Genomic DNA, 57671 nt, shown 5'->3' with positions numbered 1-57671 from the left:
ATAGTTGCCGCTGTAGCTGGTTGCACGCTGGTGTTCGATAAGAACAATCTGCTGCGCGATGGCATCGAGAAAATCGCGGTCGTGCGAAATTACAATTAATGTACCTGGAAAGCGTTGTAACCAATCTTCAAGCCAGAAAATCGCATCAACATCTAAATGGTTGGTGGGTTCATCAAGTAACAACAAATCGGCGCGTGCAATCAAAGCTTGCGCCAAGTTAAGACGCATTCGCCAGCCACCTGAGAATGATTTTACCGGTGCATATATTTGCTCAGGCTCAAAACCTAAACCAGCTAAGAGAGCGGCCGCCCGTGAGGGGGCTTCGTAACCGCCAATTGTAGCAATGGCATCATGCAAGTGCCCAATGGCATTGCCATCTTGCTTGGCTTCGGCGTCAGCAAGTTGTTTTTCCAAGTCGCGGAGCTCTTTATCACCATCAAGCACGTATTCTATAGCAGCCTGTTCAAGTGCAGGCGTTTCTTGCTTTACGCTGGCAATACGCCAGCCACTTGGCAGGTCGCAAGAACCTTGTTCAACGCTAAGTTCGCCGCGAAGCAATGCAAAGAGAGATGACTTACCCGTGCCATTACGACCAACGAGCCCAACGTGATGGCCGGGGAAAATGGTTATGTTTGCATCTTCGAGTAATAACTTGCCGCCGCGCATTAACGACATCGCGCGAATGTTTATCATGAATAGTCCTAACTTGGTGTTCGACTCAGTTTCTGCGACAATTATACCTGATAGCCACAGAGGTGAATATGACTCAAACTCGCAAACGTTTTATCGCTGGTGCGGAATGCCCAGCCTGCCATGCGCAAGATACGCTCATGCTCACCATTAAAGGTGAACAGGAAGAAGTGAGCTGTATACAGTGCGGTCATACGTTTTCAGAACGTGGTGCTAAGCCTCCTGCGGCAAAACAAGCGGAGACGAGTGCGCCAACCGCAACGGGTAAAAGTATTCAATCCGACAGCATTATCGGTATCTTCAAGCCTGAATAAGTTGCCATTGCAGACCTTGTCATTACCCGCTACTGTAAGGTTTCTTAGATTCACGAAAAGGTAGGGTCATGAGTCATCTCGTTTACGCTGGGGTTTGGGTTATTTTAGCCACTGTGATGGTGCAGTGGTTCATCGCGAGCGGCAGTAAAGCAAAGCAACCTGGAGCAATTCCAGGGAAAATTGATGAGCGTTTAAGTCATCAGTCATTCGTGTTCCGTGCCCATCGAACCTTTCAAAATAGCCTTGAGAATGTTCCATTTTTTCTCGCCGCCGTTTTCTTAGCCGTTTTTGCGGGCGTCGATTCGCAATGGTTCGCGATATCAGTTTGGGCGTTTGCCTTTGCTCGTATCATTCACATGTTGCTGTATTACGGCATCGCGACTGAGCGCAATCCGAGTCCACGTAGTTATTTCTTTATGATTGGCATCATCGCCAATATTGTGGTGTTGGTTCAAATCGCCATCAAGTTACTGGCATAAGAAGATTTGCGCAAAATAAGAGAGAAAAGGTTAAACAATGACAGAGCAGCAGTATCCAATTGGCACCCCAGGACAACCTTGGGGTGTTGAAGAAAAACAGCATTGGCTTAAACAACAATCTGTAAAACGGTCATATTTTGATGATGTTGTGACTCAAATTAATCGACTACATGATCAATTTGATGTCGAGCAATATGGCGCGCTCGAATATCCCAACAATACATTTCCGCTGTTTTTACTAAAAACACGAAACTGGGATGCCGCCAAACCAAATGTGTTGGTGACAGGCGGTGTGCACGGCTATGAAACATCAGGCGTTCATGGCGCATTAGCTTTTGCAAAACAGCACGCTGAGTATTACAGCCAATGGTTTAATATTCTCATTGCGCCATGCATTAGCCCATGGGGCTACGAAACCATTAATCGCTGGAATCCGTTTGCCATCGATCCGAACCGTTCGTTCAAAGAGAACAGCCCAGCGGGTGAGTGTGCGGCAATTATGGACTACATCGCGAGTCATCAACTTGAGTTCGTGATGCATATTGATTTGCACGAAACCACCGATACGGACAATTCAGAATTCCGTCCAGCACTTGCGGCTCGCGATGGCAAGGTAAACACCAATTGGAACATCCCGGATGGCTTCTATACCGTTGGTAATTCTGAGAAGCCAACACCGGATTTCCAAAAGGCGATTATTGATTCGGTGCGGCAAGTTACCCACATTGCTCCTGCCGATGACGAAGGCAAAATCATTGGAGCCCCGGTTGAGCAAGAGGGTGTCATTCACTATGCCGGGAAAGAGCTCGGCCTATGTATGGGCTTAACGGATGCCCCGTACGTGAGCACCACCGAGGTCTATCCAGACAGCGCCAATGCATCTCCCGAAGAATGTATTGAGGCACAGGTAGCCGCCGTGAAAGGCGCGTTAGAGTATATGCGACAGCTATAACGACTAAGTTATTTTTGCAAACGGAATGCAGTACTGTGCTGATGAGCCCAACATCTCGCAGACCGACAACAAGAAGGGCAAATCAAAAAGGAAAAATAACATGAACTGGTATCTTACCGTTTTAAAGAAGTATGCGGTTTTCAGTGGTCGCGCACGACGTTCTGAATATTGGTTTTTCGTTTTATTTAACACCATTATTGGTTTCGTGCTTGGGTTTATTGATGGCATTTTAGGGTTCAGTGACCCAGATATGAGCATCGGTGTTCTCGGTGCAATATACAGCTTAGCGGTGCTAATACCGTCTATTGCAGTCGGTGTGCGTCGTTTACATGACACAGACCGTTCTGGTTGGTGGCTATTAATTGCCTTGATTCCGTTGATTGGTGCGATTGTGTTGATCGTCTTCTTTGTGATGGACAGCACGCCAGGTGATAACCGCTTTGGTCCGAACCCGAAGGCGATGGCATGAAGCCTCGAATCTCCTTTATTACCTTAACGGTGGACAACTTGGAGAAAGCCGTCGCGTTTTATCGCGACGGCTTAGGTTGGCCAACTGAGGGCATTATTGGCGAGCAATATGAGAATGGAGCCGCTGCTTTTTTTAAGCTTGAGAATAATCTGATGTTTGCTTTGTGGCCACGGCAAAGTTTGGCAAATGACAGTGGCTTGCCACTGGGGAAAGCCGAGCCAACGCATGTTTTATTGGCACACAATGTTGATTCCGAAGAAGCCGTTGATGCTATTTTGGATGAAGCATCGAAAGCGGGTGCTGCTTGGGTGAAACCAGCAAAAACCACCTCGTGGGGTGGCTATGCCGGTTATTTTATGGACCCTGAAAAACATTTATGGGAAGTGGTATACAATCCGCATTTATGACAACTGACTTGATACCGCAAATCACTGCGCAAACTAAAGCTTGGGTAGACCAAGTGATTGTTCAATTTAATTTATGCCCGTTTGCGCGTCGTGAAGTTGAACAACAAACCATTCACTATCAGGTGGAGACGAGTGCCGATATTGCGGAACAGCTCCAAGCATTACTCAAATTAATACAGAAACTCGATACTCAGCCTGATATTGCGACGGCGCTGCTGATTCTGCCAAACGGAGTGAGCGATTTTGATGACTATCTTGATTTAGTCGACTATGCAGAGCGCTTACTCGAACTCGAGGGGTACGACGGAGTCTATCAACTCGCCACGTTTCACCCAGAATATCAGTTTGCCGATAGTGATGCTGACGATGCTGCAAACTATACTAATCGCGCCCCATACCCAATGCTTCACGTGCTTCGCGAGGACAGTGTCGCCAACGCACTGGCAAGCTACACAAAGCCGGAGCGAATCCCCGAACGAAATATTGATTTTGCCAGACAAAAAGGCGCCGATTTCTTTGCTAAGATTCTAGACGATATCGCTAAAATTAAGAGTTAACACCACTTCAATGACGGAGGACTTATGCAAGCAAATTGGCATGCGATGCCGCCTGCAGCTGTTCTCCAACAGACCCAATCCAACACTAGTGGCTTAACGAGCGTTGAAGCTGAACAACGGTTTCACGAACAGGGGCCGAATACACTTCCGGCGATAAAGACTGAGCCAGCATGGAAACGTTTCATCCGGCAGTTTCATAATGTACTTATCTACGTTCTTTTAGCGGCAACTGGCGTCACGCTATTACTGCAACATTATGTCGACGCGGTGGTGATATTTGCCGTCGTTGTTATCAATGCGATTATTGGTTATTACCAAGAAGGCAAGGCGGAGTCGGCACTTGCCGGATTACGTCATATGCTGGCGCCAACCGCTTTAGTCGTGCGTGACGGTAAACGACAGCAACTTCCAGCTGAACAGTTGGTTGTCGGAGATATCGTGATATTAGAGGCGGGGGCTCGCGTTCCGGCTGATCTCCGCCTACTAGAAACCTTTAGCCTTCAGGTGCAAGAGGCGGTACTGACTGGTGAATCGCACGCGGTGACCAAACAGACCGAAGATCTCGCCGAACAAACAGCGTTAGGCAGTCGTTCAAATATGGCCTACCTTGGCACCTGGGTGACTACTGGGCATGCGCAAGGCGTGGTGGTTGCGACAGGTTCCAGTACGGAGTTTGGTCGTATTGGTGTGATGTTGACAGAAGTATCGAAATTAACGACACCGTTGGTTGAACAAACCGCACGTTTTTCGAAATGGCTGACGTTTCTAATTCTTTTCTTTGCTGGCGCTCTGCTCGCTTATGCAAGTTGGTTGCAACTCAAGCCATTTGCTGAGCTATTCATGATTATGGTGAGCATCGCTGTTGCGGCGATACCTGAGGGCTTGCCAGCGGTGATGACCATCACACTGGCTGTTGGCGTACAAGCGATGGCGCGACGCCATGCCATTGTGCGCCACCTGCCAAGTATCGAAACTCTCGGTGCAGTCTCAGTGATCTGTACCGATAAAACGGGAACGTTAACGCGAAACGAAATGATGGTCGCAGCGCTCTCGTTGAGCGATGCCCAGTTTAATATAACCGGCGATGGTTATGCGCCGAATGGCGAAGTGATCAATGCGACGGTTGACACTGCTTTGGTCAGCGATGAGGCGCGTTTGCGTGATATTGGGCGCATAGCACTGCTATGTAACGATGCACAGTTACATGAATCGGCAGACGGCTGGCAAGTTGTGGGTGATCCGATGGAAGGCGCGCTACTAGCTTTCGCAGCAAAACTCGGCATTTCGGTTGAACACGATCGCCGGCAATGGCATCGCCACGATGAAATTCCTTTTGATGCCGAAACGCGCTACATGGCGACGTTAGATCATGATCATCAAGGGCATGCGTTTGTCAGTGTAAAAGGCGCGCCTGAGCAAATCCTAACGATGTGTTCTTGGCAGTATGCGGTGGGACGGCAGGTTACCGAACTTAATCGTGACTACTGGCTGGCCGAAGCCAAGCGGCTTGCCGCACAAGGATTGCGTGTGTTGGCATTGGCGCAACGCCAAATGGCGGATACTGATGTCGTGCTTGAGCAATCAGAGTTGAGCAAAGACCTTGTTCTGGTTGGTTTGGTTGGGCTCATCGATCCGCCACGTGCGGAAACAATCGCGGCGATACAACAGTGTCGCCAAGCTGGTATTGGTGTGAAAATGATTACTGGCGACCATCCCGGAACTGCGACAGCGATTGCACATCAAGTCGGCATTGAAAATGCGGATAAGGTACTGACCGGCAGCGAGCTTGATAATTTATCTGATGAACAATTCAACGACACCGTAAAAGAAGTGCATGTGTTCGCCCGTACCAGCCCTGCGCATAAATTGCGCTTAGTTCAGGCGTTACAAGCACAGCAGCAAGTCGTGGCGATGACCGGCGATGGCGTGAATGATGCGCCGGCTCTAAAACGTGCTGATGTTGGCATCGTCATGGGTATTCGCGGTAGTGAAGCGACCAAGCAAGCAGCAGATGTGGTTCTCACTGACGATAACTTTGCCTCCATTGTCGCTGCAGTGCAGCAAGGGCGCACCGTTTACGATAACCTCAAGAAGGTGATTAGCTGGGATATTCCAACCAGTGTTGGCGAATCTATGGCAATTATTCTCGCCTTGTTACTGGGGTTGGCATTACCCATTACACCAGTTCAGCTGTTGTGGGTGAATTTGGTGACCGCCATCACCTTAGGTTTAACGTTAGCGTTCGAACCGACGGAGCCGAATAGTATGAAACGACCGCCACGACATCGTTCAGAACCCTTGTTACGCGGCGCTTTAGTATGGCACGTTGTATTTGTTTCGATATTATTTGTTATTGCTCTATACGGGGTGTTTCAATACGCCCTCAATCAAGGTCAGAGCCTTGAAGTTGCGCGCAGCATGGCACTGAATACAGCGGTTGTGCTCGAAATCTTTCATCTTTTCTTTATCCGCAATATTTATGGTGCTTCGCTTACATGGCGGGCCCTCCGAGGCACTCGTCCATTATGGACAGCAGTTATTTTGATTGTCATGGCGCAAGCACTGGCCACTTATGTGCAACCGCTACAACAGCTCTTTGGTATCGCTGCGCTTGACTGGCACGAGGTATTACTCGTACTGCTGATTGGGGTGGCGCTATTGGTAACAGTTGAATTTGAGAAGCAATTACGAATCCGGTTTTTTAACTGGCGATTGTAACGTTTGTGCTCAAGAAAATTACGTCCGTGCCGATAAGTTGGTTATCTGTTGTTGTAGAATAGGTCCGCTAATAACGATGAATTTATCAACTCTGCTCGGCATGCTCTCGGGTATCGCCATTGTTGTCCTTTCAATATTTCTAACTGCGGCCGATGCTTGGGCGTTTGTGAACTTACCCGGGCTTGCAATTGTGCTCGGTGGTACCTTCGCAGCAACTTTATTGGCCTATCCGTTACGAGAAGTTATTCGGGTATTTAAAATTCTCTGGATTGTTCTGCGCAATGAAAAAATGTACGCCCATGACGACCAAAAAGAATTGGTGGAAGTTGCTCGACAACTCGTTCAAGGGCGAATCGCCAATGCTGAAGATCAACTCGCGCAAGTTAAGAATCCTTTCTTAAAGACGGGGCTTCAATTACTGATTGATGGCACGCCAACGCAAGATATTGCTGAGTTACTTGAGTGGCGTATCTTAAAGATGAAAATCAAAGAGCGTGCTGAAGCTCAGGTATACCGTACTATGGCAGCTTTCGCACCGGCCTTCGGCATGTTGGGAACGCTTGTTGGTTTGGTCAATATGCTGCACGGCATGGGTAGCAGTAGCATGACTGAAATTGGCGTGGATATGGCCTTCGCGTTGCTAACGACATTATATGGTGTGGTGTTGGCAAACATGTTTTTTAAACCAATTGCGATTAAATTTGAGCGTCGAACCGAACGCCGTGTGCAACTGATGAATATGATTCTTGAAGGTATTTTACTCGTCGCACGAGGCCGTAGCCCTGGCTATATTCGTGAATATTTATCAACATTCTTTGCTCACGTTGAAGACGAATTAGATATTCACGAACACGAAGCATTGCAAAAGAATTCGTCAGAACCGGCACAAGAGCGAGTTTAGGCATGAGCAATGAACCGACGCTCAATGAGTTAATCGAACGTCATGCTGGCGCGCCAACAGAAACGAATCGGGAGCGCGCGCAAATTGCTGATGGCGGTGCACAGAATATTGCTTCGCGGATGCTCAGCAGAACGCCACGAAGTCATTTAGACGAATCGCCAGAAGTTAATCAAGAAGAAGATAGTTGGGTAACCACCTATATGGATTTGTTGACGTTGCTGTTGGTTCTTTTTGTTGTGCTTCTTGCCAATGCAGATTTGTCCGGCGAGTCAAAATCGGCTAACCAAAGTTTAGTTGCGCAGGGTGGCCTAGGTGCAATGCAATCGCGTATTGAAGAGCAGTTCGCTGGTGCTGGTTTGGGCGATTCTGTTAACGTGAGCTTGTCGCCAGGAAAGTTAAATATTCGTTTAAACGACAAAATTTTGTTCGATAGTGGCGAGGCAGAATTTAATCAGCAGGCTGCAGCGGTGATGCAACCGTTACTCACGATGTTGGCAGATTCAGACCTTCACATCAGTGTGGAAGGGCATACCGATAATCTACCCATTAACACGCCGCGTTTCCCAAGCAACTGGGAGCTGTCAGCGGCGCGTGCGATATCGGTTGTACGTTATTTGCAAACGAATGGAATTAATGCGGAGCGATTGCGAGCGATAGGTTATGCAGACAGCCAGCCGCTTCAAAGTAATTCGACAACAGCGGGGCGAAGCGAGAACCGTCGCGTGAACCTCGTGTTGACGGAGGCTCCGGCGATTTCTGTTGAGTAAATTTAGTTTTACTCAATCCTTTCACTTCTCACATTGTTCATGGGCGCGCCGCTCGCTACTATGCAACCGTGAATTCAACGGTACGCAAGTGGGGGCGCAATCATGTACAAATTCTTATTGGGACTAATCATGAGCACCATGGTGATTTTGGTTGCTTGCAGTCCGCAAGAACAAGAAACCTTTGTGAAAAGCTCGAGCATTAAAGAGCCTTCTACTCCGGTGGCTAAGCATCACGCGGGAGCCCCTTCTCAACAGCGCGGACAAGTCGAACTACCTGTTTTTCAACTTTAACGGCACCACTGCGTTGCCGTTCAAGCGCCCAATCAATGTGTTCGGCAACCATTTCAGAAACATCGGGGCGACGTTTTTCTAGTGCTTTGATTATGTCGGTATCGGTTGGCGCATTCCCCATCGCTACAGCCAAATTGCGTAGCCAGCAATCATAGCCAATACGGCGAATCGGCGAACCTTCAGTACGCTTCAAAAACGTTTCTTCATTCCACTGCCATAACTCGAGTAACTCTGGCGCATGCAATTCCTGTCGGGGCGAAAAATCGCCTTCATCGGTTAGTTGAGCATAGCGGTTCCACGGGCAAATCAATTGGCAATCATCACAGCCATAGATTCGATTCCCCATAAGTGGGCGGTACTCTTCCGGAATGCTGTCGCGTAATTCGATGGTTAAGTAAGAAATGCAGCGGCGTGCATCGAGTACATAGGGCTCCACAATGGCTTGCGTGGGACAAATAGTGATGCAAGCACTGCAAGTACCACACTTCTCCTCAACTTCGCTATCGGTAGGCAACGGCAAATTAACCAATAATTCGCCTAAAAAAAACCATGAGCCGCTACCTTCATCAAGCACCAGAGTGTGTTTTCCACGCCAGCCGAGTCCTGCTTTTATGGCCAAAGGTTTTTCCATAATCGGCGCAGAATCGACGAAAGGTCGAAAATCTAGCTCAGCGCAGGCTTCTTGAATTTTTTCACCGAGTTGCTTGAGCCGTTTGCGCATCAATTTGTGGTAGTCGCGTCCCAATGCATAGCGGCTGATATAGCCCAGGCGCGGGTTTTTTAAAGTTTTTGCAAAGCCAGCCTCAGCCGGCAGATAGTTCATACGCACAGAAATCGCGCGCACGGCACCTTCGTGTAGTTGGTCGGGGCGGGTGCGTAATGCCTCATGACGCGCCATCCATTCCATGTCGCCATGCATACCTTGCTCTAACCAGCGGCGCAAATGCTCACGTTCAGTGCTGAGATCGACATCGGTAATACCAACCTTTTGGAACCCCAATTCGGCGCCCCAGCGTTTAATATCTTCGGCCAGTTGGTGATAATCCATAGAATTCGATTTATCCTCTACACTAATAGTGCACGTAATAAGTCAACGTGATGTGGCGCTAACATAGCAAAAACGGCCAAGGGATGCACCGATGTCATTCGATTTAACCAGTATGATCTACACCGCAGAGCAAGTACGAACTGGTGAGCAACAAGCCGCTGCTGCTTGCGATGTGAGTATGGCACAACTGATGCAGCGTGCCGCACAAGCATGTTTGGGCGCAATTCAAGCGAAACAGCCAGCTCCCGCAAACTTGTTGATCGTCTGCGGGCCAGGTAATAACGGTGGTGATGGCTGGGTACTAGCACGCTTGGCGCAGCATGCAGGCTACAAAGTGCAAGTTGCAGCGGTTCAGCCAAGCTCGGAACTAGCGGTGCTTGCGGCACAAGCCTGGCGTGACCAAGGTGGACTGGTGCTTGAACTTGAATCATTGTCAGCCGAGCACTTTCAAGGCATCGATATTGTTATCGACGCGATGCTAGGCAACGGGCTCAGCCGCAACTTGACGGCACCATTTGTCGATGCGGTTGAATTGATTAATCGCTATGGGCGTCATTGCTGGATCTTGAGTGTTGATGTTCCGACCGGTTTAGATAGTGACACTGGGGTAGCGAAGCCAAAGGCTGTTCAAGCCGACTGCACAGTAACGATGATTGCGCTGAAGGTCGGGTTAGTCACCGGCGAGGCCGCGGACTATTGTGGCGACATTGTGCTGGCTGATCTGGGTATTAGTAAGGCTTTTTTCCGCACACCAGCAACGCTGCGCGTTATACAGAGTAATTTGGTGAGTGAGCACTTACAACGCCGTCGTAAATCGTCCCATAAGGGAGATTATGGTCACGTATTAATTGTTGGGGGCGGTGTTGGCATGAGTGGTGCTGCTGTGTTAGCGGGACGAGCGGCATTAAGATGTGGTGCTGGAAAGGTATCCATTGCCTGCCACCGTGATTCGCAACTGGCCATCGCATCGGCACAACCCGAATTGATGGTGCATGCCGTAGCGAATGATTTAACCGAGTTGTTAGAGGTAGCAACAACGGTGGTGATTGGACCGGGACTTGGCCAAACACCATGGGCAAGAGTATTAGTTGAACAAGTAGCAAAATGGCCGGGGACAGTCGTGTGGGATGCGGATGCACTTAACAGCCTTGCCAAAGCTCCGTTATCGAAACCAGATAAACATGATTGGTTGTTTACCCCTCACCCCGCCGAAGCTGCTCGTTTATTGCGTTGCGCCACGCAAGACGTTACTGCGAATCGACTTCAGGCACTTACACAAATTTGTCAGAACTTTCATGCGTATGCGTTACTCAAAGGAGCAGGAACATTAGTGAAGTCGCCGTACCAACAGGATGCATGGGTATGTCGTCGAGGTTCACCAGCTTTAGCAGTAGGTGGTAGTGGGGATGTATTAAGCGGGGTTGTTGGCGCTTTGTTGGCACAGAATGTGTCGCAACCCGTAGCGCAACAAATTCCGCTTGAACAGGTACTTGCAATGGCTGCATGGTTGCACGCTGTAGCTGGCGAAAATGCTGCGCAACATGGAGAACGTGGTACACTACCGAGCGATTTAATGGCCGAACTTCGCGCCCTTGTGAATCCGCACCAGTTACTGACAACCGGTGCTTGAAAAAAACGCTGAATGAGTAGGGGTTCATGCACAAGCAGACATTGTTTTTGAAAGATGAAGCGGCGTTACTGGATACTGCACGCGCGCTTGCTGATGGGGTTAAAGCACACGAAGAAGAACTAGCCGAGAGCGGCTTGACGATTTATTTGTTAGGTGAACTGGGCGCTGGGAAAACGACGTTTAGTCGCGGATTTATTCAACAGCTTGGTCATCAGGGGCATGTGAAAAGCCCGACGTACACGTTAGTTGAGAGCTATGAGTTAGAGCCTTGGCAAATTAATCATTTTGATTTGTATCGCCTAGCCGATCCAGAAGAGCTTGAATTTATGGGCATCCGTGATTACCTTGGAACCCATAGAATCATTTTGGCCGAATGGCCGCAACGTGGCAAAGGCTATTTACCACAGCCCGATATAATTATAACGATTGATTATGCGGATACTGCGCGATCAATCACCTTAGAAGCGCTAACAGAACGAGGTCGAGAGTTACTCGATACGATGTAATGCGAAACTTTTTAGCGAAAGCGGCGGTGTTGTGCTGGCTATTAGGCAGTGCGGCGTACGCGAACGATATTGACAATATCCGTATCTGGCCAGCTCCGGATAATACGCGCGTTGTTTTTGATCTGGGAACAAGCCCAGATTACAGCTACTTTACACTGTATCAGGCACCGCCTTATCGTTTAGTGATTGATTTTAATGCCACCAAACTTAATGTCGATCTTGCTAAGCTGCAAAACGAATCATTGCTCATTAAAAAAATTCGTACCAGCACCCCAAAAGATAAAAACTCAACGCGTATCGTGTTAGAGCTAAGTGACAAAATCGATGCGAAAGTATTTCCTCTGGCAGCAAATGATCGCTACGGCGAGCGCTTAGTCATTGACCTTCCAGGACGCTCGATTGAACGACGTTCTGAAGCGTTAACCGTCGAGCAATTACAAGAACGAAAAGTCACTATCGCAATAGATGCAGGTCACGGTGGCGATGACCCCGGCTCAATTGGACCTCGTGGTACTTTTGAGAAACACGTTGTACTTAAAATAGCGAAAGCGTTGGCTGATATCATTAACCAAGACAGTGCAATGCAAGCTTATTTAATACGCTCAGGTGATTATTACGTGGGCCTAAAGGATCGAACTCGCAAAGCCGAAGACATCAAAGCCGATTTATTAGTGTCGATTCACGCAGACGCCTTCACCAGTCCGCAGCCTCGTGGGGCATCGGTGTGGGTGCTGTCCACACGTCGCGCAAACAACGAAATGGGTCGAATGCTCGAAAATAAAGAGCGCATGTCGGATGTAATCGGTGGTGTCGATATGCGCCTAGAAGAGGATGATACCTACGGTTACATCAGTAAAACCATTCTTGATTTGAGTATGGGGCACGCCATGAGTACTGGCTACGAAATGGCGAAAGAGGTTATAGCAGAAATGGGACGCGTTGCTCGTATGCATAAGCACGAGCCGCAACACGCGAGTTTGGCGGTTTTAACCTCCGGTAATGTCCCGTCGATGTTGGTCGAGACTGGGTTTATTTCAAACCCACAAGAAGAACAGCAGTTGTTGACCAATAAACATCAACAGCAACTCGCGCGAGCGATTTATCAGGGTGTGCGTAATTATTTTCAGCGTCGTCCGCCGGACGGTACCTTGTTTGCTACGAGCCGAAGTAAAACGCATATTGTGCGTTCGGGCGAATCGTTGTCGGTTTTAGCGCAGCGTTACAACACCACGGTTAAAGCAATCAAAGAGCGCAATAGCCTTTCAAGCAACGTGCTGCACATTGGTCAAAAGCTAGAAATTCCGTCGTCATAATATTAGGTTTCGGTTATGCCTATTCAGTTACTGCCGATTAGTCTGGCCAACCAGATTGCGGCAGGTGAAGTTATCGAACGTCCCGCATCAGTAGTTAAAGAATTGGTGGAAAACTGTCTGGATGCGGGCGCATCACAAATCACCATCGACATCGATCAAGGTGGACGGCGACGTATTCGTGTGCGGGATAACGGCGGTGGTATTCCGCGCGACGAGCTGGCGCTGGCTTTGAGTCGTCATGCAACCAGCAAAATAAGTTCATTGAGTGATTTAGAGGCGATTCAAAGCTTAGGTTTTCGCGGTGAAGCATTGGCGAGTATTAGTTCTGTATCGCGTCTAACTCTCACCTCAAAAACAGCGGAGCAAGAGCAAGCCTGGCAAGCATGGGTTGAAGGCCGTGATATGCAGGCGGAGTTAGCTCCAGCGAGCCATCCCCAAGGTACCACGGTGGATGTTCAAGATCTGTTCTTCAATACGCCAGCCCGACGAAAGTTCTTGCGCACTGACAAAACTGAATTTAGCCATATTGATGAAGTATTGCGGCGTATTGCCTTGGCTCGTTTCGATGTGCGTTTTCAGCTACTTCATAACGATAAAATTGTCCGTCAATATGCCGCCGTGCAAACACCAGAGCAATATATAAGACGCGTAGGGCAAGTTTGTGGTAATAACTTTACCGATGAAGTCATTGCTATTGATGAGCAATCGGGCCCGGTAAGATTGTGGGGTTGGGTTGCCCCAGCTCATGCGTGCCGCCATCAAGCGGATGTGCAGTATTTTTATGTGAATGGCCGTATGATGCGTGACCGTTTATTGGGACATGCTGTACGTCAAGCCTACGGCGATAGCTTGGGTGAAGATAGAACGCCTACCTTTGTGTTGTACCTTGAGTTACCAGCGCAAGATGTCGATGTAAATGTACATCCGGCCAAACACGAAGTACGCTTTCATCAGGCTCGGCAAATTCATGATTTTGTTTTGGCGGGCGTGCGTCAAGCAGTCGCTACGCAGAAATCACAGTCGAATGCTGAAGCGACGAGCGGTAGTCAACATGGTTATATATCGAGTAACGAAGCGCTCGCACAACAGGTGCGAGAGTTACAGCCGCAGCATCGAGATATTTTTCCAACGCGTACGACAGTTTCGCCATCGGCCGTCGCTGATTATGCGAACTTTGCAACGCCAACACGAGCGCCGTCAGAAGATAGTGCAAGTGTCGAAACGACGAAATCCGATAGCAAAGTATTGACGATTATTCAGCAGCGTTTTGCGCTTGTTGAGAATAAATCTTTGGCTTTGCTAAATTTGCAGCAGGTGCAACACCATTATTTGCAACACCAGTTAAGCCAACAGGCTAAAATTGGGCTTGCGGGACAACCTTTGTTAATACCGGTGAAACTCACCGACCCAGACATTGTGACTGCGCTAAAGTCTGTCGATACGAAAGAGCTCGCGTTATTGGGCATTCGAATAGAGTGCTCAAAGCAGTCAGTTACCGTATTAGACGTGCCATCAGCACTACGTCAAACCGACATTGCATCGAGTATGCGAACCTTGGTATCGAAGCGCAACAGTCAACAAGAGTTGATTGCATGGTTGGCACATCACCAAGTGCAAACAAACTACTCAATGGCTCAAGCCGAACACTGGTTACAATATGTACGAGAACTGAATGACTGTCCGGCGTCATTTTGGTTGGCGGTAACGTTACCATCTTTACCAGAGGCGTTACGATGACTAAACCTCATGTCATTTGCCTTTATGGGCCCACCGCAGCAGGAAAAACAGGATTAGCGATTGCGCTCACGCAACACTTGCCGTGCGACATTATCTCTGTCGATTCAGCGTTGATTTACCGCGGAATGGATATCGGTACAGCGAAACCTACGGCGGAAGAATTAGCACAAGCACCACATCGATTAATTGATATCTGTGACCCAGCTGAAAGTTACTCCGCAGCACAATTTGCCGCAGATGCACGTCGAGAAATTGACAACATTATTGCGGCTGGCCGTATTCCGTTATTGGTCGGTGGCACTATGTTGTATTTCAAAGCGCTGCTTGAAGGCATGTCGAAACTGCCGGAAGCTGACGCCGCGATTCGCGCGCAATTGACTCGAGAACTAGAACAAAAAGGTAGCGAGGCACTGCATACCGAACTGCGACAAGTTGACCCACAAAGTGCACAGCGCATTCACCCGAATGATCCACAACGCTTATTGCGCGCATTAGAGGTTTACCGAATTAGCGGTAAAACAATCTCAGAACTTACCGAAGCTCGGCACGGGGCATTACCATATCCTATTATCCAAATAGCGGTTGCACCGAGTGATCGTGCAGTCTTGCATGATCGTATTGCGTTAAGATTTCGTCAAATGGTGGAACAAGGCTTCATTGATGAGGTCGAACAACTACGACAACGGTCGGATTTACATATTGATTTGCCTTCGATACGTTGTGTCGGCTATCGCCAGGCGTGGCAGTACCTCGATGGCGAGTTTGATTTTGAAGAAATGATCAATCGCGGCATTTTCGCGACTCGACAGCTGGCGAAACGCCAGTTAACGTGGTTGAGGAAATGGCCTGGTGTTCATTGGTTGGAAACTGAATCGCCTACGTTGGTGCAGGATGCGTTAGCAATTTGTGCCAAACCGGCACAGTTATTTACACAAAGCGACCTTGAAAACTAAAACATTCACCTTATATTCAGTATAAGCTGAAATAAAACTAATCCCGATGTGAAATCGCGAGATTTAAACTATATTAGAAGTGGCTGGCATAAGCGGGTGGTAAGATATTGCTAGACACAAACAATAACAAAAAAGGAAATAAGAATATGGCTAAGGGGCAAACATTACAGGACCCGTTTTTGAATGCGTTGCGCCGTGAGCGCGTTCCGGTGTCAATTTACCTGGTTAATGGAATTAAACTGCAAGGCCAGATCGAGTCATTTGACCAATTTGTCATTTTATTAAAGAACACGGTAAGCCAGATGGTTTACAAGCATGCAATCTCGACTGTTGTTCCGGCGCGTATTCCGCAGAACTACTTGCCGATTGGCGAGAACAGCGAAGAGGCAATTGATTAAGACAACTTAAAAGGAGCAGTGATAGCTTGTTTGATAGGTTTGAAAGTGGTGAGCGGGCTATCCTGGTCCACGTTGATTTCCCTGCCGAAATCGATCGTGAAGATCTCTCTGAACTTAAATTATTAGTTTCCTCAGCGGGTGTTGAAACACTTGGCGTGGTCACCGCCTCACGGAGCACACCAAGCTCCAAATATTTTGTGGGTTCTGGTAAAGCGGAAGAAATTGCCGATCAGGTCAAGTTACTTGATGCCAATATTGTGATTTTTAATCACAGTTTAAGCCCTACCCAAGAGCGTAACCTCGAGAAACTTTGCGAGTGCCGAGTACTCGATCGTACAGGGTTGATTCTTGATATTTTCGCTCAGCGAGCGCGAACTCACGAAGGTAAATTGCAGGTAGAGCTTGCGCAACTTCGACATATTTCCACTCGACTTGTTCGAGGTTGGACTCACTTAGAGCGCCAAAAAGGTGGTATCGGTTTGCGTGGTCCTGGTGAAACCCAGCTCGAAACGGACCGACGCTTAATTCGTGGGCGCATCAAGAATATTTTAGGGCGTCTCGAGAAAGTTCAAAAGCAACGTGAGCAAGGACGAAGAGCACGTCAGCGTGCCGAGATTCCGACGGTTTCGTTAGTTGGCTATACCAACGCCGGCAAATCAACCTTGTTTAATCGCATCACTGAAGCGCAGGTATATGCTGCGGACCAATTGTTCGCGACACTCGATCCAACGCTACGAAAATTAGAATTGCCCGATGTTGGCCCAATTATCCTGGCCGATACAGTGGGTTTTATTCGGCATTTGCCGCACGAATTGGTCGCGGCTTTCAAAGCTACTCTACAAGAAACCCAAGAAGCCGATTTACTGTTGCATGTGATTGATGTGGCTGACGAACGTCAGGCTGAAAATATGCAACAAGTACAAGATGTACTGCATGAAATTGGTGCGGATGAAATTCCGCAACTGCTGATTTGTAATAAGATTGATAAACTTGCCGACGGTTCAGCGCGTATTGATACAAACGATGAAGGCTTACCGATTCGTGTGTGGCTCTCATCGCAAACGGGCGACGGAATTGATTTGTTACAAGAAGCCTTGGTGCAACGCTTGCGCCCAAGCATGGTTGACGTATCCTTGCGAATTCCGCCATCAATGGGCAAATTACGTGGTAAGCTGTATGCCATGAAGAGTGTTACGGGCGAAGAAACTCGTGATGATGGCCAGCTAGCTCTGCACGTGCGGATGTCGGCGGTCGATTGGCAGCGTTTAAGTAAACAAGTCGCCGAAGAGTATGGCGATAGCTTGCAAGGCTTTGTAGAATAGCTGCAACATTTTTAATAAAACTTATTTTAAACTACCCAGAGTTGGAGTAATCAATGGCCTGGAATCAACCGGGAAACGGTAATAACAATGACCGTGATCCATGGAAAAACCAAGGCGGCCGCGATCAAGGCCCGCCTGATTTAGATGAAGCGATTCGTAACTTGCTTGGCAAGTTAGGTCTTGGCGGCAACAAAGGTAATGGTGGTGGCGCTAACAAAAGTGGTGGCGGTATGCCGTCGCGCGGAATCGGCGTTATTGTCATTCTTGCCGTTGTCATTTGGTTCATTGCCGGTTTTTATACCGTCAAAGAAGCAGAGCGCGGAATCGTATTGCGCTTTGGCCAATACCACAACTTAGTTGAGTCTGGTCTGCACTGGCGCCCGTTCTTAGTCGACACGGTGGAAACAGTCGACGTGAGCAACGTGCAACAGTTCCAATCTGAAGGCTTTATGCTGACTCAGGATGAGAACGTGGTTCATGTTGAGCTGGACGTTCAATATCGTATCGTTAATCCACGCGACTATTTGTTTGCGGTTGAAAATGCCGACCGTAGTTTGGCGCAAGCGACTGATAGTGCATTACGTTTCGTAGTGGGTCACACCACAATGGACGAAGTACTAACTGTAGGTCGTGAGAGTGTTCGTCAAAACACCTTGGAGTTATTGGAAAACATTATTGCACCATACCAATTAGGTATTCAGGTGGTTGATGTGAACTTACTTCCAGCGCGCCCGCCAGAAGCTGTGAAAGATGCGTTCGATGATGCCATTGCGGCACAAGAAGATGAGCAACGCTTCATTCGTGAAGCAGAAGCTTATGCGCGTGAAATTGAGCCGCTTGCTCGTGGTCAGGTTCGCCGTATTCTGCAAGAAGCTCAGGCTTACCGTGAACAGACTGTGTTAAAAGCACAGGGTGAAATCGCACGTTTCCAAGAACTCTTGCCTCAGTACAAGGCCGCACCTGTAGTCACGCGCGAGCGTCTGTATCTTGAAACGCTAGAGAAAATTTACAGCAACACGGCCAAAGTTATGGTTGATGTTGAAGGTAGTAATAACATGATGTATCTACCGCTCGATAAAATTCTTGAGAAACAGCGTGCAACAGAGCAGCCTGCGCGTAGTGAAGCGCAAGGCACTAATTCGAGCCCAACGCGAAGCTCTAACAATAATGAGTCAAGCAGCTCGTCTCGCTCAAACAATAGCGTTCGCACCAGCGATCGCTTCAACGATGGTCGGGGGTAAACGATGAAAAACTTTGTAGCTGTATTAGTTATCGTCGCTGTCGTACTCGGCTTTTCGTCGGTGTTCGTAGTGAAAGAAGGCCAACGCGCCATTGTGGTTCAGTTTGGTAAGGTATTACGCGACGCCGATACTGGCGAAGCAACCGTGTATGCTCCTGGTCTGCACTTCAAATTACCATTCATTGAAGACGTAAAACGTCTTGATGCGCGTTTCAAAACGCTTGATGGTAATCCAGATCGCTTCGTGACCAGCGAGAAAAAAGATTTGATTGTTGATACATATGTGAAATGGCGTATTTCTGATTTCGCAACGTATTACCTTTCAACGAATGGCGGTAACCAAGCACAAGCAGAAGCGCTCTTAACGCGTCGTGTAAGCAGTGGTCTTCGTGCGGAATTTGGTAGCCGTACTATCAAAGAAATCGTCTCTGGTGAGCGTGATAACCTCATGCGTGAGGCGCTTATTCGTGGTGCTGATAGTGCACAAGAGCTAGGCATTGAAGTCATTGATGTTCGCGTCATGCAAATTAATTTGCCGACCGAAGTCAGTCAATCAATTTTCCAGCGTATGCGTGCAGAACGTCAAGCGGTTGCCATGGAGCACCGCTCAGAGGGTCGTGAGCAAGCTGAATTTATTCGTGCTGATGTTGATGCGCGGGTAACGGTTATGCTAGCCGATGCTGAACGTGAGTCACGTCAGTTACGTGGTCAGGGTGATGCTGAAGCGGCTGGTATTTATGCTAGTGCTTACAACAAAGATTCAGAGTTCTTCTCGTTTATTCGAAGCCTACAGGCTTATGAAAAGAGCTTTGAAGCTGGCAACGATGTCTTGGTACTTGAGCCAGATAGCGACTTCTTCAAATATCTAAACAAAGCGACTGCGAATTAAAAGCAAGAGCGATATTAGCTAGTTAAAAGCAAGAGCGATATTAGATATTGGATATTAGGAACCCGCGGTTGTCCCGCGGGTTTTTTGTGTTTACTCTCTGACGAATAACGAATAACGAATAACGAATAACGAATAACGAATAACGAATAACGGACACCTATATATGTCGTATAAAAAACACTATAGTCGCTATCTAGCCGAGCATCCGAATAGCTTACATTTTGCACCCCACAGTCATCATTATTGGCCTGATGTGACGCGCGATGCGCAACTGGCGTATTGGGATGATAGCGCGCGGGATGTTGATCATAAGTGGGGAACTATCTTTGGCGAGCGCGTTCCTGCGGTGCAGAAATACCTTGCTCAGTTGCTGAACCATCCGTATCCCGAGCAGTTCGTATTCGCCAGCAATACTCATGAATTGCTGTATCGTGTTATTTCGAGCTATGCGCCGAATAAACCACTGAAGATTCTCAGCACCGATAGCGAGTTTCATAGTTTCTCACGGCAAATTAGACGCCTTCAGGAACGGCCTGAAGTTGAATTCGTTAGTATCGCAACCGAGCCATTTGCGACCTTTGAAAGCCGCTGGCTGGAGGCCATTCAGCAACAAGCGTTTGATCTGATTTTTACCAGCCAGGTGTTCTATAACTCCGGTATCGTTGCACCTGAGTTGAATACTTGGATTGATGCCGTGCCGTCATGCACACAGATTATTATTGATGGCTACCACGGCTGCGGCGCCATTCCGACTGATCTTGCATCGTATGCTGATCGGGTATTCTATCTCGCTGGAGGTTATAAATATTTGCAAGCGGGTGAGGGCTGCTGTTTTATGGCAGTTCCCAAAGGATGCCAGCTGCGACCAGAGTTTACTGGTTGGTTCGCCGATTTCGCCAATCTTGCGAAGCCTCAAAAAGCGCAGGTTGAGTATGCCGACGACGGCATGCGTTTTGCTGGCGCTACGATGGATTTTTCAGCCGTATATCGCCTCGAAAGCGTCTTAGCATGGTGGTATCGCGATGGCCTTACTGTGGCAGCGATGCATGATTATGTGAAGCAGTTGCAGCAAGCCTTTTTAACTATTTTAGATGAGGTTAAGCATCCGCATATTAATCGCCAAAATCTACTTGCGAAAGATCTGAACCACCACGGTCATTTTCTTACATTCAAGCTTGTTAATGCAGAGACAGTTGAACAACTTGCCGCACACCTCAGTCAGCACGGCATAGAGACCGACTATCGGGGTGAACGTCTACGTTTTGGCTTCGCGATTTATCATGATGTTGAAGACTACCAGCAATTAAAAAATGCGTTGACTCAGCTCTGATCGGGCTACCGTCGCCCCTAAATACCTGTTAAAATCGCCGCCTGTTTTTTCAACAGTAACTGCTGGTAGCGAGATCATGGGTAAAAATGTAGTAATTCTAGGTACACAATGGGGTGACGAAGGTAAAGGCAAAATCGTTGATTTGCTTACCGATAAGGCGTCGCTAGTCGTTCGCTATCAAGGCGGACATAACGCTGGCCACACCCTGGTCATCGACGGTGAGAAGACCGTTTTACACTTGATCCCATCCGGCATTTTGCGCGCGAACGTAAAATGTGTGATTGGTAACGGCGTGGTTCTGTCGCCAGAAGCACTCATGACTGAAATTGCGATGCTTGAGCAACGCGGTGTACCGGTGCGTGATCGTTTACTTATCAGTGAAGCCTGCCCGTTGATTTTGCCATACCATATTGCTTTAGACCAAGCGCGCGAAAAAGCACGTGGCAATAAAGCGATTGGCACCACAGGTCGCGGCATTGGGCCAGCCTATGAAGACAAAGTTGCTCGCCGTGGTTTGCGTGTTGGCGATTTGTTCAACTTCGCTCGCTTTGAAGAAAAACTTCGTGAAGTTGTTGAGTTCCACAACTTCACCCTAGTCAATTATTACCAAGTTGAACCGGTGAATGTTGATGATGTATTGGCTTATTGTGAAGACGTTGCGAAGCAATTAAAGAGCATGGTTGCAGATATCCCAGCGTTACTAGATGACGCTCGTAAATCTGGCCAACACATCATGTTTGAAGGTGCTCAAGGTACTTTGTTAGACATCGATCACGGTACTTATCCATACGTAACCTCATCAAACACAACCGCTGGCGGTGTATCTACTGGTGCTGGTTTTGGTCCGCGCTACATTGATTACGTATTAGGTATTGTGAAAGCTTACACGACGCGTGTTGGCAGCGGTCCATTCCCAACTGAATTGGAGTGTGAAGTAGGGCAGCATTTAGGCGTTAAGGGCCATGAGTTTGGCGCAACCACTGGGCGTAAACGTCGTACCGGTTGGTTTGACGCGGTAGCGGCTCGTCGTGCGGTACAAATCAACTCGGTGAGTGGCTTCTGCTTAACTAAACTCGACGTGTTAGATGGCCTCGAAGAATTGAAGATCTGCGTCGGTTACAAACTACCAAATGGCGAAGTGGTTGAGTACCCGCCGATGGCTGCTGAAGACTACGAAACCGTCGAGCCGGTATATGAAACTATGCCTGGTTGGAATGACAGCACTGTGGGCATTACTCAACATAAAGATTTGCCAACTGCTGCACTTGCGTATATCAAACGAATTGAGGTTTTAACTGGCGTACCAGTGGACATTATTTCAACAGGTCCAGACCGCGCTGAGACGATTATTTTGCGCCATCCGTTCGCAAATTAACCGATCGAACCAAGAAAGCTAAAAAAAATGGTATTTCCTATTGCATCATCAAAATTGATACAATAGAATGCGCTCCACCTAACCGGGGTGCCGGCATAGCTCAGTTGGTAGAGCAACTGACTTGTAATCAGTAGGTCCCGAGTTCGACTCTTGGTGCCGGCACCATTTTAAAATCTGGTTTTGGAGGGGTTCCCGAGCGGTCAAAGGGATCAGACTGTAAATCTGACGGCTCAGCCTTCGCAGGTTCGAATCCTGCCCCCTCCACCACTTTTTAGCATGGTCATGCGAATGCGGTGAGTCCAGAATGGTTTGAGGTGGCCCGATTCAAGGCATGCGGGTATCGTATAATGGCTATTACCTCAGCCTTCCAAGCTGATGATGTGGGTTCGATTCCCACTACCCGCTCCAAATAATCTGTATTGTGCTGATATAGCTCAGTTGGTAGAGCGCACCCTTGGTAAGGGTGAGGTCGGCGGTTCAAATCCGCCTATCAGCACCATGTGTCAGGCCAAACTCTTCCCTTGTCTCGCTTATTTCGGCATAATCGCCGGCTATAGATTTTCAATTGTTGGTGTTAATCCACCGTACGTTGTCCAAAAAGAGGCTGTCATGGCAAAAGAAAAATTTGAACGTTCCAAACCGCACGTTAACGTCGGTACAATCGGCCACGTTGACCACGGTAAAACTACTCTGACCGCTGCGATCACCACAGTATTGGCGAAAACCTACGGTGGTTCAGCACGTGCATTCGATCAAATCGATAACGCACCAGAAGAAAAAGCGCGTGGTATCACCATCGCAACGTCACACGTTGAGTACGATACTCCAGCACGTCACTACGCACACGTAGACTGCCCAGGACACGCTGACTATGTTAAAAACATGATCACCGGTGCGGCGCAGATGGACGGCGCTATCTTGGTAGTTGCTGCGACTGACGGCCCAATGCCACAAACTCGTGAGCACATCTTGTTGTCACGTCAGGTTGGTGTTCCATACATCATCGTGTTCATGAACAAGTGTGACATGGTCGACGACGAAGAGTTGTTGGAATTGGTTGAGATGGAAGTTCGTGAACTTCTTTCTGAGTACGATTTCCCAGGCGACGATTTGCCAGTAATCCAAGGTTCAGCATTGAAAGCATTGGAAGGCGAAGAGAAGTGGGAGAAGAAAATCATCGAATTGGCAGAAGCTTTGGATTCATACATTCCAGAGCCAGAGCGTGATATCGACAAGCCGTTCATCATGCCAATCGAAGACGTATTCTCAATCTCAGGCCGTGGTACTGTAGTAACTGGTCGTGTTGAGCGCGGTATCGTTCGCACTGGTGACGAAGTTGAAATCGTAGGTATCCAAGATACAACGAAGACGACTGTAACTGGTGTTGAAATGTTCCGTAAGTTGCTTGACGAAGGTCGTGCAGGCGAGAACATTGGTGCCTTGTTGCGTGGTACTAAGCGTGACGAGATCCAGCGTGGTCAAGTATTGGCGAAGCCAGGTTCAATCACGCCACACACTCAGTTCGAAGCTGAAGTGTACGTATTGACCAAAGAAGAAGGTGGTCGTCACACCCCATTCTTCAAAGGCTACCGTCCACAGTTCTACTTCCGTACCACGGACGTAACTGGTGCAGTCCAGTTGCCAGAAGGCGTAGAGATGGTTATGCCAGGCGACAACCTGAAGTTCGTAGTTGAACTGATTCACCCAATCGCGATGGACGAAGGTCTTCGTTTCGCGATTCGTGAAGGTGGTCGTACAGTAGGCGCAGGCGTTGTATCTAAGATCATCGCTTAATGCGTAGCCCGGCGTTCTACGCCGGGTTGTTTAGAAAAGGGAGCTTCGGCTCCCTTTTTGCTTTTGAGAGCAACAACGATATTAGCTATTAGATATTAGATATTAGCGAAAACACGAAAGACCAAGACCGCTCTTCTAATATCCAATATCTAATAGCTAATATCGCTCTTGCAGTTTCCCTTGTTTTACGGTCTTTGATCGGTATAATACAGCGTCCGTTTCTGTCACATGTACAGAACTTGCAGGGGTGTAGTTCCAATTGGTAGAACAGCGGTCTCCAAAACCGACGGTTGGGGGTTCGAATCCCTCCACCCCTGCCATATTCAGCTATTAGCTATTGGATATTAGATATTAGAAAATACGGACGGACTGCTAATATCCAATATCTAATAGCTAATATCGACGTTGGTTTTAATTACAGGATTGAATAATGAGTGCAAACACCGAAACGCAAAGCAGCTCACTCGACGGCTTAAAATGGATCGTCGCTATTGCACTGCTCGCTGCTGCAGTACTGGGTAACTACTATTATGGTGACCAAGTGTCTGTACTTTATCGTGCCATTGGCGTGGTACTTTTAGTTGTTATTGCGGGTGTGATTGCAGGTATGACTGGTAAGGGTCGCCAATTCCGCGAATTTGCCAAAGAAAGCCGCAAAGAGACGCGCCGCGTTGTATGGCCTTCGCGCCAAGAAGCGACGCAAACGACTTTGATCGTCGTTGTTGCTACCGCAATCGTTTCATTAATTCTGTGGGGTATGGATGCGATTTTGGTGCGCATCGTAGGCTTCTTCACCGGACTGGAGTTTTAATCAATGACTGATCAAGTGAAAAAACGCTGGTACGTGGTTCAAGCATTCTCAGGTTTCGAGAAGCGCGTAGCCGATTCTTTGCGCGAGCATATCAAAATGCATGGCATGGAAGATAAATTCGGTGAAGTGTTAGTGCCTACCGAAGAAGTTGTTGAAATGAAAGCTGGTAAGCGTGCGAAAAGCGAACGTAAATTCTTCCCAGGCTATGTTCTTGTAGAAATGGCGATGGATGAAGATGCGTGGCACTTGGTAAAAAGCATCCCACGAGTATTAGGTTTTATTGGCGGTACGCAGGAGCGTCCTACGCCAATCACTCAGAAAGAAGCAGATATTATTTTGAACCGTCTGCAAGAATCTGTTGATAAGCCGAAGCCGAAAACGTTGTTTGAACCAGGTGAAGTGGTTCGCGTTAACGATGGCCCGTTTGCAGATTTCAATGGTACGGTTGAAAGCGTTGATTATGAGAAGAGCCGTTTGACTGTATCAGTTTCTATTTTCGGTCGCGCAACGCCAGTCGAGCTCGAGTTCGGCCAGGTCGAAAAGGCCTAATAAATACAAGTACGATATTGGCTATTGGATATTTGATATTAGCCAAAACACAACTTGAAGCGGTCAGCTAATATCTAATATCAAATAGCTAATAGCTGATCTCTTGCAATGAGGGGCGAATAGGACTATAATTCGCCTCCTTTTTTATATTGGGGAGCCGTTAGAGTAAGTCATCTCTTAGATTTACGAGGCGTTTGACCCACAACCAAGAGGCATAAACATGGCTAAGAAGTTAAAAGCTATCATCAAGTTGCAAGTAGCAGCTGGTGCAGCTAACCCGTCACCACCAGTTGGTCCAGCTTTGGGTCAGCACGGTGTGAACATCATGGAATTCTGTAAAGCGTTTAACGCTGCAACTGACCAGCTTGAGAAAGGCGCGCCAGTTCCAGTAGAAATTAGCGTTTTTGAAGATCGTTCATTCACGTTCATCACCAAAACTCCTCCAGCAGCATTCTTGTTGAAGAAAGCAGCCGGTATCAAGAGCGGTTCAGGCCGTCCTAACACTGAAAAAGTGGGTACTGTGACTCGTGCTCAGTTGGAAGAGATTGCGAAGGTTAAAGAGCCAGACTTAACAGCGGCTGACCTTGACGCAGCGGTACGTACTATTGCCGGCTCTGCTCGTGCAATGGGCCTGAATGTGGAGGGTCTGTAAGATGGCTAAGTTAAGCAAACGTGCACGTCTTATCCGTGAAAAAGTTGAAGCGCGTGATTATGAAATCAACGAAGCAATCAACTTGTTAAAAGAATTAGCGACTGCAAAATTTAAAGAAAGCGTTGATGTATCTGTAAACTTGGGTATCGACGCTCGTAAATCTGACCAAAACGTTCGTGGTGCAACTGTACTACCAAACGGTACTGGTCGTGACGTACGTGTAGCAGTTTTCACTAGCGGTGCTAACGCTGATAAAGCGAAAGAAGCTGGTGCAGACCTAGTAGGTATGGAAGACTTAGCTGAGAAAGTTAAGAAAGGCGAAATGAACTTTGACGTTGTTATCGCTTCTCCAGACGCTATGCGTGTTGTTGGTATGTTAGGTCAAATCTTAGGTCCACGCGGCTTAATGCCAAACCCTAAGACTGGTACCGTAACGCCAGACGTTGCAACTGCGGTTAAGAACGCAAAAGCAGGTCAGATTCGTTACCGTAACGATAAAGCGGGTATCATCCACGCGACTATCGGTAAAGTTGATTTTGATAACGATAAATTGAAAGAAAACCTTGAAGCATTGTTGGCAGCTTTGAAAAAAGCGAAGCCGTCTTCAGCGAAAGGTCAGTTTATCAAGAAAGTTAGCCTTTCAACCACTATGGGCGCTGGCGTAGCCATCGACCAAGGTTCGTTGACTGTAGCTTAAGGTTTTATGGGTTGGAGCTGTAGCTCCCGTCCAAGACCGCAGGTGTATCGCGGCTGACATCTCGAGAGAGATTATTCAGCGACACTTAATTTCCTGCGCAGATGGTGATATCCGATCCAGACTCTCTGGGTAAGAGATTCACCGTGACAACGTGGTAGATGCAATAACGGTCTACCTATGTGTAACGATCGGCCCAAAGTTCTTTGAACTGCGGGCTAAAAAAAGAGGTGATACTAGTGGCACTAGGTTTAGCAGCAAAACAAGCAATCGTTAAAGAAATTAACGATGTAGCTTCAAACGCTCTATCCGTCGCTGTTGCTGAGTATCGTGGTATGGAAGTTGCGCAAATGACTCAACTTCGTCGTCAAGCGCGTGAGCAAGGCGTGTATCTGAAAGTTATTCGGAACACTCTAGCGAAGCGTGCATTTGTTGACACGAAGTTTGAAGACATGGATTCAGCGTTAACAGGTCCTTTGGTCTACGGTTTTTCTTTGGACGCGCCAGGCTCTGCCGCACGTTTGTTCAAAGAGTTTGCTAAAGACAGTAAGCACCTGAAAGTTACTGCACTATCAATTGGCTCAGGCCTGATGGGCGCAGACAAGCTTGACGCTGTTGCATCACTTCCGACTCGCGACGAAGCATTGGCGAAATTGCTCGCAACCTTCAAAGCGCCTGTTAGTAAGTTCGTTCGTACTATTAACGAAGTACCTACTAAGTTTGTGCGTGTGTTGTCGGCAATTAAAGACGCTAAATAGAAGCGGTTTTTTTAACCATTTTTTTGTAATTTATAACCCAGGAGTTTAGAGTTATGGCTCTTACTAAAGAAGATATTTTGAACGCGATCGCTGAAATGCCAGTTATGGAATTGGTTGAGTTGATCGAAGCTGCAGAAGAAAAATTCGGTGTTGACGCTTCAGCTGCTGTTGCTGTTGCAGCTGGTCCAGCTGCTGCCGGCGCTGCTGCTGCAGAAGAGAAAACTGAATTTGACGTAATCTTGAAATCTGCTGGCGCTAACAAAGTAGCAGCTATCAAAGCAGTTCGCGGCGCAACTGGTCTTGGCTTGAAAGAAGCGAAAGACATGGTTGAGTCTGCACCTGTTGCTGTTAAAGAAGGCATCAGCAAAGAAGACGCAGAAGCACTTGCTAAAGAATTGACTGAAGCTGGTGCGGAAGTTGAAGTTAAGTAAGTTTAACAACTTGCATAACTTGGCCTTTTAGGCCTAGGGCTGGTGGCAATTTTGCTACCAGCCTTTTTGCGCTGTAAAGCATGTATCATTTTTGCCCGTTATTGGGGTGCATGCTCGCGGTGACAAAAACGGGAACGACAAGCTTTAAGTAGTTTGTTTTTAACCATCGACTCCTACTCCGGTGGTTAGGGTCATCAATCAGCTAGCTGAGGAACCCCATGGCGTACTCCTACTCTGAGAAAAAACGTATTCGCAAGGATTTTGGTAAACGCCCTCATGTACTTGAGGTGCCATACCTGCTGTCAATCCAATTAGATTCATTTAAAAAATTCATCGAGCCGGATCCAGAAGGCAATAATGGCCTGGAAGCGGCATTTCGCTCAGTATTTCCAATTACCGCTTATTCAGGTAATTCGGAACTGCAGTACGTGAGCTATCACCTTGGTGAGCCTGTATTTGACGTTCAAGAATGTCAAATTCGTGGCATCACTTACGCAGCTCCTTTGCGGGTTAAACTGCGCTTGGTTCTTTTTGATAAAGAAGCAGCGGCAGGTACCGTTAAAGATATCAAAGAGCAAGAAGTTTACATGGGTGAAATCCCATTGATGACCGAGAACGGTACGTTTGTAATTAACGGCACCGAGCGGGTTATCGTATCTCAGTTACACCGTTCACCAGGTGTATTCTTTGATCATGACAAAGGTAAGACGCATTCTTCAGGTAAAGTGTTGTATAACGCTCGCGTTATTCCTTACCGTGGTTCGTGGTTGGATTTCGAATTCGACCCGAAAGACAACGTATTCGTACGTATCGACCGTCGTCGTAAACTACCGGCGTCAATCATTCTTCGTGCGCTTGAATTTAGCACTGAAGAAATTCTCGATATGTTCTTCGAAACCACGTACTACCAGTTCCGCAATAAGAAAGTATTTATGCAACTGGTACCAGAGCGTTTACGTGGTGAAACTGCGAAATTCGACATCAAAAATGATGATGGCGAAATTATCGTAGAAAAAGGCCGTCGTATTACTGCACGCCATATCAACCAAATTGCAAGCTTGAACCAACCAGAGATGGAAGTTCCACTTGAGTATTTGGTAGGTAAAGTTTTAGCGAAAAACTACACCGACAAGAAAACCGGTGAAGTGATTGCTGAAGCGAACTCTGAGTTAACTTTAGAGTTGCTTGCGAAACTGCGTGAAGCTGGCTTCAAGAAATTTGAAACTTTGTTCGTGAACGACCTTGATCACGGTCCGTACATGAGCGAAACCCTGCGCATCGATTCAACCAACAATCGTTTAGAAGCGTTAGTTGAAATTTACCGTATGATGCGTCCGGGCGAGCCGCCAACAAAAGAAGCGGCTGAAACATTATTTGACAACTTGTTCTTCAGCGAAGATCGCTATGACTTATCGTCAGTAGGTCGCATGAAGTTCAACCGTCGTTTAGGTCGTGAAGACTTAACTGGCCCAGGTGTATTGACCAAAGAAGATATCGTTGAGGTAATGAAAAAACTCATCGAGATTCGTAACGGTCAAGACGAAGTCGACGATATCGATCACTTAGGTAACCGTCGTATCCGTTCTGTGGGCGAGATGGCTGAGAACCAATTCCGTGTTGGTTTGGTTCGTGTTGAGCGCGCTGTTAAAGAACGCTTAAGCCTAGGCGACCTTGATGGCACCATGCCACAAGACTTGATTAACGCGAAGCCAATTAGTGCTGCCGTGAAAGAGTTCTTTGGTTCAAGCCAGTTGTCACAGTTTATGGACCAGAACAATCCATTGTCAGAAGTCACGCACAAACGTCGTATTTCTGCATTGGGTCCAGGTGGTTTGACGCGTGAGCGCGCGGGCTTCGAAGTACGTGACGTACACCCAACGCACTACGGTCGCGTCTGTCCAATCGAAACCCCTGAAGGTCCAAACATCGGTCTAATCAACTCGTTGTCAACGTTTGCACGTACCAACGAATATGGTTTCTTAGAAACACCATATCGTCGCATTGATAACGGTGTCGTAACCGATGAAGTCGATTATTTGTCAGCGATTGAAGAAGGTAACTTCGTCATCGCACAGGCAAACGTTGCCTTGAACGATAAAGGTGAGTTGGTTGAAGACTTGGTTCCATGTCGTCACAAAAACGAATTCACTTTAATGTCAAAAGAGCAAGTTCAGTACATGGACGTTGCTCCGCAGCAGATCGTGTCGATTGCAGCAAGCTTGATTCCGTTCCTTGAACACGATGACGCCAACCGTGCATTGATGGGTTCGAACATGCAACGTCAAGCCGTACCAACACTGCGTGCTGACAAGCCGTTAGTCGGTACTGGTATTGAACGTACCGTTGCGGTTGACTCAGGTGTAACCGTTGTTGCGAAACGTGGTGGTGTCGTCGATAAAGTTGACGCAAGCCGCATTGTCGTGAAAGTGAACGAAGAAGAAATGATGCCAGGCGAAGCCGGTATCGATATTTATAACCTTGTTAAATACACCCGTTCTAACCAGAACACCTGTATTAACCAGACCCCAACTGTGAATGTTGGTGAGCCGGTAATGCGTGGCGATGTATTGGCTGACGGTCCGTCAACCGATATGGGTGAATTGGCATTGGGTCAAAACTTACGCGTGGCATTCATGCCATGGAATGGTTACAACTTCGAGGACTCGATTCTGATTTCAGAGCGTGTGGTTCAAGAAGATCGTTTAACCACTATCCACATTCAAGAATTAAGCTGTGTGGCGCGTGATACCAAACTAGGTGCTGAAGAAGTTACTGCCGATATTCCAAACGTAGGTGAATCTGCTCTGAACAAGCTTGATGAAGCCGGTATCGTTTATGTTGGTGCAGAAGTTTCTGGCGGCGACATCCTCGTTGGTAAAGTAACGCCGAAGGGTGAGACTCAATTAACGCCAGAAGAAAAACTGCTGCGTGCAATTTTCGGTGAAAAAGCTTCAGACGTAAAAGATAGCTCACTGCGTGTGCCTAACGGTGTCACCGGTACGGTTATCGACGTTCAAGTATTTACGCGTGATGGCGTAGAGAAAGACGCACGTGCGAAGTCTATCGAAGAAATGCAATTGAAGCAGGTTAAGAAAGACTTAACGGATGAGTTCAAGATTCTTGAGAAAGGTATTTTTGAACGCGCTCGTAGCTTGTTGTTAGCGAACGGTTTTGACGAGTCTAAACTTGCTAGCCTTGAGCAAAGCAAGTGGTTGACGCAAAACTTGAAGAAAGAAGCTGCGCAACAACAGCTTGAGCAAATTGCACAACAGTACGAAGAAATTCGCGCCGATTTCGACAACAAGTTCGAAAACAAGCGTCGTAAGATCGAGCAAGGTGATGATTTAGCGCCTGGCGTACTGAAGATTGTTAAAGTGTACCTTGCGGTTCGTCGCCGTATCCAGCCTGGTGATAAGCTAGCTGGTCGTCACGGTAACAAAGGTGTTATCTCAACGATTGTTCCAGTTGAAGATATGCCACACGACGAGCACGGCACGCCAGTGGATATCGTATTGAACCCATTGGGCGTTCCGTCGCGGATGAACATCGGTCAGATCCTTGAAACTCACTTGGGTATGGCTGCGCGTGGCATTGGTACCAAAATCGAAAACATGATGAAGCGCCAAGCGAAAGTTGCTGAAATGCGTGAATTCTTGGACAAGGTGTACAGCTTAGGTAATACCCGTCAAGAAGTTGATATCAACGACTTCAGCGATGACGAAGTGTTACGTTTAGCGGAAAACCTGAAAAAAGGTCTTCCAACTGCAACACCTGTATTCGATGGTGCAGTCGAAAGCGAAATTAAAGAACTACTGAAACTGGCTGATTTACCAGAATCAGGTCAGATCACGTTGTGGGATGGTCGTACCGGTGAGCGTTTCGAGCGTGATGTAACTGTTGGTTACATGTACATGCTGAAATTGAACCACTTGGTTGACGACAAGATGCACGCGCGTTCTACCGGTTCTTACAGCTTGGTTACTCAGCAGCCGCTGGGTGGTAAAGCACAGTTCGGTGGTCAGCGCTTCGGTGAGATGGAAGTGTGGGCACTGGAAGCATACGGTGCTGCTTATACGTTGCAGGAAATGTTGACGGTGAAATCGGACGACGTAAACGGTCGTACGAAGATGTACAAAAACATTGTCGACAACGATCTGCGCATGGAAGCAGGTATGCCGGAATCCTTCAATGTACTTCTGAAGGAAATCCGCTCGCTTGGTATCAACATCGAGTTGGACCAAGACTGAGACACCACCGGACGCTATTTGCCAGGAGATAAATCGTGAAAGACTTATTAAAGTTTTTAAAACCGCAAAACCAGACTGAAGAGTTCGATGCGATTCGCATCGGACTTGCTTCTCCGGACATGATCCGTAGCTGGTCTTTCGGTGAAGTGAAAAAGCCAGAAACGATCAACTACCGTACGTTCAAGCCTGAGCGTGACGGGTTGTTCTGTGCGCGCATTTTCGGCCCGGTAAAAGACTACGAGTGCTTGTGTGGTAAATACAAGCGCTTGAAGCACCGTGGTGTAATTTGTGAGAAGTGTGGCGTCGAAGTTACCCTCACTAAAGTGCGTCGTGAGCGCATGGGTCACATCGAATTAGCGAGCCCAGTTGCACACATCTGGTTCTTGAAATCATTACCAAGCCGTATCGGTTTGATGCTAGATATGACCTTGCGTGATATCGAGCGAGTATTGTATTTCGAATCATACGTTGTTACTGAAGCAGGTATGACCGACCTCGAGCGCGGTCAAATTCTGACTGAAGAAGAGTACTTAGACGCATTAGAAGCACACGGCGACGAATTTGAAGCCAAGATGGGTGCTGAAGCGGTGTTGTCATTATTGCAACACATTGATATCGAAGGTGATATCAAGCAATTGCGTGAAGAACTTCCAGAAACCAATTCAGAAACGAAGCGTAAGAAAATCAGCAAGCGCTTGAAGCTTCTTGAATCATTCCATAACTCAGGCAACAAGCCAGAGTGGATGATCTTGAAGGTACTTCCAGTATTGCCACCTGATTTACGTCCGTTGGTTCCATTGGATGGCGGCCGTTTCGCGACTTCAGATTTGAACGATCTTTATCGTCGCGTTATTAACCGTAACAACCGTTTGAAGCGTCTTTTAGACTTGGCAGCTCCTGACATCATCGTACGTAACGAAAAGCGTATGTTGCAAGAAGCTGTTGACGCCTTGTTAGACAACGGTCGTCGCGGTCGTGCTATCACTGGTACCAACAAACGTCCTCTGAAATCTTTGGCTGACATGATCAAAGGTAAGCAGGGTCGTTTCCGTCAAAACTTGTTGGGTAAGCGTGTTGACTACTCAGGCCGTTCAGTAATCACTGTTGGTCCTAAGTTGCGTTTACACCAGTGTGGTTTGCCAAAGAAAATGGCACTCGAGCTATTCAAACCATTCATCTACGGTAAGTTAGAAGGTCGTGGCTTAGCTACTACCATCAAAGCTGCTAAGAAGATGGTTGAGCGCGAGATTCCAGAAGTTTGGGACGTACTTGACGAAGTAATCAAAGAACACCCGGTTATGTTGAACCGTGCACCAACGTTGCACCGTTTGGGTATCCAGGCGTTTGAACCAGTATTGATCGAAGGTAAAGCGATTCAGTTGCACCCATTGGTGTGTGCGGCTTATAACGCCGACTTCGATGGTGACCAAATGGCGGTTCACTTACCATTAACGTTAGAAGCGCAGTTAGAAGCGCGCGCGTTGATGATGTCAACCAACAACATTTTGTCACCAGCAAGTGGTGATCCAATTATCGTTCCTTCACAGGACGTTGTATTGGGTCTGTACTACATGACGCGCGAAAAAATTAACGCGAAAGGCGAAGGCATGGCGTTTAAAAACGCTAAAGAAGCCGAGAAAGCATACCGTAACAAGGATGCTGAGCTGCACGCACGCGTTAAAGTACGTATCACTGAAACGTTAACCGACGAAGAAGGTGTTACAACCACCACGACAAAACTGTACGACACCACTGTAGGTCGTGCCATCTTGTCACTGATTCTTCCTACTGGCATGCCGTTTGACATGATCAACCAGTCAATGGGTAAGAAGCAGATCGGTCGTTTGTTAAACCGTTCTTATCGTGACTTAGGCTTGAAGCCAACCGTTATTTTTGCTGACCAAATCATGTATACCGGTTTCCACTACGCGATGATCGCGGGTGCATCTGTTGGTATCGACGATATGGTTATTCCAGACGCTAAGAAAGATATTATCGAAGCGGCGGAAGAAGAAGTTGCTGAAATTCAGGAACAGTTCGAGCAAGGTTTGGTAACAGCCGGCGAGAAATACAACAAAGTTATCGACATTTGGTCAACTGCGAACGAGAAAGTCTCGAAAGCAATGATGGAAAACCTGTCGAAAGAAACTGTGATCAACGCTAAAGGTGAAGAAGAGCAGCAAGATTCTTTCAACTCGGTTTACATGATGGCTGACTCAGGCGCTCGTGGTAGCCCTGCACAGATTCGTCAGTTGGCTGGTATGCGTGGTTTGATGGCGAAGCCAGATGGCTCAATCATCGAAACCCCAATCGTTGCTAACTTCCGTGAAGGTTTGAACGTACTCCAGTACTTCATCTCAACCCACGGTGCGCGTAAAGGCTTGGCCGATACCGCATTGAAGACCGCGAACTCAGGTTACCTGACGCGTCGTTTGGTTGACGTTGCACAAGACGTTGTTATCGTTGAAGACGATTGTGGCACCGAAGATGGCTTGTACGTGAAGCCGTTGATTGAAGGTGGTGACGTTGTAGAACCATTGCGCGAGCGCGTATTGGGTCGCGTTGTTTGTGATGACGTTCTTATGCCTGGTGGCGACGAAGTACTGATTCCACGTAACACATTGCTTGATGAAAAAATGTGTGACGTGTTAGAGCAGAACTCTGTTGACCAAGTAAAAGTACGCTCTGTCATTACCTGTGACACCGACTTCGGTGTGTGTGCGAACTGTTACGGTCGTGACTTGGCTCGTGGTCACTTGGTGAACCAAGGTGAAGCAGTCGGTGTTATCGCGGCACAGTCAATCGGTGAGCCTGGTACACAGTTAACCATGCGTACGTTCCACATTGGTGGTGCGGCATCGCGTGACTCTGCAGCCAACAACATCCAAGTGAAGAACAAGGGTACCTTGAAACTTCACAACGCGAAATTCGTTGAAAACAGTGACAGCCACTTGGTTATCACCTCACGTTCAACTGAATTGACGTTGATTGATGAATTTGGTCGTGAGCGTGAGCGCTATAAAGTGCCTTACGGTGCGATTCTGAAGAAAAACGAAGGCGACACCGTTGATGCGGGCGAAATCGTTGCGAACTGGGATCCACATACGCACCCAATCATCACCGAGGTGGCAGGTCGTCTGAAATTCGTCGACTTGATCGATGGCGTCACCATGACCCGTCAAACCGACGAGCTGACTGGCCTATCAAGCATTGTTGTGCTTGAAACGGGTCAACGTACTAGCGCCGGTAAAGACATGCGTCCAATGGTGAAGCTAGTTGATGCGAAAGGTAAAGATGTCAACATCGCCGGCACCGATATGCCAGCGCAGTACTTCTTGCCAGGTAACGCGATTATCAACCTTGAAGATAACGCTGAAGTGAAAGTGGGTGACACGGTTGCACGTATTCCACAAGAAGGTTCAAAAACACGCGATATTACCGGTGGTCTACCGCGCGTTGCCGACTTGTTCGAAGCACGTCGTCCGAAAGAGCCTGCAATTTTGGCAGAAGTCTCTGGTACCGTTAGCTTTGGTAAAGAAACCAAAGGGAAACGTCGCTTGATCATCACCCCTACGGATGGTGGCGAGCAGTACGAAGAGATGATTCCAAAATATCGTCAGTTGAACATCTTCGAAGGTGAGCAAGTGACCAAAGGTGAAGTAATCGCCGACGGTCCAGAAGCACCACACGATATCTTACGTTTGCGTGGCGTTAGCGCGCTTGCAAACTACATCGTGAACGAAGTGCAAGAAGTTTACCGTTTGCAAGGTGTTAAGATTAACGATAAGCACATCGAGACCATCGTGCGTCAGATGTTGCGTAAGGCAATCATCTTAAACCCAGGTGAAACGGAACTGCTTGAAGGCGAAATGATGGAGCTGTCTGAAGTACTTGCTGCGAACGCGAAAGCGGAAGCAGAAGGTAAGATTCCAGCTTCTTATGAGCGTCAGCTGTTAGGTATCACTAAGGCGTCATTGTCGACTGAGTCGTTCATCTCTGCTGCATCGTTCCAAGAAACGACGCGCGTATTGACCGAAGCAGCCGTACAAGGCAAGCAAGATCCATTACGTGGCTTGAAAGAGAACGTTATTGTGGGTCGCTTGATTCCAGCTGGTACTGGTTTCGCTTACCACCGCGAACGTGCGCGCAAGCGTGCTGAAGCGTTGGCAGGTACCGAAGCACCTCGTTTAACCGCAGAAGAAGCAGAACAGCAACTCGCTGATGCTTTGAACTTCGGTAACGAAGCTGCTGATAACGGTGACAATACCGAGTAAGCAGTTGCTTTGACGAGCAAAATATAGCGTTAGAGGCCGTTCGCGTTAGCGAGCGGCCTTTTTATTTCCGTCGCTTTTCCTTGACAGTCCAATTATTGACCATTAAAATTCGGCCTCCCCATATTTGGGCGATTAGCTCGTGGCTTGTCGACAGCAAGCTTAAAAATAGGGGGAAACTTGGATTTTTCATTCTGTTGAGCGACATCAACATAATCAGGAGTAATGAATGGCAACAGTTAATCAGCTGGTGCGCAAAGGTCGTCAAAAGCCGGTTGTTAAAAGCAACGTTCCGGCACTTGAGGCTTGCCCACAAAAACGCGGCGTATGTACCCGTGTTTACACTACTACCCCGAAGAAGCCAAACTCTGCACTGCGTAAAGTATGCCGTGTGCGTTTGACTAACGGCTACGAAGTTTCTTCGTACATTGGTGGTGAAGGTCACAACTTGCAAGAACACTCAGTCGTATTGATTCGCGGCGGTCGTGTAAAAGACTTGCCAGGTGTTCGTTATCACACAGTTCGTGGTGCTCTCGACTGTGCAGGCGTGAATGATCGTCGCCAAGCACGTTCTAAGTACGGCGCGAAACGGCCTAAGTCTTAACGGTTCTCCGTTAGTAAGGCCAAACTGTAATTTATAAGTTTTGGGGAATACCCTGAATTAATCGGAGAATATTGAGATGCCAAGAAGACGCGTCATAGGTCAACGTAAAATCCTTCCGGACCCTAAGTTCGGATCAGAGTTGTTGGCTAAGTTTATCAATGTCGTCATGGTTGACGGCAAAAAATCTGTCGCTGAAAAGATCATCTACGGTGCGTTAGACATCCTGGCTGACAAGTCAGGCAAAGACCACCTTGAAATTTTCGAAACTGCGTTGGACAACGTTCGTCCTACTGTCGAGGTTAAATCTCGTCGTGTTGGTGGTTCTACCTACCAAGTACCAGTAGAAGTACGTCCTGTTCGCCGCAATGCACTGGCTATGCGCTGGTTAGTTGATGCTGCGCGTACTCGGGGTGAAAAATCCATGGCTCAGCGTCTAGCAGGTGAAATGCTAGATGCATCAGAAAATAAAGGCTCTGCTGTGAAGAAGCGTGAAGACGTCCACCGTATGGCCGAAGCGAACAAAGCGTTCGCACACTATCGCTGGTAAATTCACAGTTAACCCAAAGAGGAATTTATGGCTCGACAAACATCGATTGAGCGTTACCGTAACATCGGTATCTGTGCTCACGTAGACGCAGGTAAAACAACCACTACAGAACGTGTGTTGTTCTACACCGGCTTGTCTCACAAATTGGGTGAGGTACATGACGGTGCAGCGACTACCGACTGGATGGAGCAAGAACAAGAGCGTGGTATTACAATTACCTCTGCTGCTGTAACTGCTTTCTGGAAAGGTATGGATCAGCAGTTCCCAGAACACCGTATCAACGTTATCGATACGCCAGGACACGTTGACTTCACTATCGAAGTAGAACGTTCACTGCGTGTACTTGATGGCGCGGTCGTTGTTTTGTGTGGTTCTTCTGGCGTACAGCCGCAAACTGAAACCGTATGGCGTCAAGCAGACAAGTACGAAGTTCCACGTATGGTATTCGTCAACAAGATGGACCGTGCTGGTGCTGACTTCTTGCGCGTTGTAGGTCAAATCAAAACGCGTTTGGCTGCGACTCCAGTTCCAATTCATTTGAACATCGGTGCTGAAGATAACTTCAAAGGCGTTGTTGATTTGATCAAGATGAAAGCGATCAACTGGAATGAAGAAGACCAGGGGATGACTTTCAACTATGAAGAAATTCCAGCGGAACTGAAAGACAAAGCTGAAGAAATGCACAACGACTTGGTTGAAGCTGCTGCTGAAGCCAACGAAGAGCTGATGAACAAGTACCTTGAAGAAGGCGACTTGACTGAAGCTGAAATCAAAGCTGGTTTACGTCAACGTACGTTGAACAACGAAATCATCCTTTGCTTGTGTGGTTCTGCGTTTAAAAACAAAGGCGTTCAGGCAATGCTTGACGCGGTTATCGAATACTTACCTTCACCAACTGAAGTTAAAGCGATTCGTGGTATTTTGGAAGACGAATCTGAAGGCGTGCGTAAGTCATCTGACGACGAGCCGTTCTCAGCATTGGCATTCAAAATCGCAACCGACCCATTCGTAGGTACTTTGACCTTCTTGCGCGTATACTCGGGCGTCCTAAAGCAGGGTGATACCGTTTATAACCCAGTGAAGAGCAAGCGCGAGCGTATCGGCCGTATGGTACAGATGCACGCAAACGACCGTAAAGAAATCAAAGAGATCTTGGCGGGCGACATTGCTGCAGCTATCGGCTTGAAAGACGTAACGACTGGTGACACCTTGTGTGACCCGAACAACGTCATCACGCTTGAGCGTATGGAATTCCCAGAGCCTGTAATCTCTGTTGCTGTAGAACCAAAAACTAAAGCTGACCAAGAAAAAATGGGTATTGCTTTAGGTAAATTGGCTGCAGAAGATCCATCGTTCCGCGTTAAAACCGACGAAGAGTCTGGCCAGACAATCATCTCTGGTATGGGTGAGCTTCACCTAGACATCATCGTTGACCGTATGAAGCGTGAGTTCAAGGTTGAATGTAACGTTGGTAAACCACAGGTTGCTTACCGTGAAACTATCCGTCAGAAAGTGGAAGTTGAAGGTAAATTCGTACGTCAATCAGGTGGTCGCGGTCAGTTCGGTCACGTTTGGTTACGTATCGAGCCAATGGACTTTGATGCGAACGACGATGATGCACCAAACTACGAGTTCGTTAACGAAATCGTTGGTGGTGTTGTACCGAAGGAATACATTCCTGCGGTAGACAAAGGTATCCAAGAGCAAATGCAGAATGGTGTAATTGCTGGTTACCCAGTACTTGGCGTTAAAGCGACCTTGTACGATGGTTCATACCACGATGTCGACTCATCAGAAATGGCGTTCAAAATCGCTGGTAGCATGGCATTCAAGAAAGGTGCTCAACAAGCTAAACCAGCATTGCTTGAACCAATGATGAAAGTTGAAGTTGTTACCCCTGAAGATTTCATGGGTGACGTCGTTGGTGACTTGAACCGTCGTCGCGGTATCATCGAGGGCATGGAAGATGGTCCTGGTGGTCTGAAAGAAGTTCGCGCACAAGTTCCATTATCAGAAATGTTCGGTTACGCTACTGACCTGCGCTCGCAGACTCAGGGCCGTGCATCGTATGCAATGGAATTCTTGAAGTACGCTGAAGCACCAAACAACATTGCTGAGCAGGTTATTGCTGCTCGTCAGGTTAAAGATAAAGATTAAGTAGAGTCTGGTCCGGTTCTACCAAGGACCGGACTTTTAACTTAAGTTAAGGAAAAGTCATGGCAAAAGAAAAATTTGAACGTTCCAAACCGCACGTTAACGTCGGTACAATCGGCCACGTTGACCACGGTAAAACTACTCTGACCGCTGCGATCACCACAGTATTGGCGAAAACCTACGGTGGTTCAGCACGTGCATTCGATCAAATCGATAACGCACCAGAAGAAAAAGCGCGTGGTATCACCATCGCAACTTCACACGTTGAGTACGATACTCCAGCACGTCACTACGCACACGTAGACTGCCCAGGACACGCTGACTATGTTAAAAACATGATCACCGGTGCGGCGCAGATGGACGGCGCTATCTTGGTAGTTGCTGCGACTGACGGCCCAATGCCACAAACTCGTGAGCACATCTTGTTGTCACGTCAGGTTGGTGTTCCATACATCATCGTGTTCATGAACAAGTGTGACATGGTCGACGACGAAGAGTTGTTGGAATTGGTTGAGATGGAAGTTCGTGAACTTCTTTCTGAGTACGATTTCCCAGGCGACGATTTGCCAGTAATCCAAGGTTCAGCATTGAAAGCATTGGAAGGCGAAGAGAAGTGGGAGAAGAAAATCATCGAATTGGCAGAAGCTTTGGATTCATACATTCCAGAGCCAGAGCGTGATATCGACAAGCCGTTCATCATGCCAATCGAAGACGTATTCTCAATCTCAGGCCGTGGTACTGTAGTAACTGGTCGTGTTGAGCGCGGTATCGTTCGCACTGGTGACGAAGTTGAAATCGTAGGTATCCAAGATACAACGAAGACGACTGTAACTGGTGTTGAGATGTTCCGTAAGTTGCTTGACGAAGGTCGTGCAGGTGAGAACATTGGTGCGTTGTTGCGTGGTACGAAGCGTGACGAGATCCAGCGTGGTCAAGTATTGGCGAAGCCAGGTTCAATCACGCCACACACTCAGTTCGAAGCTGAAGTGTACGTATTGACCAAAGAAGAAGGTGGTCGTCACACTCCATTCTTCAAAGGCTACCGTCCACAGTTCTACTTCCGTACCACGGACGTAACTGGTGCAGTCCAGTTGCCAGAAGGCGTAGAGATGGTTATGCCAGGCGACAACCTGAAGTTCGTAGTTGAACTGATTCACCCAATCGCGATGGACGAAGGTCTTCGTTTCGCGATTCGTGAAGGTGGTCGTACCGTAGGCGCAGGCGTTGTATCTAAGATCATCGCTTAATGCGTAGCCCGGCGTTCTCTCTATGAGGGTAAGGCCGGGTTGTTTAGAAAGGGGAGCTTCGGCTCCCTTTTTTGTTTTTGAAGGCAACAACGATATTAGCTATTAGATATTAGATATTAGCGAAAACACGAAAGACCAAGACCGCTCATCTAATATCCAATATCTAATAACGTTCTTGCAGTTTCCCTTGACTTTGAAGGCTGATGTGTGAAGGATACACAAGAGTTAACGGAGTAAGCGAAGTCTTGAAGTACTTAATAACTATAATAACAATACTATCTGGTTTGTTTTTTCATGCGACCGCAGAACCAATTCAAGTTCGAGTTGCGGCGTACGAGTACCCACCATATTACTCTGAACAAATGCAATCGCACTTGGTTGGTGACGTCATCAAGGCTTTGAATCATATTCAACAAGACTACCATTTTTCTCTTGAACCTATCGCTCCGAATGCGCGTTATGTTGCTTTAAGTGCTGATGGTTGTTGTGATTTGATGTTATTCGAGGATATTGACTGGGGCTGGCGTGATGAAGACATCGATTTGCATGTAACCGAACCGTTGCTTGTCGGTCGAGAGCGTTTCGTGGCGTTAAAACACTTAAATCGAGATCAGCGTTTTTTCGAAATGAAAGGTCTCAGATTTGGTGGCATTGTAGGTTATCACTATCCATTTGCTGCGAATGAAAAAGACCATCGAATTCTTGAAGAGGATTACGGCATCTATTTAGCGCATTCTCACGAAGTGAATTTACAGATGCTTTTGAATAAACGATTAGATTTGATCATGCTCTCGGACGAATATCTGGCGGCGATGGTTCCTCGTTCAGTGAAGGAGCAGTTATTAATTTCCAAAAAGCCATATGGCGTTTTTAACATGGCTACTGTGGTCAATAAAAATAAAAACGTTGATGCGTCTCAAGTTGAGCATTTAATCGACCGTCTAAAAGAAAACGGCAGGCTTAGTGCTATCTTTAAGAAGTTTAAACTACCGGCCAGCCATTAGGGGCGTCGATTAATAAACACTCAAGCCTAAGTGGTTAGCTAGCTCGCGAATCATAAACATGCCTCTCGCGGAGTTGCCATAACTATTAAGTGGCGGGCTCCAAGCCGTGATAACACCATAGTCAGGAACGATGGCAACGATGCCGCCACCAACACCACTTTTGGCTGGTAACCCAACCGTGAATGCAAACTGCCCCGATTGATCATACATGCCGCTGGTACTTAATAATGCATTAATGCGCTGTGCGTCGCGATGTGAGGTGATTTGTGCACCGCTACGTGGGCATTTACCACGGTTGGCGAGAAACGCGAAGCTACGGGCCAATTGTTCCGTTGACATGGTCAATGCACATTGCCAAAAGTAGTGGTCTAATACCTCTTCAACATCCGCTTCAATATTACCAAAGCTTTTCATCAAGTAAGCTAACGCGGCGTTGCGAGCCCCATGCGCACGCTCAGAGTCGTGCACGCGCGAATCAACGCAAACATCGTCACTACCGCACAAACCGCGCACCATACTTAGCAAAGCCGATTTACTGGCAGAATAATGACTAACTAAAACGTCACTGACTAATAGCGCACCGGCATTGATCATCGGGTTACGGGGTATTCCTTTTTCCCACTCCAACTGAACAATAGAATTAAAGGGTTGGCCCGACGGCTCCATTTGAACCCGTTCCCATAGCGGATCGCCAAGCCGTTCCATGGCAAGCATTAGGCCAAAGATTTTTGAAATGGATTGAATTGAAAAAACCTTGTCGGAATCACCAACAGAGGTGACTTTGCCATCTAATGTTGCGACGGTAAGAGCGCAATAATCAGATTTCACTTCAGCCAGCGCAGGAATGTAATCAGCAACTTTTCCATCATTCACCGTTAAAGCCTGTTGAAGAATGCTCTCCAACAAAGGCTTTAAGTTGTCTGGTGCATGGATGGATTGACCACCACTGATGACATCTGTCGTCATGATTACCCTAACATTGGTTTAAGGAAGCGAGCGGTGTGTGACGCTGTACATGTCACGATATCTTCTGGCGCACCTGCCGTCAAAATTTCACCTCCGCCAGAGCCGCCTTCAGGGCCCAAGTCGATGATCCAATCTGCGGTTTTAATGACATCGAGGTTATGCTCAATAATAACGACGGTGTTGCCATGGTCCCGCAGTCGATGCAAGACCGTCAGTAACTGCTGAATATCATGGAAGTGCAGACCGGTGGTCGGCTCATCCAAAATGTACAAGGTTTTGCCGGTATCACGTTTGGATAATTCGCGCGCTAATTTGACGCGCTGGGCTTCACCGCCTGACAATGTGGTTGCACTTTGACCTAGACGAATATACGACAAGCCAACATCGATAAGCGTTTGCAGCTTGCGCGCAATTGCGGGAATTGGTGCAAAGAACTCACGCGCGTCCTCAACGGTCATATCCAAGACCTCGTGAATACTCTTGCCTTTGTATTTAATCTCTAAGGTCTCGCGGTTGTAGCGCTTGCCTTTACAAACGTCACAGGGCACGTACACGTCCGGTAAGAAGTGCATCTCTACCTTAATGACACCATCGCCTTGGCAAGCCTCGCAACGACCACCTCGCACGTTAAAGCTGAAACGCCCAACCTTATAACCACGCGATCGTGCTTCTTCTGTACCAGCATAAAGCTCACGAATTGGCGTAAAGATGCCTGTATAGGTTGCTGGGTTCGAACGCGGTGTACGGCCGATAGGACTTTGGTCAATATCAACGACTTTATCTAAAAATTGCATGCCGTCGATGCTCTCATAAGGCGCTGGCTCATTGGCTGTCGCTTTGTTGAGCTCTCGGTGGGCAATACGGAATAGGGTGTCGTTAATCAACGTTGACTTGCCGGAGCCGGAAACGCCGGTTACACAAGTCATCAAGCCTACAGGTATCTCGGCGTTGACGTTTTTCAAGTTATTGCCAGAAGCGCCATTCAATTTAACCCAATGTTTGCCAGGTTGATGGCGCTTTTTCGGTACCGCAATCTCTTTTCGGCCCGACAAATAATCACCGGTTAATGAGTCTTCGTTGGCCATGATTTCTTCGTAATGGCCTTGCGCAATCACTTGACCACCGTGAACGCCCGCTCCTGGACCGATATCAATGACATGATCGGCGGCTCGTATTGCATCTTCATCGTGCTCAACCACAATTACGGTATTACCGAGGTCACGTAAGCGCGTGAGCGTGCTCAATAGACGTTCGTTATCGCGCTGATGTAAGCCAATCGACGGTTCATCAAGCACGTACATCACGCCAACCAGGCCGGCACCTATTTGCGATGCTAATCGAATACGTTGCGCTTCACCACCTGAGAGGGTCTCTGCGCTACGCGATAAGCTCAAATAGTTTAAGCCAACGTTGACGAGGAAGCCGAGACGGTCATTAATTTCTTTCAGAATTTTTTCGGCAATTTTTGCGCGCTGGCCTTCAAGTTCGAGTTCTTGGAAGAATTTCAGAGCATCGCCAATCGAGCGCTCAACAACCTGAGGTAACGTTGTGTCATTCACAAACACATGACGCGCTTCCTGACGTAAACGGGTGCCGCCACAACTCTTACAAGGCTGTGATGCAAGATACTTTGATAAATCTTCGCGAACCGCCATCGAGTCGGTTTCCCGATAGCGGCGTTGCATGTTAGGAATAATCCCCTCAAACGCATGCGTACGCGTCACACGGTCGCCGCGATCGTTCATATAGGTAAATTCTATTTCTTCTTTGCCGCTACCAAATAACACCACTTGTTGGTGTTTTTCGTCGAGGCTCGCAAACGGCTTATTCAGGTCAAACTTGTAGTGACGCGACAGCGACTGCAACATTTGGTAGTAGTAGAAATTACGTTTGTCCCAGCCACGAATCGCGCCGCCAGTAAGGCTAAGCTCTGGATTGGTGACGACTTTGGCAGGGTCAAAGAACTGTTCAATACCCAAACCATCACATGAGCCACACGCACCAGCCGGGTTATTAAATGAGAATAAGCGCGGCTCAAGTTCTTGCATGCTGTAACCACAATGAGGGCAGGCAAAGTTTGCGGAAAACACAATATCTTCAATTTTCGAATCGTCTTCCATAGGCACCACAAGGGCCGTCCCGCCACTCAACTCAAGCGCGGTTTCAAACGATTCAGCGAGTCGTAACTCAAGGCCTTCGCGAACTTTAATGCGATCAACCACCACTTCGATAGTGTGTTTTTTATGTAACTCCAGTTTTGGAGGATCGCTTAAATCACATAATTCACCGTCAATGCGGGCACGTATGAAGCCTTGCGCCGCGAGATTTTCGAGAACCTTAGTGTGCTCACCTTTACGCTCCTGAATAATTGGTGCGACAATCATCAGTTTTTCGCCTTCTGGTAAGGCAAGTACTTGATCCACCATTTGTGAAATGGTTTGTGCCGCTAATGTAACATTGTGCGTTGGGCAACGTGGTTCGCCGACCCGAGCAAACATTAAGCGCAAATAGTCATATATTTCGGTAATGGTACCGACCGTTGAGCGTGGATTGTGTGACGTTGATTTTTGTTCAATCGAGATAGCTGGGGATAGACCTTCGATGCTATCCACATCAGGCTTTTCCATCAGCGATAAAAACTGCCGCGCATAAGCCGATAGGGATTCAACGTAACGACGCTGCCCCTCGGCATATAGCGTATCAAAAGCTAACGAAGATTTTCCCGAGCCAGACAGTCCTGTGATGACCACCAGTTTGTCGCGCGGAATGGTCACGTTAATGTTTTTCAGGTTGTGGGTGCGGGCACCGCGGATTTCTATTTTATCCATGAGAATTACAACTCTCCGTTGCCAATGACAAGCAATTGAATGAAACGAGTATTATCGCACAACCGATACCTTCTGGTACAATGGCCAGCGATTTTTTCCTGCAGCAATGAGATGTTCATGCGACAGCAAAACCAAGACAATCGACTCACTCCGACTGAGCGGCGCGCCTCTGGTGCTTTAGCTACTGTATTTGGATTACGTATGCTCGGGCTATTTTTGATCATGCCCGTTATTGCCATATATGGTCAGCAGTATCCAGATTACACACCGTTGTTAATCGGCTTAGCCATTGGTGCCTATGGTTTAACACAGGCGCTATTACAGATTCCGTTGGGTATGCTCTCTGATCGAATTGGTCGTCGGCCTGTGATTATTGCTGGTCTGTTAATCTTTGCCGCTGGGAGCTTAGTGGCTGCATGGGCAGATACACTTGTCGGCGTAGTTATCGGTCGCGCATTGCAGGGAATGGGCGCAATTGCTGCTGCAATATTGGCTTTGGCGGCGGATATTACGCGCGATTCACAACGTCCGAAAGTAATGGCCGCAATCGGCATGTTTATTGGTTTGTCGTTCGCCTTGGCGCTAGTTTTAGGCCCATTGCTTGGTGCGCAAATTGGCTTGTCCGGGTTATTTTATTTCACTGCCGTAAGTGCTGTGTTTGGTATTGTGGTATTTCTTGCGGCCGTTCCAAAAGTTGCGCAGAAGTCAGCGCGCGGTGATTTGATTCCATTAAAAAATGAACTCGGCCAGCTATTTAAAGACCCCCAATTAGCGCGTTTGAATTTTGGCGTACTGGTACTGCATTGCGTCTTAACGGCGTTTTTTGTGGTGGTGCCGTTACAGCTTATGCGCGGTGGATTGGCCGCAGATGAACATGCGTGGTTGTATTTACCAACATTGATTGCATCTTTTGCCTTTATGATTCCGATGTTGATAAAAGCCGAGCGCCAACGTCAGCAACCACGTTATTTCCGCGTTGCCATTGGCTTAGTTATCTTGGCCGTGGCAGTTATCGTATTTATCCCAGCGCATTGGACTTATTTAGCTATCGCCGTTGTGCTATTTTTTACTGGTTTTAACTTCCTTGAGGCGACGCTGCCAAGCTCACTCACGCGCTTTGCGCCAGCAGGGCGAAAGGGAAGTGCAAGCGGTATCTACGCCACATGCCAGTTTTTAGGTGCGTTTGTAGGTGGTGCCGCTGGTGGCTCCATTTATCAATATTTTGGTTTGTTAGGTGTTGGGATTTTCTGCACGGTACTGCTAGTATGCTGGTTTACAATCAGCTTCGGCATGCAGCCACCGCCACAACAACAAAGTGTGAGTTTCACCTTGGGTAAATTGAATGCGTCTCAAGCCGATGGTTTAGCCGAACAGTTGAGTCAGTTGAATGGGGTAGAAGAAGTTCGCATTGTGGCCGACGAACAAACGGTGTATTTAAAAGTTCATAAAACTGATTACAATGATTCTGAAATAGAGGCGCATATAGCGCCGTACCGAACGTAAGTATCGAACATAAGAGATAGTGAAGGAGCAGATGGCATGGCCAGTCGCGGCATTAATAAGGTAATTTTAATTGGTAATTTAGGCGCCGATCCAGAAGTGCGCTACACGCAAAATAATACAGCCATCGCAAACCTTTCAGTTGCAACCAGCGAGACGTGGAAAGACAAGCAAACTGGCGAGCCGCGCGAGCAAACCGAGTGGCATCGTTGTGTAGCGTATCGTCGCTTAGCGGAAATTGCCGGCGAGTACCTGAAAAAAGGCTCAAAAGTTTATGTTGAAGGCCGTCTGCAAACACGTAAATGGCAAGGACAAGATGGCGTTGAGCGCTACACCACTGAAATAGTTATCAACGACCTGCAAATGCTTGATGGTCGCCCAGGTGGCGGACAAGGTGGTTACGGTGGCGGTCAGCAATCAGGCGGCTTCGGTGGTCAGCAAAGCGGCGGGCAAGGCGGCTCACAAGGTGGACAAGGCCAGGGTGGCTTCGGTGGCGGTCAGCAAGGTGGTCAGCGTCAAGCGCCAGCACAAAGCTTCAACCAACAGCCTGCGCAGCAACCGCAGCAGCAACAGCAAGAACCGTTTGTGCCAGATCAAGACTTCGACGACGATATTCCGTTCTGATCAGAGCGTTAGTACTTCCCCAAGTTTACGATGACTTGGTTTCGGCCTTTTCGTTTGCCTTCATATAGCGCCTGATCAGCGCGTATGAGGGCAACGCTGACATCAGTATCGTCGCGTTTAATTTCAGTTACCCCAAACGTCGCAGTGACCGAAATTAACAGTTCTTTTGTTTTAATCTCGAGCTCACTAATGCCTTTCAGAAGGGTCTCAAGCCTTGGCAATGAAGGATGTAACTCCGTCTGATGAAGCAACAAAACAAACTCTTCGCCACCAAGTCGAGCGACTACGTCAGACGGCCGCAGGGATTGCTTTAGATAATTTGCAATAGATTGCAACACCAAGTCACCAACATCATGCCCGTATTCGTCATTCACCTTTTTAAAGTGATCGATATCAATAAGCACTAGTGTTGACGGATGGTCAAATCGTTCAAGATGGTAATAGGCGAGCTTAGCCTGGCTCATAAAATAGCGTCGGTTGTAAAGCCTGGTTAGTTCGTCTGTTTCGCTGAGTTCTTCTAACTGCGCCTGATACTCTTTTGATTGCGTGATATCACGCATGGTACCGACGATGTAGTCTTCGTTGTTGATTTTGCAAAAGCTGGCGCGTTCGTGAACCCAACGCAGTTGGCCATCGGCGCGTACAATGCGATGCTCTATGTTGTAGTCACCAGTTGCCTCAGCTGCAGCGAGGTTGCTATCAAAAAGCTCCCGATCGTCTGGATGTACAAAATTGCGAAAGGCCTCGACCGAAGGTTTTACCGAGTTTGGCTCGAGGCCAAGAATGTCATAAATTTTGTTCGACCAAAATAGATCATCAAAGCCAATACGTGATGTCCAATAACCCAATTGGCCGATCTCTTGTGCGCGCTCTAACGTGATTTGTTTTTGTTCGAGCTCTAGTTCAAGCTTATGCTCATCGGTGACGTTAATGATTGAGCCGATGGCTTGTGTAATACGCCCATTGTCAATGATCGCTCGCATGCGCTCTTTTAGCCAATAGTACTGGCCGTTTGTACCGCGAATGCGGTAGCGCCGTGACAGCGGCTCTTCCGAGCAAGACCTTATCCACTCTTGTAATTTCGGCAGCATGGTTTCGCGATCAGTTGGATGAATGCTGTTCTGCCACCAATAGGAAGCGTTAGAAATAATATCATCCGCATCGTGCAGTAATTCGACGCGTTCGCCATATAAGTGCAACTCATCCGAGTCTAAATTCCAGACGAAAATCGTTGTCGGCGAGCTGTCAATAATTCGCTGTAATTTGCGTTCGGTAGCTCGCGCTTGGAACTCAGCTTGTTTTTCGGCGGTAATGTCAAAATGCATGCCCACCATCCACTCGGGCTTTCCATCAGAGGACCATGAGATGACTCGGCCGGTGTCACGCACCCAAACCCAATTGCCGTTCTTATGTCGCATGCGAGCATCGCATCGATAGGTGGGTGCGTTGCCGCTAAAATGCTGTTCTAGCTGGGCTGCAGAATTTTCGAGATCATCGGGATGACTAAGTCGTTGCCAAGTGGCTATTGAAATAGGCGCTAACTCATCGAGTGTATAGCCGACAATAGCGGCCCACATTTCATTAAAATAAGTCTCACCGGTCTGAATATTCCACTTCCATGTGCCAGCTCCAGAACTATCAATTATCGCTTCTAATTCATCGAGCTGGTTGTTGATATTTCTCATGATGGCTCACTTTGTTCTTTATTTCGTCTTAATCTAAACTAAACTAGTCGCAATTGAAAAGATTTATGTCGGAAGTACCGATATTGTCGTAGTATAACTATTGTTAGACAGCTAGCTTGGCAGTTCGAGGAGTGGATACGTGAAAAGACGGTTTTGGGTCATATCACTGAGTATTTTTATGGTATTTGGCTGTCAACCTCAACACGATCCAATTAACGTGGTCGGCAATTCGTGGCTTGGCTATCAGCCGTTCTACGCTCAACACAAGTTGAATCCAGAACAACAACCGCAAGGCATTCACATCACCATGCTGGTTTCCGATATTAGCGTTGTGCGCATGCTGACGAATCAGGCTGCAAGTGTTGCCATGTTGAGTTTAGATAATGCCATAAGTCTTAATTCACGCACCAACCTCGATTTATGTATTGCGTTGGCGATGTCTAGCTCTGACGGTGCCGATGCCGTACTTGCTGCTCCAAACTTTCTTCCTGAATTGTCAAAAGATGGGCCAATACGTGTGGGCATGGAGGATAGCGCCCTGGCTCGTTATGTCGTGTCGCGCTGGATTGAGGAAAAATCCATTGATGAAACCCGATTGCAACGCCATATTTTACTTCCAACAGGACACATTTCTGCATTGAAGAATAACGACGTGGATGTTATCGCAACGTATGCGCCTTTCACTCAAATTTTAGCGGAGCAGGGCGCTGAAGTTATTTTTTCAAGTCAAGAAATCCCGGATGAGATTATAGATACGGTTGTCGTACGCCAAGATGCGTGGCGCCTCCATAAAGAGCGCTTACTTTCGTTTATTACACACTCATGGGATACGGCTCTCCGCGAGGCTCAAACACCAGACTCCGACGTATTTAAGGCGATGATGAAGCTCTCTGGTCTATCTGCGACGGAACTACGTACGACGATGGCACAATTAAAATTCTATGATTCGCAAACTAGCCGAGAGTTTTTGGCAACGCGCTATACCGAAGTTAGCAATATTGTCAGTAGTCACCTCGCCGAAGCAGGTTTGTTTAGTACGCCGCGTTCGCTGCCAGTTTGTGAGGGTGTGTTGGAATGAAACTGCCTTTCTATCGACGACTAAGCCTACAAATTACAGCACCCATTGTACTAATTGCATTTGCGATATTAGCCGCGCTCAGCTTTTATCTCATTCGAGCGCAACAAGAAGAAGCTTTTGCTCGGGCTGAATTAGAACTACGTTCGATGGTGGTAGTAGCCCAAGGATCCTTGAATCGAATGTTTGGATTGAATCGCACCGATTCTGTCTCGGAATTGTTAAGTGAAGTTCATGTTCACCCGCGTGTCGAGAAGGCTTTTATGCTTGATAGCAATGGTCGGCTCATGCGCTTTTATGCGATGAATCAGATTAATCCGCAGCTCGAACAGTTTATTAGTGAATTACCTACAAATAGTGTGCTGGAAGCGTCACGATCTGGTGTCACAACCATAAATTATCATCCGGAGCACAAACATTTTGTTGCGATAGTTCCAGTGGTACCACCTGGACAATTAAGTGCGCAGCTACGGCGTAACCTATTTGTCGTTGAATACCGCCATGATGATACGTGGTATCAACTGAGTTCATTGGCAATAAATGAGCTGAGCGCATTTCTCTTTATTTTGGTGTTCCTCGGTATTGGGCTCTGGCTGGGCTTACAATTCATTATTGCGCGTCCGGTTGGTAGCATCGTAAAAGCACTCGATAGATTTTCGAAACGAGAATATATCGGTGATATTAAGGTGCCTTCGTATAACGAACTCGGATTGCTTTGGGAAACACTCATTACTGCAGCCAAATCACGTGATGACTATGAAACACGTTTGCGCAAACTGTCTGCGGCGGTCGAGCAAAGTAGCGATTGTATTGTAATTACTGATCTTGATGCCCGCATTGAGTATGTGAACAAGACGTTTACCGATATCACCGGCTATTCAGCTGAAGAAGTATTGGGTGTTAACCCTAAAGTACTTGCCTCTGGAAACACACCGAAGTCAACTTATGAGGCCATGTGGAGTGCATTAACCGAGGGTAAAGTCTGGCAAGGCGAGCTTTATAATCGTCGTAAAGACGGTAGCGAATATCGTGAGTGGGCAACTATTTCACCATTAAGAAATGAGCATGGTGAGATCACTAATTACCTTGCGAGTAAACAGAATATTACCGAACGCAGAGCTGCTGAAGCGCAGGTAAATTACCTTGCTTACTTTGATGTATTAACGGGCTTACCGAATCGTACGCAATGTACCGAGCTTCTGAGTCAAATGCTCCAGTCACGTGAGCCGCGCAAATACGGTGCCGTGGTGTTGCTCGATGTTGATGGCTTGCAGCGCATCAATGACGTTCGCGGATTCGAATTTGGCGATCAGGTGTTATTGACTTTAAAAGAGCGTCTGAGCCAAGTGGTATTGCATGAAGCCGGCGCAAAGCTTGGTAATCTTGGCGGTGATTTGTTTGCGTTACTGCTAAGTGCTTCAGGTGAGCGTGAGCATGTTTTGGCTCATACGCAAGTTTTGGTGAAAGAAGCGCTTGATGAAATGAGTAAACCGCTCATCGTTGAAGGCGAGCGGATTATTGTTACAGCCAGTGCTGGCATGGTTATGTATCCAGAGTATGGTGATACGCCTGAGTCAATTATTCGTCATGCTGAAACCGCTGTTCATCACGCAAAAGAAGCTGGTGGCAATCAGCTGATGGTTTATAACCCATCGTATAGTTATGCACTCGAACAACATTTTGAGATTGAGCGTGCGCTGCGAGATGCGATTGGTACCGAACAACTTCAGTTACATATGCAACCGCAGCAACTGGCTGATGGCACTATGGTGGGAGTTGAAGTGTTGTGCCGCTGGCAGCATCCAGAACTTGGCGCAATATCGCCAGGAGTCTTTATTCCAATTGCTGAAAAAAGCGAACTGATAGTGAATTTAGGCAAGTGGATTGTCACACGAGCACTCGAGATCGCGGCTGAATTACCAGAGCATTTGACGGTTGCTATAAATATAAGCCCACGACATTTCCGCAAATATGACTTTGTTTATTTTATCGAGCGCCAGTTAGTTCGTAATGGCATTGTGCCAAACCGATTGATTTTAGAGATCACGGAGAATCTTTTAGTCGATGATATTCAGGATATTAAATTGAAAATGAAAACGTTAAAGGAAACCGGCGTGCAGTTTTCAATTGATGATTTCGGCACTGGGTATTCATCACTGAGTTACCTGACAACATTACCGATTGATGAATTAAAAATTGATCAAGGTTTCGTGCAAGGCATTGGCGCCTCAAACCAAGATAAAATTGTCGAAACGATTATTTCGATGGGCCAGCATTTGGGCCTACGCATTGTTGCCGAGGGTGTAGAAACGAAAGAGCAATTAAATTTCTTAGAACGCCTTTCAAAAGACGTTGTGTGCCAAGGTTATTATTTTCATAAACCAATGCCATTAGATGACTTCAAAGCGGAAACAATGAGAGGCGTAAAATAGCGCCTCTCAAGTCAGAGTCTTTAGCGAATACCGTGCTCTGCAGCAATCTTATCAAAGTATTCTAATGCCTGCTTCGCGTAGGCACGTTTCGCAATGTAGTCACCTGCAAAGAAGTTTTTCTTGAAGCCGTAAGCGACCATATCTTTTAGACGTTTTAATGGCACATCGACAGCGCTTAACGCGAGTTCATATTCTTGTGTCACGGTAGTGCGCGAAACCAGTCGGTTATCGGTACAAATGACGGTTGCTAACCGGTTCGCATACATGTGTTTAAAGTTATGGTTGCTGACATCGCCAATATCTGGGTTTGTTTGTAGGTTACTGGTAATACACACCTCAATAGCGATGCGACGGTCGGCAATAAACGACGCTAACCGACGCGCATAATCCTCTTTATCGGTAATTGTCGGGTCTTGAATCATCTCTGGCGAGAACAGTGAATATCCATGCCCTAAACGGTCGGCATAACACTGTGTGAGTGCTTCAAAAATACTCTCAGCGCCGTAGGCTTCGCCAGCATGGACAGTTTTCAGCAAGAAGTTCTGATGCGCATACTCGTAGGCTTCTTTGAAATCGTGCGCCGGGTAGCCCATTTCCTGACCGGCGATATCTAAGCCAACAATTGGTAAGCCTTCTTCATCGCGTAGACGCACGCTGGCGCGGATCATTTCCATGGCCGCGGTTTTAATCACTTGCTTTGGCTCATGGTCGCGCAACATTTGGAATAGCTGGGTGTAGTAAGGCGAGAACCCTTTTTTGCCGAACATACGCATAGCGCAGTTAATGATGCCGTAATCAAACGGCGGTTTACTGCCATTCTGAACCTCAGGCTGTGCATTGTATTCAATTTGGGCGCGCTTTAAGCCTTTGTTCGTTGTGTGCATCACGGTATCAAAATCGATGCCCCGAGCTGGGTCCATCATTAATTGCGGCGCAAAGCGAACTTCAATGTAGATAACACCCTCAGCAATATTATCTTGGGCTAATTCATACGCGGCTTGCTCAAGGTTTTCCATGTCGCGTAAAACCGCACAGGTGTATTGGAAGCCGTTCAAATATTCACCTAAATTCTGATACGACTCTTTAAACACAAGGTCGTACAAGCCATCAACCGTGTATGACGGTAGCTCAATACCACTGCGCTTTGCCATTTCAATTAAGCCATCCGGACGTAAACTACCGTCCAAGTGCAAATGCAGGTCGGCTTTTGGCATAGCTTTTAAGAAGGCGTGAGAATAAGGTGCGGTCATGGGCTTCTCCTATTTGAATTTCACAAAGTATATCAAAACAAAGGCGTTAATCGTTATTGGTTGTTCGTTATTCGTGGGAAAGAAAAAGAGTGGATATTAGCTATTGGATATTAGATATTAGAAAAACACTTCGAATAACCAATAACCAATAACCAATAACCAATAACGATTAACGATTAACGATTCTATGGCTTCACTTTATTTTACTTACTCGGCAATGAATGCCGGAAAAAGCACTTCGTTGCTTCAAGTTGCCCATAACTATGAAGAACGTGACCAACACGTGTTACTGCTGACCCCGTCGATTGATGATCGGGCGGGGCACGGGCGTATTGCTTCGCGGCTGGGGATTGATCGTGAAGCGTTGGCCTTTTCAAACACGACGGATTTAGCCGCACTAATTGAAGCGCGGCATCAACGAAAACACATTGACTGTGTATTGATTGATGAGGCGCAGTTTCTAACCGAAACGCAGGTTTGGCAGCTTACCGACGTGGTTGACCGTGTTGATATTCCGGTAATGTGTTACGGTATCCGCAGTGACGCATTTGGCAAAGCTTTTCCAGGTAGTGCTGTATTACTAGCTGTGGCTGATAAATTGGCAGAGATGAAAACCATTTGTTTCTGTGGTCGTAAAGCGACTATGAATTTGCGGATTGATGCTGAGGGCAACGCGGTGAAGGTGGGTGACCAAATCGCCATTGGTGGCAATGATCGCTATATCTCATGTTGCCGTAAGCATTGGAAGGAACGATTAGGCCTTTAAGCCGTAAAATAGTTAATTGCATCAATTGCTTTGGGAAAAGTCTGCTACTATTTGAATAGAAATTGATCAAGTTCAAAGTGGAGAGTCAATGAAACCAGCACCGCTACCGCGAAACGAAGTAGAACGGCTGCACTTGCTGCATGAACTCGACATCTTAGATACCGAGCCCGAACCAGTTTTTGATAAAATCACCCAATTTGCCAAACAACTATTTGATGCGGATGCTGCGTTGATTACGCTTGTTGATAGCGAACGGCAGTGGTTTAAATCCAAGATTGGATTTCAAGAAAATGAAACCCCTCGGGAAGTTTCGTTTTGTAGTCATGCGGTAGAAAAAGCGTCGACTATGGTGGTAGAGGACGCAACAAAGGATGAGCGCTTTTTCGATAATCCCTATGTTGTTGCCGAAAATGGTTTACGCTTTTATGCCGGTGTACCGCTAGAAATCGCACCAGATATTTTTGTCGGCACATTATGTATTACGGACTCTCGCCCTCGGAATTTTTCAACTCAGCAACGTGAATGGCTCGAAATTCTTGCAGAATGGGTAAAAAACGAGCTTGTTGGTCGTTATGCAATTAGTAATTTTGAACAAGAACGACGAGTACTAGCTGAAGGGCCGGTAGCTGCGGTGGTGTGGCAAGTCGAGCCATTTCCACATTTAATTTATACGGCATCGAATGTTGAGCGCGTACTGGGCTATCCGAGCGACTATTTGTTAGATCCTGACGTTAACTACGAAACGATTGTTCATAAGTCTGATTGCGAGGAGTTGCTTGCCCGTATGCAAGCAGTTCTTGATGGTGAGCAAGAATCACTCGAATTAGAATACCGTGTTATTACACCTAAAGGCGATGTCCGTTGGGTTCATCACTATGCGCGAGCGGATCGCGACAGTCATGGCCACCTAGTTCGGGTACGTGGTTACTTACATGACAGCACGAAACGCAAAGAGCTCGAAATAAGCCTACAACAAGCGAACCAAAGTTTTGCCCTTGCACTGGCAGCTGGAAACTTGGCGACTTGGGATTGGAATCTGATCAAGCAAACCGTATCGGTTAATCATACTTGGGCTGAAATACTAGGTCGCGATGAAAGTTATGCTCAAAACAATCGCTGGGCGACGTTAATTCATCCCGAAGATTACCAAGCGACCCGAGATGCGTTACAACGCCACCTAAAAGGCCAAGCTGAACGATTCGAGGCGCGCTTCCGATTGCAGCATGCTGATGGTCATTTTATATGGTTACATAGCATCGGCAAAGTCATAGAGTTCGATGACAATGGCTTGGCGGTGCGTATGGTAGGTATTCATCATGATATTACCGATGAAGTTAAGAATGAATTGCGCCGTAAGCAACAAGAAACTGTCCTAAACCTCGTTTCAGCAGTTCAGCATGAATTTTTATTCGTCAAAGAATTCAGTGAAGTGTGTGATATCGCTTTACCGCAACTAATGGCTCTAACCCAAAGTAAAGTAGGCATTATCGGTGAACTTCCAGGCAACTCGGTGTCGCGGGAATTACTTTGGTTGCATGGTGTTCGGCGTAGCGACGACGAAGTAAAGAACCAAGCATATCAAAAGTTAATTCACCAAGGGCTTGAAGTTGAGGTAACGGGTCGTGTTGTTTGGCAAGTATTAACGGAAGGGAAAGCACAACTCTGTCCTTATCCGGTTCAGAATGAAGAAGCGTTGTTTCAGCCTCTCGACCTGCCATCATTAGAAAATGCTTATATATTACCGCTTTATTTCAAGCGTCAAGTTGTTGGTTTATTACTTTTGGCGAACTCTGCGCAAGGCTACAACCAAGAACTCCTAGCCACACTCGAACCTATTTTGAATACGCTTGGCACTTTGATGCATTTTCGCCGCATTGATGAGCAACGAATCAACGCCACTGAAGAACTTCGGCGCATGGCAACTATCGATGAGTTAACTCAAGTGGCGAATCGCCGAGTGTTTATCGAGGCCGCTGAGCAGCGATTCAACGAACAGCAACGCTACGAGCTGCCAGTCAGTGTCGCCATTATCGATTTAGATCATTTTAAAAAGGTAAATGATACCTATGGTCATGCAGCCGGCGACAAGGTGCTGAAACAATTCGCGGATATTACTAGAGAAGTTTTGCGTGATGGCGATTTGTTAGGACGCCAAGGCGGTGAGGAATTTGCCATTTTATTACCGCATGCAGATATTAATCAGGCACTACAGGCTGCTGAACGCGTGCGGCAACGTATTGAAGAAACTGAGTTTGAATGGCAAGGTAAAACCATCCCAGTCACCATTAGTATTGGCGTCGCGCAACTTCTCCCGACCGATAAAGATGTCGATCGTTGGTTTGCGCGCGCGGATAATGCTCTTTACCAAGCAAAATCTGACGGACGTAATCGCTGTATTGCTGCAAAAGAGGTATAATATTGCGTAATTAATCATCGCATCGAACATTTCACATTATAGAGGTACACATGCAGGTTTCTGAGCTAACAATTCCCACT

The 57671-nt window shown here is 47.3% G+C and carries 47 protein-coding genes and 5 tRNA genes (2 of these 52 running past the window's edge); 46 read left to right on the top strand and 6 right to left on the bottom strand.

Features of this window, described 5'->3' with window-relative positions:
- Positions 1–693: the start of an ATP-binding cassette domain-containing protein gene (locus LG272_RS00805; protein ID WP_404408981.1), read on the bottom strand. 1194 nt of this gene lie to the left of the window's left edge; only the first 693 of its 1887 coding nucleotides appear in the window; it begins with the start codon at positions 691–693; its stop codon lies beyond the left edge, outside the window.
- Positions 694–761: 68 nt separating this feature from the next.
- Between LG272_RS00805 and LG272_RS00800 the strand changes: the two genes are divergently transcribed.
- From LG272_RS00800 to LG272_RS00760, 9 genes are all read left to right on the top strand, one after another.
- Positions 762–1004, top strand: coding sequence for a YheV family putative zinc ribbon protein (locus LG272_RS00800; protein WP_126759626.1), 243 nt, complete (start codon positions 762–764; stop codon positions 1002–1004).
- 68 nt (positions 1005–1072) lie between these two features.
- Positions 1073–1483, top strand: coding sequence for an MAPEG family protein (locus tag LG272_RS00795; RefSeq protein WP_126759625.1), 411 nt, complete (start codon positions 1073–1075; stop codon positions 1481–1483).
- 37 nt (positions 1484–1520) lie between these two features.
- Entirely contained in the window at positions 1521–2435 is a 915-nt protein-coding gene (locus LG272_RS00790) for a M14 family metallocarboxypeptidase (RefSeq protein ID WP_404408978.1), read from the top strand.
- 100 nt (positions 2436–2535) lie between these two features.
- Complete coding sequence (locus tag LG272_RS00785) at positions 2536–2904, top strand: DUF805 domain-containing protein (RefSeq protein ID WP_404408976.1); 369 nt, start codon at positions 2536–2538, stop codon at positions 2902–2904.
- Positions 2901–3311, top strand: coding sequence for a VOC family protein (locus tag LG272_RS00780; protein ID WP_126759622.1), 411 nt, complete (start codon positions 2901–2903; stop codon positions 3309–3311). Before LG272_RS00785 ends, LG272_RS00780 begins: the two co-directional genes overlap by 4 nt.
- Positions 3308–3868 carry a DUF1415 domain-containing protein gene (locus LG272_RS00775; protein WP_404408974.1) on the top strand — a complete coding sequence of 187 codons (561 nt, stop codon included), beginning with the start codon at positions 3308–3310 and terminating at the stop codon, positions 3866–3868. Before LG272_RS00780 ends, LG272_RS00775 begins: the two co-directional genes overlap by 4 nt.
- Positions 3869–3892: 24 nt before the next feature.
- A complete protein-coding gene (locus LG272_RS00770) occupies positions 3893–6586 on the top strand; it encodes a cation-translocating P-type ATPase (protein ID WP_404408972.1) in 2694 nt (897 codons plus the stop codon).
- A 76-nt stretch (positions 6587–6662) separates the two neighbouring features.
- Complete coding sequence (locus LG272_RS00765; RefSeq protein ID WP_404408970.1) at positions 6663–7487, top strand: motility protein A; 825 nt, start codon at positions 6663–6665, stop codon at positions 7485–7487.
- Positions 7488–7489: 2 nt separating this feature from the next.
- Entirely contained in the window at positions 7490–8254 is a 765-nt protein-coding gene (locus LG272_RS00760) for a flagellar motor protein MotB (protein WP_404408968.1), read from the top strand.
- Between the two features lie 223 nt (positions 8255–8477).
- On the opposite strand, the gene queG is transcribed toward LG272_RS00760, so the two are convergent.
- Positions 8478–9593 (bottom strand): tRNA epoxyqueuosine(34) reductase QueG, encoded by a 1116-nt coding sequence (queG, locus tag LG272_RS00755; protein ID WP_404408966.1) that lies wholly within the window; start codon positions 9591–9593, stop codon positions 8478–8480.
- Positions 9594–9684: 91 nt separating this feature from the next.
- Between queG and LG272_RS00750 the strand changes: the two genes are divergently transcribed.
- The 30 genes from LG272_RS00750 to LG272_RS00605 all read left to right on the top strand — a co-directional run bounded on the left by LG272_RS00750 (position 9685) and on the right by LG272_RS00605 (position 42049).
- Positions 9685–11223: an NAD(P)H-hydrate dehydratase gene (locus LG272_RS00750; protein WP_404408964.1), complete on the top strand. Its 1539-nt coding sequence runs from the start codon at positions 9685–9687 to the stop codon at positions 11221–11223.
- A gap of 26 nt (positions 11224–11249) precedes the next feature.
- Positions 11250–11729, top strand: coding sequence for a tRNA (adenosine(37)-N6)-threonylcarbamoyltransferase complex ATPase subunit type 1 TsaE (gene tsaE, locus LG272_RS00745; RefSeq protein ID WP_126759617.1), 480 nt, complete (start codon positions 11250–11252; stop codon positions 11727–11729).
- The gene (locus LG272_RS00740; RefSeq protein WP_404408962.1) at positions 11729–13042 is read left to right on the top strand and encodes an N-acetylmuramoyl-L-alanine amidase; all 1314 of its coding nucleotides are present in this window, start codon (positions 11729–11731) and stop codon (positions 13040–13042) included. The genes tsaE and LG272_RS00740 overlap by 1 nt, the downstream gene beginning before the upstream one ends.
- A gap of 15 nt (positions 13043–13057) precedes the next feature.
- On the top strand, positions 13058–14779 hold the full coding sequence (gene mutL / locus LG272_RS00735; protein WP_404408960.1) for a DNA mismatch repair endonuclease MutL: 1722 nt from the start codon (positions 13058–13060) through the stop codon (positions 14777–14779).
- Positions 14776–15732, top strand: coding sequence for a tRNA (adenosine(37)-N6)-dimethylallyltransferase MiaA (gene miaA / locus LG272_RS00730; protein WP_404408958.1), 957 nt, complete (start codon positions 14776–14778; stop codon positions 15730–15732). Before mutL ends, miaA begins: the two co-directional genes overlap by 4 nt.
- Before the next feature lie 146 nt (positions 15733–15878).
- Entirely contained in the window at positions 15879–16130 is a 252-nt protein-coding gene (gene hfq, locus LG272_RS00725) for an RNA chaperone Hfq (RefSeq protein ID WP_092857623.1), read from the top strand.
- A gap of 26 nt (positions 16131–16156) precedes the next feature.
- Complete coding sequence (hflX, locus tag LG272_RS00720) at positions 16157–17452, top strand: ribosome rescue GTPase HflX (RefSeq protein ID WP_404408955.1); 1296 nt, start codon at positions 16157–16159, stop codon at positions 17450–17452.
- A gap of 53 nt (positions 17453–17505) precedes the next feature.
- On the top strand, positions 17506–18693 hold the full coding sequence (gene hflK / locus LG272_RS00715; protein ID WP_404408953.1) for an FtsH protease activity modulator HflK: 1188 nt from the start codon (positions 17506–17508) through the stop codon (positions 18691–18693).
- A gap of 3 nt (positions 18694–18696) precedes the next feature.
- The gene (hflC, locus tag LG272_RS00710; protein WP_126759611.1) at positions 18697–19581 is read left to right on the top strand and encodes a protease modulator HflC; all 885 of its coding nucleotides are present in this window, start codon (positions 18697–18699) and stop codon (positions 19579–19581) included.
- Positions 19582–19744: 163 nt separating this feature from the next.
- Complete coding sequence (locus LG272_RS00705) at positions 19745–20911, top strand: aminotransferase class V-fold PLP-dependent enzyme (RefSeq protein WP_404408951.1); 1167 nt, start codon at positions 19745–19747, stop codon at positions 20909–20911.
- Between the two features lie 76 nt (positions 20912–20987).
- Entirely contained in the window at positions 20988–22286 is a 1299-nt protein-coding gene (locus tag LG272_RS00700; RefSeq protein WP_126759609.1) for an adenylosuccinate synthase, read from the top strand.
- An 89-nt stretch (positions 22287–22375) separates the two neighbouring features.
- A tRNA-Thr gene (locus tag LG272_RS00695) sits at positions 22376–22451 on the top strand.
- A gap of 17 nt (positions 22452–22468) precedes the next feature.
- Positions 22469–22553, top strand: a tRNA-Tyr gene (locus LG272_RS00690).
- Positions 22554–22619: 66 nt separating this feature from the next.
- A tRNA-Gly gene (locus tag LG272_RS00685) sits at positions 22620–22694 on the top strand.
- Between the two features lie 15 nt (positions 22695–22709).
- Positions 22710–22785 (top strand) — tRNA-Thr (locus LG272_RS00680).
- Between the two features lie 110 nt (positions 22786–22895).
- Positions 22896–24080: an elongation factor Tu gene (gene tuf, locus LG272_RS00675; protein ID WP_126759600.1), complete on the top strand. Its 1185-nt coding sequence runs from the start codon at positions 22896–22898 to the stop codon at positions 24078–24080.
- Positions 24081–24323: 243 nt separating this feature from the next.
- Positions 24324–24400 (top strand) — tRNA-Trp (locus LG272_RS00670).
- A 110-nt stretch (positions 24401–24510) separates the two neighbouring features.
- Positions 24511–24891, top strand: a complete 381-nt coding sequence (gene secE / locus LG272_RS00665) for a preprotein translocase subunit SecE (protein ID WP_092858796.1) — start codon at positions 24511–24513, stop codon at positions 24889–24891.
- A 3-nt stretch (positions 24892–24894) separates the two neighbouring features.
- Positions 24895–25440: a transcription termination/antitermination protein NusG gene (nusG, locus tag LG272_RS00660; protein WP_092858794.1), complete on the top strand. Its 546-nt coding sequence runs from the start codon at positions 24895–24897 to the stop codon at positions 25438–25440.
- Between the two features lie 220 nt (positions 25441–25660).
- The gene (gene rplK, locus LG272_RS00655) at positions 25661–26092 is read left to right on the top strand and encodes a 50S ribosomal protein L11 (RefSeq protein ID WP_092858792.1); all 432 of its coding nucleotides are present in this window, start codon (positions 25661–25663) and stop codon (positions 26090–26092) included.
- A 1-nt stretch (position 26093) separates the two neighbouring features.
- Complete coding sequence (gene rplA, locus LG272_RS00650) at positions 26094–26789, top strand: 50S ribosomal protein L1 (protein ID WP_126759607.1); 696 nt, start codon at positions 26094–26096, stop codon at positions 26787–26789.
- 236 nt (positions 26790–27025) lie between these two features.
- The gene (gene rplJ, locus LG272_RS00645) at positions 27026–27544 is read left to right on the top strand and encodes a 50S ribosomal protein L10 (protein WP_126759606.1); all 519 of its coding nucleotides are present in this window, start codon (positions 27026–27028) and stop codon (positions 27542–27544) included.
- A 53-nt stretch (positions 27545–27597) separates the two neighbouring features.
- Positions 27598–27975, top strand: coding sequence for a 50S ribosomal protein L7/L12 (gene rplL, locus LG272_RS00640; RefSeq protein ID WP_126759605.1), 378 nt, complete (start codon positions 27598–27600; stop codon positions 27973–27975).
- Between the two features lie 218 nt (positions 27976–28193).
- Positions 28194–32222: a DNA-directed RNA polymerase subunit beta gene (rpoB, locus tag LG272_RS00635; RefSeq protein ID WP_126759604.1), complete on the top strand. Its 4029-nt coding sequence runs from the start codon at positions 28194–28196 to the stop codon at positions 32220–32222.
- A gap of 35 nt (positions 32223–32257) precedes the next feature.
- Entirely contained in the window at positions 32258–36496 is a 4239-nt protein-coding gene (gene rpoC, locus LG272_RS00630) for a DNA-directed RNA polymerase subunit beta' (RefSeq protein WP_126759603.1), read from the top strand.
- Positions 36497–36722: 226 nt separating this feature from the next.
- On the top strand, positions 36723–37097 hold the full coding sequence (gene rpsL / locus LG272_RS00625; RefSeq protein WP_034777283.1) for a 30S ribosomal protein S12: 375 nt from the start codon (positions 36723–36725) through the stop codon (positions 37095–37097).
- Positions 37098–37173: 76 nt separating this feature from the next.
- Positions 37174–37644, top strand: coding sequence for a 30S ribosomal protein S7 (rpsG, locus tag LG272_RS00620; RefSeq protein WP_126759602.1), 471 nt, complete (start codon positions 37174–37176; stop codon positions 37642–37644).
- Between the two features lie 27 nt (positions 37645–37671).
- A complete protein-coding gene (gene fusA / locus LG272_RS00615; RefSeq protein ID WP_126759601.1) occupies positions 37672–39801 on the top strand; it encodes an elongation factor G in 2130 nt (709 codons plus the stop codon).
- A gap of 59 nt (positions 39802–39860) precedes the next feature.
- On the top strand, positions 39861–41045 hold the full coding sequence (gene tuf, locus LG272_RS00610; protein ID WP_126759600.1) for an elongation factor Tu: 1185 nt from the start codon (positions 39861–39863) through the stop codon (positions 41043–41045).
- Between the two features lie 245 nt (positions 41046–41290).
- Positions 41291–42049 (top strand): substrate-binding periplasmic protein, encoded by a 759-nt coding sequence (locus tag LG272_RS00605; protein ID WP_404408946.1) that lies wholly within the window; start codon positions 41291–41293, stop codon positions 42047–42049.
- Between the two features lie 9 nt (positions 42050–42058).
- On the opposite strand, the gene glsB is transcribed toward LG272_RS00605, so the two are convergent.
- A complete protein-coding gene (glsB, locus tag LG272_RS00600; protein WP_126759598.1) occupies positions 42059–43015 on the bottom strand; it encodes a glutaminase B in 957 nt (318 codons plus the stop codon).
- A 2-nt stretch (positions 43016–43017) separates the two neighbouring features.
- Positions 43018–45843: an excinuclease ABC subunit UvrA gene (uvrA, locus tag LG272_RS00595; protein WP_404408943.1), complete on the bottom strand. Its 2826-nt coding sequence runs from the start codon at positions 45841–45843 to the stop codon at positions 43018–43020.
- Between the two features lie 117 nt (positions 45844–45960).
- Here uvrA and LG272_RS00590 point away from each other — a divergent pair, with 117 nt between their 5' ends.
- The gene (locus tag LG272_RS00590; RefSeq protein ID WP_404408941.1) at positions 45961–47346 is read left to right on the top strand and encodes an MFS transporter; all 1386 of its coding nucleotides are present in this window, start codon (positions 45961–45963) and stop codon (positions 47344–47346) included.
- A 36-nt stretch (positions 47347–47382) separates the two neighbouring features.
- The gene (ssb, locus tag LG272_RS00585; protein WP_404408939.1) at positions 47383–47967 is read left to right on the top strand and encodes a single-stranded DNA-binding protein; all 585 of its coding nucleotides are present in this window, start codon (positions 47383–47385) and stop codon (positions 47965–47967) included.
- Positions 47968–47975: 8 nt separating this feature from the next.
- Here the strand turns inward: ssb and LG272_RS00580 are convergent, their stop codons facing one another.
- Positions 47976–49652, bottom strand: coding sequence for a PAS domain-containing protein (locus LG272_RS00580; protein ID WP_404408937.1), 1677 nt, complete (start codon positions 49650–49652; stop codon positions 47976–47978).
- A 139-nt stretch (positions 49653–49791) separates the two neighbouring features.
- Here LG272_RS00580 and LG272_RS00575 point away from each other — a divergent pair, with 139 nt between their 5' ends.
- Together LG272_RS00575 and LG272_RS00570 are read left to right on the top strand one after the other, a co-directional pair.
- Positions 49792–50730, top strand: coding sequence for an ABC transporter substrate-binding protein (locus LG272_RS00575; RefSeq protein WP_404408935.1), 939 nt, complete (start codon positions 49792–49794; stop codon positions 50728–50730).
- Complete coding sequence (locus tag LG272_RS00570; RefSeq protein WP_404408933.1) at positions 50727–53159, top strand: putative bifunctional diguanylate cyclase/phosphodiesterase; 2433 nt, start codon at positions 50727–50729, stop codon at positions 53157–53159. Before LG272_RS00575 ends, LG272_RS00570 begins: the two co-directional genes overlap by 4 nt.
- Positions 53160–53179: 20 nt before the next feature.
- Here LG272_RS00570 and LG272_RS00565 read toward each other — a convergent pair whose 3' ends face one another.
- On the bottom strand, positions 53180–54409 hold the full coding sequence (locus LG272_RS00565) for an adenosine deaminase (protein ID WP_404408931.1): 1230 nt from the start codon (positions 54407–54409) through the stop codon (positions 53180–53182).
- Positions 54410–54596: 187 nt separating this feature from the next.
- Here LG272_RS00565 and LG272_RS00560 point away from each other — a divergent pair, with 187 nt between their 5' ends.
- From LG272_RS00560 to pyrC, 3 genes are all read left to right on the top strand, one after another.
- The gene (locus LG272_RS00560) at positions 54597–55175 is read left to right on the top strand and encodes a thymidine kinase (protein ID WP_404408929.1); all 579 of its coding nucleotides are present in this window, start codon (positions 54597–54599) and stop codon (positions 55173–55175) included.
- 88 nt (positions 55176–55263) lie between these two features.
- The gene (locus LG272_RS00555) at positions 55264–57591 is read left to right on the top strand and encodes a diguanylate cyclase (RefSeq protein WP_404408927.1); all 2328 of its coding nucleotides are present in this window, start codon (positions 55264–55266) and stop codon (positions 57589–57591) included.
- 50 nt (positions 57592–57641) lie between these two features.
- Positions 57642–57671, top strand: partial view of a dihydroorotase gene (pyrC, locus tag LG272_RS00550; RefSeq protein WP_126759591.1) — the beginning only. 1008 nt of this gene lie beyond the right edge of the window; only the first 30 of its 1038 coding nucleotides appear in the window; it begins with the start codon at positions 57642–57644; its stop codon lies beyond the right edge, outside the window.

This window comes from Pseudidiomarina marina (genome assembly GCF_044807045.1).
GTDB classification, from domain to species: Bacteria; Pseudomonadota; Gammaproteobacteria; order Enterobacterales; family Alteromonadaceae; genus Pseudidiomarina; species Pseudidiomarina marina.
Note: the sequence above shows the minus strand (reverse complement) of the source record. Positions and strands in the feature narration are given on the sequence as shown.

Coding starts and splice junctions, on each gene's coding strand:
- LG272_RS00800 (WP_126759626.1), top strand. CDS start 762: ATGACTCAAACTCGCAAACGTTTTATCGCTGGTGCGGAATGCCCAGCC.
- secE (WP_092858796.1), top strand. CDS start 24,511: ATGAGTGCAAACACCGAAACGCAAAGCAGCTCACTCGACGGCTTAAAA.
- rpsG (WP_126759602.1), top strand. CDS start 37,174: ATGCCAAGAAGACGCGTCATAGGTCAACGTAAAATCCTTCCGGACCCT.
- LG272_RS00565 (WP_404408931.1), bottom strand. CDS start 54,409: ATGACCGCACCTTATTCTCACGCCTTCTTAAAAGCTATGCCAAAAGCC.
- LG272_RS00580 (WP_404408937.1), bottom strand. CDS start 49,652: ATGAGAAATATCAACAACCAGCTCGATGAATTAGAAGCGATAATTGAT.
- LG272_RS00770 (WP_404408972.1), top strand. CDS start 3,893: ATGCAAGCAAATTGGCATGCGATGCCGCCTGCAGCTGTTCTCCAACAG.
- LG272_RS00705 (WP_404408951.1), top strand. CDS start 19,745: ATGTCGTATAAAAAACACTATAGTCGCTATCTAGCCGAGCATCCGAAT.
- LG272_RS00570 (WP_404408933.1), top strand. CDS start 50,727: ATGAAACTGCCTTTCTATCGACGACTAAGCCTACAAATTACAGCACCC.
- rplL (WP_126759605.1), top strand. CDS start 27,598: ATGGCTCTTACTAAAGAAGATATTTTGAACGCGATCGCTGAAATGCCA.
- LG272_RS00590 (WP_404408941.1), top strand. CDS start 45,961: ATGCGACAGCAAAACCAAGACAATCGACTCACTCCGACTGAGCGGCGC.
- tuf (WP_126759600.1), top strand. CDS start 39,861: ATGGCAAAAGAAAAATTTGAACGTTCCAAACCGCACGTTAACGTCGGT.
- mutL (WP_404408960.1), top strand. CDS start 13,058: ATGCCTATTCAGTTACTGCCGATTAGTCTGGCCAACCAGATTGCGGCA.
- LG272_RS00740 (WP_404408962.1), top strand. CDS start 11,729: ATGCGAAACTTTTTAGCGAAAGCGGCGGTGTTGTGCTGGCTATTAGGC.
- LG272_RS00785 (WP_404408976.1), top strand. CDS start 2,536: ATGAACTGGTATCTTACCGTTTTAAAGAAGTATGCGGTTTTCAGTGGT.
- hfq (WP_092857623.1), top strand. CDS start 15,879: ATGGCTAAGGGGCAAACATTACAGGACCCGTTTTTGAATGCGTTGCGC.
- fusA (WP_126759601.1), top strand. CDS start 37,672: ATGGCTCGACAAACATCGATTGAGCGTTACCGTAACATCGGTATCTGT.
- queG (WP_404408966.1), bottom strand. CDS start 9,593: ATGGATTATCACCAACTGGCCGAAGATATTAAACGCTGGGGCGCCGAA.
- LG272_RS00700 (WP_126759609.1), top strand. CDS start 20,988: ATGGGTAAAAATGTAGTAATTCTAGGTACACAATGGGGTGACGAAGGT.
- rpoB (WP_126759604.1), top strand. CDS start 28,194: ATGGCGTACTCCTACTCTGAGAAAAAACGTATTCGCAAGGATTTTGGT.
- rpsL (WP_034777283.1), top strand. CDS start 36,723: ATGGCAACAGTTAATCAGCTGGTGCGCAAAGGTCGTCAAAAGCCGGTT.
- hflC (WP_126759611.1), top strand. CDS start 18,697: ATGAAAAACTTTGTAGCTGTATTAGTTATCGTCGCTGTCGTACTCGGC.
- tuf (WP_126759600.1), top strand. CDS start 22,896: ATGGCAAAAGAAAAATTTGAACGTTCCAAACCGCACGTTAACGTCGGT.
- LG272_RS00765 (WP_404408970.1), top strand. CDS start 6,663: ATGAATTTATCAACTCTGCTCGGCATGCTCTCGGGTATCGCCATTGTT.
- rplA (WP_126759607.1), top strand. CDS start 26,094: ATGGCTAAGTTAAGCAAACGTGCACGTCTTATCCGTGAAAAAGTTGAA.
- glsB (WP_126759598.1), bottom strand. CDS start 43,015: ATGACGACAGATGTCATCAGTGGTGGTCAATCCATCCATGCACCAGAC.
- uvrA (WP_404408943.1), bottom strand. CDS start 45,843: ATGGATAAAATAGAAATCCGCGGTGCCCGCACCCACAACCTGAAAAAC.
- tsaE (WP_126759617.1), top strand. CDS start 11,250: ATGCACAAGCAGACATTGTTTTTGAAAGATGAAGCGGCGTTACTGGAT.
- LG272_RS00750 (WP_404408964.1), top strand. CDS start 9,685: ATGTCATTCGATTTAACCAGTATGATCTACACCGCAGAGCAAGTACGA.
- LG272_RS00775 (WP_404408974.1), top strand. CDS start 3,308: ATGACAACTGACTTGATACCGCAAATCACTGCGCAAACTAAAGCTTGG.
- nusG (WP_092858794.1), top strand. CDS start 24,895: ATGACTGATCAAGTGAAAAAACGCTGGTACGTGGTTCAAGCATTCTCA.
- rplK (WP_092858792.1), top strand. CDS start 25,661: ATGGCTAAGAAGTTAAAAGCTATCATCAAGTTGCAAGTAGCAGCTGGT.
- LG272_RS00760 (WP_404408968.1), top strand. CDS start 7,490: ATGAGCAATGAACCGACGCTCAATGAGTTAATCGAACGTCATGCTGGC.
- LG272_RS00560 (WP_404408929.1), top strand. CDS start 54,597: ATGGCTTCACTTTATTTTACTTACTCGGCAATGAATGCCGGAAAAAGC.
- LG272_RS00795 (WP_126759625.1), top strand. CDS start 1,073: ATGAGTCATCTCGTTTACGCTGGGGTTTGGGTTATTTTAGCCACTGTG.
- LG272_RS00780 (WP_126759622.1), top strand. CDS start 2,901: ATGAAGCCTCGAATCTCCTTTATTACCTTAACGGTGGACAACTTGGAG.
- ssb (WP_404408939.1), top strand. CDS start 47,383: ATGGCCAGTCGCGGCATTAATAAGGTAATTTTAATTGGTAATTTAGGC.
- hflK (WP_404408953.1), top strand. CDS start 17,506: ATGGCCTGGAATCAACCGGGAAACGGTAATAACAATGACCGTGATCCA.
- LG272_RS00555 (WP_404408927.1), top strand. CDS start 55,264: ATGAAACCAGCACCGCTACCGCGAAACGAAGTAGAACGGCTGCACTTG.
- LG272_RS00790 (WP_404408978.1), top strand. CDS start 1,521: ATGACAGAGCAGCAGTATCCAATTGGCACCCCAGGACAACCTTGGGGT.
- miaA (WP_404408958.1), top strand. CDS start 14,776: ATGACTAAACCTCATGTCATTTGCCTTTATGGGCCCACCGCAGCAGGA.